Genomic DNA, 57,671 nt, shown 5'->3' with positions numbered 1-57,671 from the left:
CGTCGTGCAGCGCCGACGCAGCCGGGTGGCCGGCGAACTCCACCGTCGTCACGCCGAGCATCTTCGGCAACTGGTCGCGCGGCACCGTGAGCGGCACGGGGCCCGGGCCGTTGCCGGCCGTCGGCTGCGGGAAAGCGGTCGAGCGCGCGGTGTGGAAGGTGATGTTGCCCTCGACCTTCGACACGATCTGGTGGATGTGCCCGTTCAGCACGGTGACCGAGCCGAAACGGCGCAGCATCGCCATCGTCTGCGGCGCGTCGCCGGTGCCCCAGCCCCACGGTTCGTAGATGGTCCACATCGGCATGTGCGAGAACACGACGATCGGCGTGCTCGACGAGCGGCCCTTCAGATCCTGCGCGAGCCACGCGAGCTGGTCGTCGCCGAAGCTGCCGAGCCCGTTCGGCTTGAAATGCATCACGTTGACGAGGCCGATGAAGTGCACGCCCGCGTGATCGAAGCTGTAATAGCCGCGGTTGTCCGACGCTTTGCCGAAGCGGCTGAAATATTCGGCGCCCGAACCGTCGGTGACGTCGTGCTCGCCGGGCACCGTATGCAGTTCCGACACGCGCAGCGCGGACAGCAGTTGCGACGCGCGGTCGAATTCCTCCGGCTTGGACAGGTGCGTGATGTCGCCGGTATGGATGGTCAGTGCGGGCATCGCCGGCATCCCGTTGACGAGTTCGATCGTCTGCCGCAGCGTGGCCGACACGTCGGGGTTGGCATCCTTGTTGAAGCCGATGTGCGTGTCGCTGATCTGCACGAACAGCGGCCGGCCCGCGTCGGCCGGGCGCGCGTCGCCGGTTTGCGCGAGCGCGAGGTCGAACGGCGTCAGGATGCCGCCCGACAGCGTAAACAGCGTGCCGAGGCCGCCGAAGGCCATGCACTGCAGGGCCTTGCGGCGCGACGGGCGGGTGGGATTCGATGAAGACATGGGAGCCTCGCAATCGTATGACGAAACGGGACGGCCGGGTCGTCCTGGAATAAACCGGCGCCTTCGTGTGCCATACCGGTGCGGCGACGGTTTTATTCCCGAGATGTGCGAATTCGGGCACCGGTGCCGGCGGACGCGCAAGGCGGCCGTCGGGATGCCGAACGATGACTTGTTAATGTCCTGTAATCGATACGTCACATTTGCGTCATGGCCGCCCGATAGCCTGCGACACCGAGTCACCTATCCGGAGCCCCTTCATGCCGAATCTCGCGGCAACGGAAACCAGCGGCGCGGTCAGCCACCGCACGCGCACCCTCAGCTTCGCGCTGTTTTTCCCGATCATTGCCTGCGGCATCACCTGGCCGTGGTCTGGTCGGGCCTCTGGAACCTGTTCGGCGTGCTCGTGTCGAGCGGCGCCGTCGCATTCGGCATCGTGCAGCTGCTGCCCGTCGAGCTGATCCTGCAGGTCGGCAGCGGCGCCGGCCGACGCAACGCCCGGCCCGCGGCCGGTCCCATCGAATTTCAATCCGACACAAGACGCTACCGATGGATATCAGGTTCTTCGATCCGAATCGCACCGCGAACGCCTCGGCGTGGCGCGTGCTCCCCAACCGCTGGGATGCCGTTGCGTTTCCGCTGATCATCTGCCTGCTGGCGATGGCGATCGTCGGTTTCCATCAAACGATGGCGCCGATCGGCGTGCTGCAGACGCAGAAGATCTCGCTAGATCCGTCGAACCTGCCCGAATACGCGCTGCGCACCACACTGCGGATGCTGGCCGCGATGGTCGCGTCGCTCGTGTTCACGCTCGTCTACGGCACGCTCGCCGCGAAAAGCCGCCGTGCGGGCATGGTGCTGATCCCGATCCTCGACATCCTGCAGTCGGTGCCGGTGCTCGGCTATATCTCGTTCACGGTCACGTTCTTCCTCGCGCTGTTTCCGGGCCGCGTGCTCGGCGCGGAACTCGCGGCGATCTTCGCGATCTTCACGAGCCAGGCATGGAACATGACGTTCAGCTTCTACCAGTCGCTGCGCACGGTGCCGCGCGACCTGAGCGAGGTGTCGCGCGGCTTTCACCTGACGCCGTGGCAGCGCTTCTGGAAGCTCGAGGTGCCGTTCTCGATGCCGGGCCTGATCTGGAACATGATGATGTCGATGTCGGGCGGCTGGTTCTTCGTCGTCGCGTCGGAGGCGATCACGGTCGGCAACCAGACGATCACGCTGCCGGGGATCGGCGCGTATCTCGCGCAGGCGATCTCGGCCAAGAATATAGGCGCGGTCGGCTGGGTGATCGTCGCGATGTCGGTCGTGATCCTGGCTTATGACCAGTTCCTGTTTCGCCCGCTCGTTGCGTGGGCCGACAAGTTCCGGATGGAGAACACCGCGTCCGGCGATGCGCCGCAATCGTGGCTGCTCGACATGATGCGCCGCACGCACCTGATTCATCAGTTGCTCGTGCCGGCCGGCTGGCTGCTGTCGCAGGCCGCGCGGATTCCGCTGCGCGTGCCGTCGCTGAAGGGAGCGCGCTCGCGCGGTGCATCGGCACGCCGCTCGTCGCGCATCGGCGACATCGTGTGGGGCGTGTTCGTGATCGTGCTGACGGTGTACGTCGTGTGGCGCGTCGTCAGCTTCGTCGCGACCGGCGTGACGATGGGCGAAGTCGGGCACGTGCTCGTGCTCGGGCTCATCACGCTGCTGCGCGTGATGGTGCTGATCGCGATCGCGTCGGTGATCTGGGTGCCGCTCGGCGTGCTGATCGGGCTGCGCCCCGCGCTGGCCGAGAAGATCCAGCCGCTCGCGCAGTTCCTCGCCGCGTTCCCGGCGAACCTGCTGTTCCCGGTGTTCGTGATCGTGATCGTCCACTTCCGCCTGAACGCGGACATCTGGCTGTCGCCGCTGATCGTGCTCGGCACGCAGTGGTACATCCTGTTCAACGTGATCGCCGGTGCGATGTCCTATCCGAACGACTACAAGGAAGCGACGAAGAATTTCCGCATCCGCGGCTGGCAGTGGTGGCGGCAGGCGGTCCTGCCCGGCATCTTCCCGTACTACGTGACCGGCGCGATCACCGCATCGGGCGGCGCGTGGAACGCGAGCATCGTGTCCGAGTTCGTGCAGTGGGGCGACACGAAGGTCGTCGCGCACGGCCTCGGCGCGTACATCGCGCAGATGACTGCCGCCGGCGATTTCCCGAAGATCATCCTCGGCATCGCCGTGATGTCCCTGTTCGTTACCTTGTTCAACCGTCTGTTGTGGCGTCCGATGTACGCCTATGCGGAATCCCGGCTCCGTCTCGATTGAGAGTAAGCGCGATGCAAAATTCGACCGTTATCAACGCCCCTGCCAAGACATCCCAGCCGCTGCAGCCGCCGCGCCTCGGCGAGGAAATCCTGCGCGTCGAGCATGTGAACCGCGGCTTCAACAAGTCGCAAGGCGAACTGCTCGTGCTCGACGACGCGAACCTGTCGCTGCGCGAAGGCGAGATCGTCGGGCTGCTCGGCCGATCGGGCTCGGGCAAGTCGACGCTGCTGCGAATCATCGCCGGGCTGATCGAGCCGACCGGCGGTGAAGTGACCTACCTCGGCCAGCCGCTGCGCGGCCCGGCCGAAGGCGTCGCGATGGTGTTCCAGACCTTCGCGCTGTTCCCGTGGCTGACCGTGCTGCAGAACGTGGAGGCCGGCCTCGAAGCGCTCGGCGTCGGCGCGGGTGAGCGGCGCGAGCGCGCGCTGGCCGCGATCGACCTGATCGGTCTCGACGGTTTCGAGAACGCGTATCCGCGCGAGCTGTCGGGCGGCATGCGCCAGCGCGTGGGTTTTGCGCGCGCGCTCGTCGTCGATCCGACGATCCTGCTGATGGACGAACCATTCTCCGCGCTCGACGTGCTGACGGCCGAGACGCTGCGTACCGACCTGCTCGACCTGTGGACGCAAGGGCGGATGCCGATCAAGTCGGTGCTGATCGTCACGCACAACATCGAGGAAGCCGTGTTCATGTGCGACCGGATCCTCGTGCTGTCGTCGAATCCGGGCCGCGTGATCGCCGAGATCAAGGTGCCGTTCAAGCACCCGCGCAACCGGCTCGACACCGATTTCCGCAAGCTCGTCGACGACATCTACGCGAAGATGACGGCCCGCCAGACCAACGAGGCGACGAAGAAGGGGCTAGAGCTCGGCAGCTGGCTGCCGCAGGTGTCGACCAACCTGATGGCCGGCCTGATCGAAACGCTCGCGATGGCGCCGTACCATGGCCGCGCGGACATGCCGGAAATCGCGCGCACGCTGCATCTGGAAGTCGACGAACTGTTCCCGATCGCCGAAGTGCTGCAGTATCTCGGCTTTGCGGACGTGCGGGAAGGCGACGTGTTCCTGACGCCGCCCGCGCGCGTGTTCGCGGAATTCGGCACGCAGGAGCGCAAGCTGATGTTCGCGGATCATCTGCTGAAGCACGTACCGCTCGCCGCACGGATCAGGAAGGTGCTGAACGAGCGTCCGGGCCATCGTGCGCCGCGCGTACGCTTCGAGCAGGAGCTCGAGGATTTCCTGTCGGACGAAGCGGCCGAGGAAACGCTCGACGCGGTGATCGACTGGGGGCGTTACGGCGAAGTCTTTTCGTATAACGACAAGACCGAGGTGTTCAGTCTCGAGGATGTCGAGAGTTGATGCCCGCACCCGAATGGCGAGCGATCGTCATTCGGGCAAATCGCGCTGGTTGGCGTCCAGATCGATCCCGCCGGTACTGAGATGCTCGATCTTCTCCATCCGCTGCCGCGCCAGTTCCGGCAGCCGGTTCGTCACGCCGATCACGAGCGCTTCCGCGAGCGCCAGCGCCGGCACATTGGTCTGCAGCATCGCGAACGGGCGCCCGTGGATCCGCAGCACGATCTCCGCGAACTTGCCGATCGGCGACATCCATTCGTCGGTGATCAGCAGGATCCGCGTGCCGAGCCGGTGCGCGGCCTGCGCGAAGCGGATGCTGTCCTTCTGGTAGCGGCGAAAGTCGAAGATGACGAGCACGTCGTTGCGCCCCATGTCGGTCAGTGCGACCGACGCGAGATTCACGTTCGGTTCGACGTACTGCACGTGCGGGCGCGCATAGGCCAGCGTGAACGAAAACAGCGACGCGAGCGGCGCCGTGTAGCGCCCGCCGCCGCAGAAGATGCGGATGTCGGTATCGGCCAGCAACGCCACGGCTGCGTCGAACGCCGCCGCGTCGAGCCCTTCGATCGTGGCCGCGAGCGATTCGGACAGCCGCTGGAAAATCGCCGAATGGCTGTCGCGCAGGCCCGTTTCCGAATGGAACGCATCCATTCGCGCGAGCGGCGAATTCATCGCCGTGTCGATCTCGTCGTACAGCGCCTGCTGGAACGACGAGTAATTCGGAAAGCCGATCCGGCCGACAAAGCGGAACACGGTCGGATCGCTGACTTCAGCCTGCTTCGCGAAGCTCGCGATCGGCCCGAGGCCGAGGCTCGGATAGCGATCCAGCAACGCCTGCGCAACCTTCTGTTCCGACGGCGTGAAGCTATCCATCTGGGATAACAGCAACGCCCTGATGCTCGTCCCCATCGGGCACTCCAGCTCTCTTATCTGAATGACAAACGGCAGACGTGCGTCTGCCGGGACTCCACGCATGTTAGCCGATCGACGTGCGGCGGGCCGCGCGCGGGCCGAAATTAGAGGGACGCATCGCTCGGCCAGGCGGTCCGCCCATCAATGTAATGAAACGAACATTTGGCGGGTAGTGTTTCCGCGTGTATTCGCTTCAAATTCAGTAGTAACCCTAGGTTTTTACGTGAAAAAGCGAGTGCTATGATCGCGGCCTCGCCGGAATGTACCGTTTATTACATGCCGGATCGGCAGCGTTGGCACGCGATGACGCGGCGGCGCATCCCGGCATGGTCCGGTTATTTGTCTGGAGGATTCCGCATGAGGCGGCTCGTCGTACTCACCCTGTTGTCGGCTTTGAGCGTGTGCGGGTTCGCCGCTTCGGACCCCGCGGTTGAAGCGAAGAACGGCATGGTCGTGTCGTCGCAGCACTTCGCGTCGCAGATCGGCGTCGACATCCTGAAGCAAGGCGGCAACGCGGTGGACGCGGCGGTGGCGGTCGGTTATGCGCAGGCGGTGACCAATCCGTGCTGCGGCAACATCGGCGGCGGCGGCTTCATGACCGTGCACCTGGCCGACGGCCGCGACCGCTTCATCAATTTCCGCGAGACCGCGCCGGCCGCGGCCACGGCGAACATGTATCTCGACGCGTCGGGCAACGTGCGCCCGGGCGAAAGCCTGTACGGCTATCGCGCCGTCGGCGTGCCGGGCACGGTCGCCGGCCTCGATCTCGCGCAGCGCAAATACGGCAAGCTGACGCGCAAGCAGGTGATGGCACCCGCGATCCGGCTCGCGCGCGACGGCTTCATCCTGACGCGCGGCGATACGGACATCCTCGACACGACGATCGAGCGCTTCAAGAAGGACCCGGACGCGGCGCGCATCTTCCTGCGGCCGGACGGCACGCCGCTGCAGCCGGGCGACCGCCTGGTGCAGAAGGATCTGGCCCGCACGCTGGAGCGGATCGCGGCGCAGGGGCCCGACGCGTTCTATCACGGCGAGATTCCGAAGATCGTCGAGGCGGCGTCGAAGCAGGCGGGCGGCCTGATCACGGCGGCCGATTTCGCGTCCTACCGGGCCGACGACATGGCCCCGCTGAAGTGCACGTACCGCGGCTACGAGTTCGTGTCGGCGCCGCCGCCGAGCTCGGGCGGCGTGACGATGTGCGAGACGCTGAACATCCTCGAAGGGTATGACCTGCGCAAGCTGGGCTATCACTCCGCGGCGTCGGTCCACTACATGACCGAAGCGATGCGGCACGCGTACGAGGATCGCAACACGCTGCTCGGCGATCCGAACTTCATCGACAATCCGATCGCGAAGCTGACGAGCAAGGAATACGCGGCGCAAATCCGCAAGAGCATCCATGCCGATACGGCGACCCCGTCGGTCGACGTGCAGCCCGGCGTCGGCATGCACGAGAAGCCGGAAACGACGCATTACTCGATCATCGACCACGACGGCAATGCGGTATCGACGACCTATACCGTCAACGGCCGCTTCGGCGCCGTGGTCATCGCGCCGGGCACGGGCTTCTTCCTGAACGACGAGATGGACGACTTCACCACGAAGGTCGGCGCGCAGAACCTGTTCGGCCTCGTGCAGGGCACGCGCAACTCGATCGCGCCGGGCAAGCGTCCGCTGTCGTCGATGGCGCCGACCATCGTGACGAAGGACGGCAAGGTGTTCATGGTGGTCGGTTCGCCGGGCGGATCGCGCATCATCACGATCACGCTGCAGACCGTGCTGAACGTGATCGACTACGGGATGACGCCGCAGGACGCGGTCGCCGCGCCGCGCATCCACCACCAGTGGCTGCCCGACGAGGTCTATTACGAAACCTACGGCCTGTCGCCGGACACGCTCGCGATCCTGCGCAACATGGGCTACAAGATGGTCGAGCAGACGCCGTGGGGCGCGGCCGAGCTGATCATGGTCGGCCTGCCGGGCACCGAAGCGGCGAGCCGCCAGAGTTCCGGGAACGATTCGTCCGTGTCCGGCAACGTGCGCGCCGGCTTCATATACGGCTACAACGATCCGCGCCGTCCGGCCGGATCGGCGATCGGCTACTGACCTGATCGCATCATGCTGAACCGCTGCCGCCGCCCGCATTCGCGTTTCCGCGAAGGCCGCGACGGCGGCAGCGCGTCCGTTCGCGGACATCCGCAAGCACGATCGGCGCCTGTGCGTGGCATTCCGCGTACGACCGGCTTGCCACACACGTGCGCTGACACGCGCCTTTCATCCGTCAACCCCTTCACCGTGCGACGAATCCCGTTATGAACAAACGAATGTCTGCGGCAGGCTGGATCCTGCTCGCGATGGCGGCCGGCATCCTCATCGGCTACCTGATCTTCACGCAGCTTCCCGACAAGCAGTCGGCCGCGGAAATCGCCGGCTACATCTCGCTCGTGTCCGATGTGTTCCTGCGGCTGATCAAGATGGTGATCGGCCCGCTGGTGTTCTCGACGCTCGTCGTCGGCATTGCGCATATGGGCGATGCGTCGTCCGTCGGGCGCGTGTTCGTGAAGGCGCTCGGCTGGTTCGTCACCGCGTCGCTGATCTCGCTGCTGCTCGGGCTGCTGATGGCGAACCTGCTGCGGCCCGGCGAGAACCTCGGCCTGCCGCTGCCGGACATCGGTGCGTCCGCGCATCTCGCGACGTCCAAGTTCACGCTGAAGGATTTCGTCGGCCACATGGTGCCGAAGTCGTTCGCCGAGGCGATGGCGAACAACGAGATCCTGCAGATCGTCGTGTTCTCGCTGTTCTTCGGCGTTGCGCTGGCGGCGCTCGGCGAGCGCGGCAAGATCCTCGTCGCCGCGATCGACCAGCTGTCGCACGTGATGCTCAAGATCACCGGCTACGTGATGAAGCTCGCGCCGCTCGCGGTGATGGCGGCGATGGCGTCGACCGTCGCGATCAACGGGCTGTCGATCCTCCTGAAGTTCGCGGTGTTCATGGGCGACTTCTACGTGAGCCTCGTGCTGCTGTGGGCCACGCTCGTCGCCGCCGGGCTGCTGTTCCTCGGCCGCCGCGTGTTCAAGCTGCTCCTGCTGATCAAGGAAGCGTTCATGCTGTCGTTCGCGACCGCGAGCTCCGAGGCCGCGTATCCGAAGATCCTCGACGCGCTCGACCGTTTCGGCGTGCGGCGCAAGATCGCGAGCTTCGTGATGCCGATGGGCTATTCGTTCAACCTCGACGGCTCGATGATGTACTGCACGTTCGCGTCGCTGTTCATCGCGCAGGCCTACAACATCCATCTGTCGCTCGGCACGCAGGTCACGATGCTGCTGATCCTGATGCTGACGTCGAAGGGGATGGCCGGCGTGCCGCGCGCATCGCTCGTCGTGATCGCGGCGACGCTGCACCAGTTCAATATCCCGGAAGCCGGGCTGCTGCTGATTCTCGGCGTCGACACGTTCCTCGACATGGGCCGCTCGGCCACGAATGCGGTGGGCAACTCGATCGCCAGCGCGGTGGTCGCGAAGTGGGAAGGCGAGCTGATGTCGGAAGCAGAGGCGGAAGTGCATGCCGCACATCTCGATGCCGAACTGGAACGGCAGAACCGCGATCAGGCCTACGGCGCCGGTCAGGCTACGTCGAGCTGACCTCAAGCGGTGCAGGCTTCGTCGATGCACGCGGCCAGCACCATCGCGGCGGCGTTGCCCGGCGTCGAGCCGAGCAATTGCGGCGCATAGACGCTGTCGCCGATCTCGATCGACCGCCCCGACAGCGCGCAGACGCCGCGCTTGCGCGTCGTGAACAGCCGCCACTTCTGGTAGCCGTAGTGCCCGGTGCACGCATCGCACCACGAAATCATCACGGTGTCGGCCGTGGGCCGCTCGAGCACGCTGATGGTCGGCCGGCTCGTCGCGTCCCACGACGGCAGGCGATCGCGCGTGACGCTGCGTCGCCGCGGCATGCCCCACGATAAGGACGGCATGTCGAAGCTGCCGATCGCGGCGACGGTCATGAGCCAGGGCGCTGCACTGTCGTTCATGTCTGTTTTCCTCGAAACGTTACGCGACACCGCGACGTGCGGCATCACGACAGGCGGATGCGCGGCTGCACGCAGCCGTTGATCCGTTCGGCGATCCACAGCAGGGTCGCCTTGGAGAAACCGTGCAGCGCTTGCTGGTGCCGCCGGTAGAGCATCAGGTGGCTGAACTGCGCGAAACGCCCCTGGATGAAGCCGCCGCGGAAGAACCCGAACTGCCCGAGCGTGCCGAACGCGTCGTAGTCGCTGATCGACACCAGCGCGCCGAAATCGTGGAACGCGAACGGCGGCATCGGCTTGCCGTCGAGCCACGCGGGCAGGTGCTTCGCGAGATGCTCGGCCTGCTGCGTCGCGACCTGCGCGGTCGGCGGCAGCGGCCGTTCGTGGCCGTCGGGCAGCAGGCTCGCGCAATCGCCGATCGCGAACACGTGCTCGTCGCCCGTGGCCTGCAGCGTCGGCCCGACGACGATCTGGTTCGCGCGGTTCGTGTCGAGCCCGCCCAGCGCCTGCATGAAATCGGGCGCCTTCACGCCCGCCGCCCAGACCATCAGATCTGCTTCGGCATACGAACCGTCGCCGTAGTGGAAGCCGTTCGCGTCGGCCGACGTGACGCGCGTCGACGTCAGCACGTGAAAACCGATCTGTTCGAGCCGCCGCTGCGCCGATGCGGAAATCCTCGGCGGAAACGCGGCGAGGATGCGCGGGCCGCTTTCGAGCAGCGTCAGCTGCAGCCGTTCGCGCACCGTCGCGTCGCCATACGCCTGCGCCACTTCCAGTAACCGGCTCAACTCCGCCGCGAGTTCCACGCCCGTCGCGCCCGCGCCGACGATCGCGACGCGAAACGGCTCGTCGCGCGCGATGCTGCGGAACACGCGCATCCGCAACGCTTCGTTGAAGGTCTCGGCCTGCTGCTGGCTGTCGATGAAGTAGCAGTGCTCGCGAACGCCCGGCACGCCGAAATCGTTGGCCTGGCTGCCGAGCGCGAGGATTAGCACGTCGTATTCGAGTTCGCGGGCCTCGATCACCACGTCGCCGTCCTGCGAGCGGATCTCGCCGAGCTGCACGCGACGGCGCGCACGATCGAGCCCCTTCAGTTCGCCGGGCTGGTACGTGTAGCCGTGGTCGCGTGCATGGGCGAGGAAGATCACCTGTTGCTGCTGGACGTCGCGCGTGCCGGCCGCGATCGTGTGCAGCATCGGCTTCCAGATATGCGTCGGACTGCGGTCGACGACGGTGACCTGCGCACGCCCGGACCGGCCGAGGCGCTCGCCCAGGCGGGTCGCGAGCTGCAGTCCGGCGATCCCGCCGCCGACGATGACGATGCGTGTAGGGGTTGTCATGAATAAATCATCACGTGATGAATAAGGTATGATCCTAGCGCTTCCCGGCTTCGCGTGTCAACGGAGCGGGGCAGGCAGCCCGGTTCCGGCGACGTGAAACCGGGGCCCGAACACGGGCATTCGAACCATTCAAGGGGAGCAGGAAAACGTGGCTGAAGTCACTGAGCGCGCGCCGTCGAAGCGGCGTTCGCGCGGGCGGCCGCTGGCGGATGCGTCCGTCGGTCCGGACGTGATATTGCGGGCCGCGCGCCGCACGTTCGCGAAGCGGGGCTACGACGCGACGAGCGTGCGCGAGGTCGCGCGCGAACTGGGCGTCGACGCGGCGCTGATCGCCCATCATTTCGGTACGAAGGAAACGTTGTGGCTGGCCGTCGTCGGGCAGATCGTCGACCTGGCGACGCCGATGTTCGACGCGCTGCGTGCGTTGCGCACGTCGTCACTGCCGCATCGCGACCGCGTGCGGCGCGCGCTCGAGCTGTGCGTCGATCACGAATTCGACGAGCCCGACATCGGCATGTTCTTCTCGACCGCGGCGACCGAGGTGGGCGGGCGGCTCGATCGATTGCAGGAGCGGATCGTGCGGCCGTATCACGACGTGATGTTCCCGCTGCTGTCGGACGCCGTGCAGGCCGGCGCGATCCGCGCGGTCGATCCGAACGTGCTGTTCTTCATGATCGCGAGCGCGATCGGCACGACGGTGTCGTACAGCCACATGATGCTGGCGTTCACGTCGCTGCCGACGCAGCGGGACGCGTTCAAGCAGGCCGTGCTCGCCGCCGCGCTCAACATCATCGGCGACTGAGCGCCGCCGCGCGAACGATGCGCGCGGTCACGTCGCGGCAACCAGAACCGGTTCGCTCACTGCATTCCGTGCGGTTTCGTGCAGTGCATCGACGAGCGGCGACGGCGTCCGGTATGCGATTGCCAGCTCGTACGCGAGCAGGCTGCCCGCCTCCTTCAGTTCGCAGAACGTAATGCATTGCGGCTGCATCGGCACGAACAGGCGCGGCATCAGCGCGACGCCGATGTCACTCTCGACGAGCCCGGCCGTCGTCTGCATCTGGCGCGTCGGGTGACGCAATCCGCGCCGGCGGCCGGGTGCGGCCCGCGCATCATTCGATGTCCGTAGGCGGCTTGTCGCCGAGCCAGCGCCGAGCGCCGGGCCCGTTGCGGCCCGCGCGGTCTTCCGGGTTGGTCAGCTTGCAGCGCTTCAGCGACAGGCAACCGCAGCCGATGCACTCGTCGAGGTTGATGTAGAGCCGCTGCAATTCCTCGATCCGGCTCGCGACGCGCTGCTTCCAGCCGCGCGACAACCGCTGCCAGTCCTTGTTGCTCGGCGCGGTGTCCTCGGGGAGGCTGACGAGCTGCTCGGCAATCTCGTCGAGCGAATAGCCGATTTTCTGCGCGAACACGATGAACGCGATCAGCCGCAGCACCGCGCGCGAATAGTGGCGATGGCTCGAGCCGTTCCGGTGCGACTTGATGAGCCCGCGCGTCTCGTAGAACCGCAGCGTCGACGCCGGCACGCCGCTGCGCGCGGCCACTTCGCGGATCGACATCAGCGGCCATTTCGGTTCTTCCGGGGTACCCATGGCGTTCTCCGGGAAAAGCTTGACTTGAAGTTAACTTCAACTTTTATGCTACGCGGCAGTTTAACCCGTCGCGAGGCATCATGCTCTCCTTATCCCTACGCAGGACGTCGCCTTTGGGCGCGACCTGTGCCCTGTTGCTGGCGTTGTCGGGCTGTCACGACGGCAAAGGCGCAGCGTCAGCCCACCCCCTTCCCGAAGTCGGCGTCGCAACCGTCGCGCCGCGCACGGTCCGCCTCGCTGACGAATTCAACGGACGCGTCGAAGCAGTCGACGCGGTCGAACTGCGGCCGCGCGTAAGCGGCTATCTGCAGCGTGTCGCGTACAAGGAGGGCGATCTCGTCACGCAGGGCGCGCTGCTGTTCGAGATCGACCCGCGCCCGTACCGGATCGCGCTCGACCGCGCGAACGCGCAGCAGCAGCGGGCCCGCGCGGCCGCGAGCCTCGCGAACGTACAGCTCAAGCGCGTGCAGACGCTGATCGATGCGCATGCGACGTCGCAGGAAGAGCTCGACAACGCGCGCGCCACCGCCGCGCAGGCGCATGCCGACCTGCAGGCGGCCGATGCGGCCGTCGCCGACGCCAAGCTCAATCTCGGCTTCACCGAAGTGCGCGCGCCGATCGCGGGCCGTGTCGGCCGCGCGGTCGCGACCGCCGGCAACCTCGCGCGCGCGGACGACACGCTGCTGACGACCGTCGTGTCGCAGGATCCGGTTTACGTGTATTTCGACTGCGACGAGCAGAGCTACCTGCGCTACAACGCGCGGCGTGCCGATCCGAAGCATCGCGCGATCGGCGCCGATCCGGTGCGCGTGGGTCTTGCGAACGAGACGGGTTTCCCGCACGCGGGCACCGTCGACTTCCTCGACAACCGGCTCGATCCGCAAACCGGCACGATTCGCGCGCGCGTGCGGCTGACGAACGCGGACCACACGTTCACGCCGGGCCTGTATGCGCGCGTGCAGCTCGTCAGCGGCCGCGACCAGGATGCGCTGCTCGTCGACGACAAGGCCGTGCTCACCGACCAGGACCGCAAGTACGTGTACGTGATCGGCCCCGGCGACAAGGCGCTGCGGCGCGACGTGACGATCGGCCGCGAGCTCGAGGGCGAGCGGATCGTCGAGAAGGGGCTGCAGGCGGGCGACCGCGTGGTGGTCGACGGCGTGCAGCGGATCTACTATCCGGGCGCGCAGGTGAGGCCGAAAGCGCTGCTCGCGCGCGCCGATGCCGGTGCCGGCAAGGGCGGCGGCACGGGCGGCGGCACGCAGGCCGTGGCCGACGCCGGCTCGCCGGCCGCGCAATGACGGGAGACAGATAATGGATTTCTCCCGATTCTTCATTGACCGGCCGATCTTCGCGGTCGTGCTGTCGATCGTCATCTTCGCGATCGGCCTGATCTCGATTCCGATGCTGCCGGCCGGCGAATACCCGGAAGTCGTGCCGCCGAGCGTCGTCGTGCGTGCGACGTACCCGGGCGCGAACCCGAAGGAAATCGCCGAATCGGTCGCCGAACCGCTGGAAGAGGCGATCAACGGCGTCGAAGGCATCATGTACATGAAGTCGGTCGCCGGGTCGGACGGCAGCCTGCAGGTCGTCGTCACGTTCCTGCAGGGCGTCGATCCCGACACGGCCGCCGTGCGCGTGCAGAACCGCGTGAGCCAGGCGCTGTCGCGCCTGCCCGACGAGGTGCGCCAGTACGGCGTGACCACGCAGAAGCAGTCGCCGACACCGCTGATGTACGTGAGCCTCTATTCGCCGGACAACAGCCGCGATTCGCTGTACCTGCGCAACTACCTGACGCTGAACGTGAAGGACGAACTGTCGCGGCTCACCGGCATCGGCGACGTCGGCGTGTACGGCTCCGGCGACTACGCGATGCGGCTGTGGCTCGACCCGAACCGGCTCGCGTCGCGCGGGCTGACCGCGAGCGACGTGATCGCGGCCGTGCGCGAGCAGAACGTGCAGGTGTCGGCGGGCCAGCTCGGCGCGGAGCCGTCGCCGAAGGCGAACGACTTCCTCGTGTCGATCAACGTGCGCGGCCGCCTGCGCACGGTGCAGGAATTCAGCGACATCGTGCTGCGCAACGGCGACGACGGCCAGGTCGTGAAGCTGTCCGACGTCGCGCGCATCGAGCTCGGCGCGGGCGACTACACGCTGCGCTCGTATTTCAACGACAGGCATTCGGCCGTGGTCGGCATCTTCCTGTCGCCGGGCGCGAACGCGCTCGACGTCGCGAAGGCCGTGTATGCGAAGCTCGACGAACTGTCGAAGCGTTTCCCGCCCGGCGTCGCGTACCGCCCCGTGTGGGACCCGACCGTGTTCGTGCGCGAATCGATCCGCGCGGTGCAGCACACGCTGATCGAGGCCGTCGTGCTGGTCGTGCTCGTCGTGATCCTGTTCCTGCAGACCTGGCGCGCGTCGATCATTCCGCTCGTCGCGGTGCCCGTGTCGGTGGTCGGCACGTTCGCGTTTCTCCATCTGCTCGGCTATTCGATCAACACGCTGACGCTGTTCGGGCTCGTGCTCGCGATCGGGATCGTCGTCGACGATGCGATCGTCGTCGTCGAGAACGTCGAGCGCAACATCGCGCAGGGGCTCAGCCCGCGCGATGCCGCGCACCAGGCGATGCGCGAGGTGTCGGGCCCGATCGTTGCGATCGCACTGGTGCTGTGCGCGGTGTTCGTGCCGATGGCGTTCATGTCGGGTGTCACGGGCCAGTTCTACAGGCAGTTTGCGGTGACGATCGCGATCTCGACGGTGATCTCCGCGATCAACTCGCTGACGCTGTCGCCCGCGCTCGCCGCGAAGCTGCTGCGCCCGCACGGCGCGCCGAAGGATGCGCTCACGCGCGCGCTCGACCGCGCATTCGGCTGGCTGTTCCATCCGTTCAACCGCTTCTTCGAGCGCAGTTCGGACCGCTATCACGGTGTCGTCGCGCGCACGCTGAAACGGCGCGGCGTGGTGTTCGCGGTCTATGCGGCGCTGCTCGCGGCCACCGCGCTGCTGTTCAACGCGGTGCCGGGCGGCTTCATCCCCGTGCAGGACAAGCTGTACCTGTTCGCGGGCGCGAAGCTGCCGGAAGGCGCGTCGCTCGCGCGCACCAGCGCGGTGACCGAGCAGATGACGAAGATCGCGCTCGGCACCGACGGCGTCGAGATGGTGCCGGCGTTTGCCGGGCTGAATGCGCTGCAGGGCGTGAACACGCCGAACATCACGAACTCGTACGTGATCCTGAAGCCATTCGACCAGCGTCACCGCAGCGCCGCGCAGATCAACGCGGACCTGAACGCGCGCTTCGCGGCCATCGGCGGCGGCATCACCTACGCGCTGATGCCGCCGCCGATCCAGGGCCTCGGCAACGGCTCCGGCTACTCGCTGTACCTGGAGGATCGCGGCGGGCTCGGCTACGGCGCATTGCAGAACGCGCTCACCGCGTTCCAGGCGGCGGTTGCGAAGACGCCGGGGATGAGCTACCCCGTCAGCTCGTACCAGGCGAACATCCCGCAGCTCGAGGTGAAGGTCGATCGGCTGAAGGCGAAGGCGCAGGGCGTCGCGCTGACCGACCTGTTCAACACGCTGCAGGTCTATCTCGGCTCGATGTACGTGAACGACTTCAACGTGTTCGGCCGCGTGTATCGCGTGATGGCGCAGGCCGATGCCGGTCATCGGCAGACGGCCGCCGACATCGCGAACCTGCGTACGCGCAACGCGAAGGGCGAGATGGTGCCGATCGGCTCGATGGTGACGGTGGGGCCCGCGTACGGGCCGGACCCGGTCGTCCGCTACAACGGCTATCCGGCCGCCGACCTGATCGGCGACGCCGATCCGAAGGTGATGTCGTCGTCGCAGGCGATCGCGAAGCTCCAGCAGATCGCGAAGGAGGTGCTGCCGCCCGGCATCACGCTCGAATGGACCGACCTCAGCTACCAGCAGGTCACGCAGAGCAACGCGGCGATCGTCGTGTTCCCGCTCGCGGTGATGCTCGTGTTCCTCGTGCTCGCGTCGCTGTACGAGAGCTGGACGCTGCCGCTCGCGGTGATCCTGATCGTGCCGGTGTGCATGTGCGCGGCGCTGTTCGGCGTGTGGCTGTCGGGCGGCGACAACAACGTGTTCGTGCAGGTAGGGCTCGTCGTGCTGATGGGGCTTGCGTGCAAGAACGCGATCCTGATCGTCGAGTTCGCGCGCGAACTCGAAATCCAGGGCAAGGGCGTGATCGAGGCCGCGCTCGAAGCGTGCAAGCTGCGGCTGCGCCCGATCGTGATGACGTCGGTCGCGTTCATCGCCGGTTCGGTGCCGCTGCTGATCGGCCGCGGCGCGGGCAGCGAAGTGCGCGCGGCCACCGGCGTCACCGTGTTCGCGGGGATGCTGGGCGTCACGTTGTTCGGGCTGTTCCTGACGCCCGTGTTCTATGTGGCGATCCGCAAGCTCGCGGGCGGCACGCCGGCCATCTGGAGCGAACAGCACGGCACCCTCGAAGGAGAAAACCGATGAGCGCCGCTTTCCGTTTTTCCGCGCTCGCGATGTCGGTGACGCTGGCCGCGTGCGCGGTCGGCCCCGATTTCAAGCGGCCCGATACGGCCACGGCCGCGCGGTTCGCGCGCGACGCGCGCGACGCGCAGCCGGCGACGCAGCGCGAGGGGCCACCGTCCCATCCGACGTCCGATACGCCGCCCGACGCGTCGGCCGATGCCGATGCCGCGTTCTGGCGCGGCTTCGGCGATCCGGCGCTGACGCGGCTGATCGACACGGCGCTCGCGGCGAACCAGGACCTGCAGGTTGCCGTGTCGCGCTACGACGCATCGAACGCGCTGCTGTCGCAGGCGACGTTCGACCGCTATCCGACGATCACCGCGAGCGGTCAGATCGGCCATCAACTGACGAGCAAGGACCAGGCGTTCGGCGCGCCGCGCAGCCAGCGCGATACGCCTATATCCAGCGTCGGGATCAACGCGGCGTGGGAACTCGACCTGTTCGGCCGGGTGCGCCGCTCGATCGAGTCGCAGCGTGCGGAAACGGCTGCGAGCGCGGCGGACGTGCGCGCGGTGCGTGTCGCGATCGCCGGCGAGGTCGCGAGCACGTACGTCGATCTGCGCGGCTCGCAGGAGCGGCTGCGGATCGCGCGCGACAACGCCGACAACCAGAAGCAGACGCTCGCGCTGATCAATGCGCGCGTCGGCGCGGGGCGCGGCTCCGAACTCGATGCGGCGCGTGCGCGGGCGCAGTACGAATCGACGACGTCGCGGATTGCCGTGTACGAAGCCGCGATCGGCGTCGACGAGCACCGGCTCGCGGTGCTGACCGGGCAGACGCCGGATGCGCTGATCGGCCGGTTCGATCTCCCGAAGGCCGTCGCTTCGGCGGGCACGCCCGTGCCGCTGCCGACGCTTGCCGCCAACATCGATCCCGGCACGCCGGGCGACCTGCTGCGGCGGCGCCCCGACGTCGCGGCCGCCGAGGCACGGCTGCACGCCGCGACCGCGCGTGTCGGCGTCGCGACGGCCGACCTGTTTCCGCGCTTCACGCTGTCGGGATTGCTCGGCAGCGCGACGAGCAGCTACGGGTTCTTTCGCGCGGGCAGCGACACGAACCTGATCGCGCTCGGCATCGACTGGTCGTTCCTCGACGTCGGCCGCGTGCGTGCGCGGATCGCCGCGAGCGATGCGGAAGCGGCCGGCCAGCTCGCGCAGTACCGGCAGACCGTGCTCGGTGCGCTGGAGGAAACGGAGAACGCGCTGCTGCGCGTCGCACGCACGCGTGACGAGACAACGCACCTCGTGCGTGCGGCGGACGACAGCGCACGTGCCGCGCAGCTCGCGCAGACACGCTTCTCGGCCGGCGCGATCGACTACTACGAAGTGCTCGACGCGCAACGGACGCTGCTGCAGGCGCAGGATGCGGCGGCCGACGCGCGCACGCGCAGCGCGGCATCGACGGTCGCGCTGTACAAGGCGCTCGCGGGCGGCTGGCCGTCGGGAACGGCGCAGCGCGCGCAAGGGCCGCTCGCGCAGTCGGGACGGTAGCGCGGGCAGGGCGGCGCGGCAGGCCGGAACTGTGGTGCCTGCCGCGCGGAGCACGACTATATGTGGAGGGGAACCGTATCGAGGTAAGATTTAATTGCAACTGCAATTAAACGAAAGGAACGACCTGACATGAGCGCACCCGAACCCGATCTGTGGTTCTCGTTCGTCCGCGCGCACCGGACGATGATTCGCGAGATCGAGCGCCGCCTTACAGATGCCGGCCTGCCCGCGTATGCGTGGTACGACGCGTTGTGGGGCCTCGAAAGCGGGCCCGACGGCACGCGCCGCATGCACGAACTGGCCGACGTGCTCGCGATCGAGCGCTACAACCTCACGCGGCTCGTCGACCGGCTCGAACAGGAGGGGCTCGTCACGCGCGCCCGTTCGGCCGACGACGGCCGCGCCGCATACGCGAGCATCACCGACAAGGGGCGGGCGCTACGCAAGAAGATGTGGAAGGTGTACCAGTCGACGGTCTCGGAACTCTTTCTCGGGCAGTTCACCGGCAAGGAGCAGGTGGCGATGGCCGCCGCGCTCGATCGCGCGACCGCCGCGGCGCGTGAAGCGACGGCCGACGCGAAGTAGCGGAGGCCTGCTCGCGCGTCGGCCGCGCGCATACCGGTGCATCGCAGCCGGATTTGCGCTCGCTGTCGAGCGCCTGCCTGCCCCGGATCGCATAGTCTGCATATCCCTCCTTCGAGTGCTGGCATGTATCGGAGCCCTCGGTCTCGGCGTAGGATTGCAATTGCAACGATTGCAGTTGCAATGATAACCGGATGACAAGGACCGACATGACATCGACGCACTCCCTCACGTTCTATACGGCCGACACGCCGAACGGGCACAAGATCGCGATCTATCTGGAAGAGGCGGGGCTCGCGCACGACCTTGTGCACGTGAACCTGTCCGCCGGCGAGCAGCGCAGCCCGGCGTTTCTCGCGATCAACCCGAACGGCAAGATTCCGGCCATCGTCGACCACGACACCGGGCTGGCCGTGTTCGAATCCGGCGCGATCCTCGGCTATCTCGCCGCGAAGACGGGCTGTCTGCATCCCGAAACGCTGGCCGAGCGTACGGCGGTCCAGCAATGGCTGCACTTCCAGATCGGCGGGATCGGGCCGATGCTCGGCCAGCTCTGGTGGTTCCTGCATGCATCGAAGACGGTCAATGCGGAAGCGATCGCTCGCTACCGGAACGAAGCGCGGCGCCTCTATGGGGTCGTGAACGGCCGATTGTCGGAATCGGCGTATCTCGCATCGTCGCGATACTCGATCGCCGACATCGCCGCGTTTCCGTGGCTGCGCTCGGCGGCCGAACTCGATCTCGACGTTGCCGATTACCCGCACGTCGAGCGCTGGCTCGCCGACATCGCCGCACGCCCGGCCGTTCAGCGAGGCCTGGACGCCTGCCGCGCGCCGGCCGCAGCGCCGGCGCACTGACGGATGCTGCGCCCGCGCCGCACGGGCGGCGCGGGAACCAGCCGCCCGCCCGCCGGGAAACTTTGTTCTCCTTCGTCGTAAACGTCTCGCCGGGCTGTCGGGCTGGTCGATCAGCCGGTGGGTGACCGACCTCGGGCGTTCGTTCCTGACGCCGATACAGGCGATGATCCGGTGGGCCGACGAACATCATCGCGCGATCCGCGCCGCGTGCCGAGGAGATGCGCGCGCCGTTCTTTCGCTTGTCGGGCTGTTGCGGACGAAGCGCGATGCGGTGACGCATGTTCGATGCATTGGTATCGACATCGCATGATTTCGTTATCCGAATGATTTGGTCGGAATGGACGGCTTGACGATGCTTTGCCGTATTCGTCGCGAATGCTGCGATGCGCTTGCAACACGGCGCCCGGAGAATGGACCTGGCATCGGGGCGACCGAAACATTCGGTCGTCTAATTGCGCGGCATGCGATGCGCACGATAAGAGAGTGGCAGGAATTCGGTCGATGCACGATGACGCGCCTGAGATCGGCGGGCATGTTGCATGTCGACGTTGCCTGATTGGACGCCCGGGCATCGGCTTTGGCGGTCGGGATCGTTCCAGGGAAAGGGCGAGCGTCGCAGCAGAGTCGCGAGTGCGCCTGTCGGGCACCCATGAATCCGGAGCCGAACGGCGCGGGTTCGCAAGCCGTCCGGCTCCGGGTCCGGGCGCGCCACGGGCCGGAGCCGCGCAACCGCCTATCGCCACGAACCGTCGACGTAGACCCACACCTGCCCCTGGCGACGCCAGTAGCCGGGCACCCAGCGACGCCCGGGGCGCCGTGCGACCCAGCGACCGGATACCCATATATAGCGGCCGCGCTGCCAGCGCCAGTAACCGTCGGTCCATATATAGCCGTGCGGCCGTGGCGGCGGCGGGCGGCGGTCGTGCCGGGCCGCCGGCGGCCCGAAGCCCGGGCGGTCGTCATAAGGCGGCCCGCCGGGCACGCGGTTCGGGCCGGACGGCCGGTACACCGGCGGTGCGGGCTGGGCCGAGGCGGCGCGGAGCCAGCCGGTGCCGACGAAGGCGGCGGTCAATCCGATGGCGCGCAGCAACGAGCGTCGATTCATGGCGTGTCCCTGTTCTGTATTGGAGGTTGCCTCACATTAGCGTGCCGGTACGCCGGCCGGGTTACGCGGGCGGTTAAGGCTGTTACCGCGTGTCACGGCACACGGTTGGGCGGCCCAGCCGGTGGAGATCGACCTTCCCGTTTCTGCGGACTGACAGGCGGACACCGCCCGCTGCACGGGCGTCGCTCCCTGTTTACTGGTCGACCGACACGTTTTAGACGATCGAAGCTCGGCATTTGAGGCTGGAATGGGTAAAAATTGCTGATTTCGGGGTTTCGGTCGAACCTGTTTGTTGTTTCTATGCAACCGTCAAGACGGCGACATGAAAGAATGGTGCGATGAAAGCCTCCAAAAAGCCCCCGTCAAGAAGTCAAAAACAGACATCAAAACAAATACTTATAATGTTTCCCCACTTTCATTATTTCTAGTTCTGGAAAAGCTTATTTCTTTATTTGCGGATCGCGCCCCTAGGGTACACCCCTAAACTCACGGTTCCCAAACGGGCAACTATCCGGGCGCGGCCAGCAGGACCGATGGCGTTCCCGGGCGGTTGAGACCGTTTATGAAACAAGGTCGCGAGACCTGCCTCTTTTTAGAAGGGAGCTCCACGAATGAACAAGACTCTGATCGTTGCAGCAGCTGCAGCATCGTTCGCTACCGTCGCTCACGCGCAAAGCAGCGTCACGCTGTACGGCGTGCTGGACGCAGGCATCACCTACACGAGCAACGTCCAGCCGGCACTCGGCCAAGCTGGCAAGTCGCGTTGGGCGATGGGTTCGGGCATTGACCAGAGCCGTTTCGGCCTGCGTGGCTCGGAAGACCTTGGTGGCGGCCTGAAGGCAATCTTCACGTTGGAAAGCGGCTTCAACATCGGTAACGGCAAGTTCGCGAACGGCAACGGCGGCATGTTCAACCGTCAAGCTTTCGTCGGCCTGTCGAGCCAGTACGGCACGGTCACGCTGGGTAAGCAGTATGACGCAACGCAAGACTACCTGGCGCCGCTGACGGCAACGGGCTCGTGGGGCGGCACGTACTTCGCGCACCCGCTGAACCTCGACCGTCTGAGCACGAACGGCGATGTCGCACAGAACAACACGATCAAGTTCACGAGCGCGAACTACGCTGGTCTGCAATTCGGCGGCACGTACTCGTTCTCGAACAACACGAACTTCGGCAACAACCGTGCGTACAGCGCGGGTGCTGCATATCAGTTCCAAGGTCTGAAGCTGGCTGCTGCATACTCGCAAGCGAACCTGGGTGACGGTACGAACGCAAACGGCGCAACGTCGTCGGCGATCGGTGGCATCGCTTCCCAAGGCCGCGTCCGCACGTACGGTGCTGCTGCTGGCTACGCATTCGGCCCGGCACAAGTCGGCGCTGCATGGACGCAAGCGCGTCTCGACAACAACGCAGTTGGTCTGGGCACGCTGCGCACCGACAACTACGAAGTCAACGCGAAGTACAACCTGACGCCGGCTCTCGGCCTGGGCGCTGCTTACACGTACACGAACGCGAAGATCAACAACGGCAGCACGCACTGGAACCAGTTCGGCCTGCAAGCTGACTACGCACTGTCGAAGCGCACGGACGTCTACGCACAAGCTGTGTACCAGCGTGCAGCGAAGAACGGCATCGGCGCGTCGATCTACAACGGCAACAGCTTCGCCGACAACCTGCCGAGCTCGTCGATCAACCAAACCGCAGCAACGGTTGGTCTGCGTCACCGCTTCTAAGCGTGACGGCGGGGTAACCCGCTTCGCAGCATCGAAAAAGGCGCCTTCGGGCGCCTTTTTTTCGTCTGCGGAATGTGATGTCGACGATTCGCATCGTCCGGATGCAAAAAAGCGAGGCCTGTGCCTCGCTTTTTTCGTTGTGCGCGGTTACGGCGCGGTGCCGGCGGCTGATGGCTCAGCGCGTGTATTCGCCGTTGGCTTCCGGCTGGAACACGATCGCGGCGACCTTCATCAGCTTTTCGGCGCCGCTCGGCTGCATCACCTTGACCATCTGGCCGCGCTGCGTACCCAGCAGCGCCATGCCGACGGGCGAGAAGACGTTCAGGCGGCCGAGTTCGAGATTGGCGGCGTCCGGATAAACAATCGTCCAGGTGGCCTGTTCCTGGGTCGCTTCGTCGAGCAGCGTGATTTGCGAGTTCATCGTGACGACGTTCGCCTTGATGGCGTCGGGCTGGACGATATCGGCGCGTTCGAGCAGCGTGTCGAGCATCGTCTGGAATCGCGGGTTGTGTTCGGCGTGCTTCTCGAGGCGAGCGACGTCGAGTTCAGTCAACTGGTAAAGGCGTTGTTTCATGGCAGTTCTCCAAATGATCGGCAGGGGCAGGCGTGGCGTGCCTATGAGGATCGCCCGGAGCCTGTCTGACCTGGCTCCGGGAGGAGACCGAGCAGTCAGATCAGGCGCCGGGCAGGGGCGAGCGGCGCCTGGGCCGTGCGTCGAGCGAGTGGATGCGCCGGATGGCCGGCGCGCGCGCGCGCGCCGGCCGGGCCGGACAGCGAAACCGAGAGGGGCGTGAGCGCGTACATGGTGGATGGAATATCGAATCGACTGGCGAATAAAACCTTACGATTTTACAACACAACCTTCAGGATATGTGATCTGGCTGTTGGCGTTTCGTCAGCGATTGTTGTGCGGATGAAGCAAGTGGCGATGCCCTGGTCCATAAACAGTGGGCGATATTTTCCAAAATCGCAACGCTGTATGTTCAAACCAAGGGTTTTCCCTTGAGGCGGCGAGAACTACACTGGATCCAATCGCTTCAGACAGTCCTGCCGAGGCGACGTCAAAACAGAACATATTCCGGAGGTAAATCATGAAGTCGATCATCTACGCAGCCATCGCCGCATCCGTCCTTGCCGCCCCGATCGCATCGTTTGCACAGTCCGACCAAGGGCTGACCCGTGACCAGGTCAAGGCCGAACTCGTGCAACTCGAACAGAACGGCTACAAACCGCTGGCGAGCGATTCGCAATATCCGAGCGATATCCAGGCCGCCGAACAACGGATCCAGCCGAACCAGCCGATGCTCGCGCAGGCCGATACGAGCGGCTACGGTGCGGTGGCGACGGGTGCCGGACAAACTGGCCGTCGCATGACGCGGGAAGCACCGAACCCCGTGAACTCGGTCTACTTCGGCAACTAAGCGAACGTCCCCGGTCTGCCCGAGCGCACCACTTAATCGACGAGACGCGCGCCGTCCGCGCGCGTCGTTCGCCCGCAGGAGCAGAACCTCCGTCGCCGCATTCCGGCGGCTTTCCGCCCAGACGCTTACGCGTTTGGGCCTTTTTTGCTGGAGCGGGTCAGACGGACGTAACCGAGGGCGTGCCGTGGATGTAGTGTTCGAGCTGGCTGATCGTGAACTGCTGATCGGCAATCACGCTCTTCACGAGGTCGCCGATCGAGATGAGGCCGATCAGCTTGCCGCCGTCGAGGACGGGCAGGTGGCGCATCCGGTGCTCGGTCATCAGCGCCATGCACTCGTCGGTGGATTGCGACGGCTCGACGTAGCGCACCTTCGCCGTCATGATTTCCTCGACGCGGGTGGCTTTCGATGAACGGTCCTGCAGGACGATCTTGCGCGCATAGTCGCGCTCGGTGACGATGCCTGCGATGTCGTCGCCGTCCACGACCAGCAAAGCGCCGATGCCCTTTTCCGCCATCAGCTTGATGGCGTCGTAGACGAGGTCGTTCTTCTTGACGGTGTAGATGGTTCGGCCCGAATCCGGCTTGGCCTTGAGAATCTGCGCGACAGTCGTGCTCATTCGCTTTCTCCGTGTGCAGGTCGATGCAGGGAAGGCAGGCGTGATGCGCGTCACCCGATGGGCCCAGTATAGCCGGGCAGGCGGCGGCAGTCGCGTGACGTTTCCAGATTAGCGGTAAACTCCCGTCACGCACTATCCACACAACTCCTACATTCCTGAACGTTTCGATTGAATTCATGATGTCTTTGCGTCCCCAATCGCCCACGCCGGGCAATGGCCAGGCCGACGAGTGCGTGACGCTCGTCGCCACTGCGTCGCTGCCTACGCGCTACGGTACGTTCACGTCATACGCATTCCGCGTATCGGGCAGCGATGCCGAACATCTCGCGCTCGTGATGGGCGACGTGACCGGCGAGCAGTCCGTGCTGACGCGACTGCATTCCGAATGCCTGACTGGCGACGTGTTCGGCTCGTACCGCTGCGATTGCGGCGAGCAGCTCGATCTCGCGTTGCGCTACATTGCGGCCGAAGACCGCGGCGTGCTGCTGTATCTGCGTGGCCATGAGGGGCGCGGGATCGGCCTGAGCAACAAGATTCGCGCATACGCGTTGCAGGAGCAGGGGCGCGATACCGTCGAGGCGAACCTCGACCTCGGCCTGCCCGACGACGCTCGCGAATACGACTCGGCCGCCGCGATCCTCCGGATCCTCGGCGTGACGTCGGTGCGCCTGATGAGCAACAACCCGAAGAAGTTCGACACGCTCGCGAAGCACGGCATTCCCGTCTGTGAACGCGTGGCGCTCGCGGTGCCCGTGCGCGAGGAAAACGAGCGTTATATCCGTACGAAGCAGACGAAGTTCGGGCATTACTTCGAGGAAAACGAATAGCGAAAATTTCGGACCTGTCCGAGGTTGTCTGAGTCGATCCGATAAAATCCATAAGTCACTGAATTTTAAGTGAAAACGTAGGTGTCCCCCCACTTCGGTTGATGCATCTACGTTTGTCTCCGCGTGTCTAAACTTAGTCCTTCGGCGTAGGTTTTCACGACGTTGTGCAGAAAACCTACGCCGAGTATGCTTCTCTCGAAGAAACCTACGCCGAGGGAAGAATGCGCTTTGATGCACGTGCCGCGGCCAAACTGCCGAGCGGCGAGCACATGACATTTGAGGGGTTTCCGGGATTACGCCTCCAGGCTTCGACGAGCCGCAAGTCGTGGACGTATCGTTACAAGTCTCCGGTCGACGGCCGCATGCGGCAGGTGAAGCTCGGTGAATGGCCTGCGATGGTATTTACCGCAGCGATCGCTGCGTGGGAAAGGAACCGCGTCGAGCGCGATTCAGGCGCCGAACTTTCCGCATTACGTCGAAAGCGGGAAAGGGCGGCTGCGCGGTCGTCACCGGCCGACTACACCGTCAGGCAGCTGTGCCGGGACTATTTAGAAGGGTACGTAGAAGTAAATCGGAAGACAAAGGGAGCGGTCGAGGTCGCACGTATATTCAAGGCGATGTTGGGGCCTATTGCGGATGTGAGTGCGGCGACTATCACACGCGCTCAGGCATTCGATTTCCTCGAGTCATATCGGTCGACGCCGATGCTTGCGGGGCGCCTTCGCATGGAGCTTAGTAGCGCCTGGCATTATGCGCTTGATGCCGGGCGTCTTCCCGAAAACACCGCGAATTGGTGGAGGGAGGTTCTAAGGGGGCGATTGAAGAGCAAAGGGCGCAAGGTCGAGGGGAAGTACACGGGGACACAGAAACGGGTGCTCTCGATAGACGAACTCGGTACATTGATCCGGTGGTTGCCGAACTTTAGTTTGACTGTTGCCGACGCGTTGACACTGTACCTTTGGACCGGCACGAGAGGCGGCGAGATCGTCGCCATGGAGAGCACTGAGATCGCGGAGGAGGCCGACGGTCTCTGGTGGACGATCCCGAAGCATAAGACTAAAGGGCTGCATAACGAGAGAGCAACGGATCTGCGCGTGCCGCTCATAGGGCGTGCTGAGGTCGTTGTGCGACGACGCCTCGATCAGGCCAAGGGAACCATTCTGTTTCCTTCGTCTCGCGGAACGTCGATGAACCAGACCGTGGTCCAGCACGGCGTCTACTATCATCAGCCATATTGCAAGATCGCTCCGAAGCATGACCGTCCGCGTGTGCCCGTCACGCATTGGTCAGCCCACGATCTCCGACGCACAACCAGGACACTACTTGCGACGCTGCGATGCCCGAATGAAATTGCCGAGGCAGTCCTCGGCCATGTACAGCCGGGCGTCGTTGGCATCTATAACCGTCACACCTACGACAGCGAGCGGCGCGAGTGGCTTACGCTACTGTCGCATCGTCTTGAGGAGATCGCTGCGACGTATCCCGTAAAGAAGTAGCTCGATGGCGCCGTTTGTTGTGGCCGGTGTTCGAGGAACGGAATAGGTCTCGCGTAGGGCGTTCTTCGGCCACAAGCTTTGACCTCGCGTAAGCCATGCGCCTCTCCGGCCGGACATCGTCCGGGGTTTAGGGAACTACTTTTCGCGAACCAGTTTCTGGATGCTCGCCTGAGCCAGAAATCTCCACGAGCAGCTATCAATTGCAGGGCCAGCAACAGCACAATGAGCAAGACGGGAGACTTTGTTCATTCCTGACGTTTGCTCGAACAGAGTTTTGGTCGTGCCTTAAGCGAAAGGGATCAATGCTAAGGGGCGAGACTGCAAGAATTCTTGACTCGGCTTCTTTTAGCAGAGGACTACTGCGGAACTTCGAGGAAAGCGATCGTCCGATCGATTTGCCACCAAACGAAATTTTATTCCTGTATGTGCGTTTGCCGCGCTTGACATTACGCATTAAATTCGGATGCGTGTAGTGAACTGAAAGTGTGCTGGGTCCACCATACCCCATCAATTCTCTGGGTGTTCATCTTGGCAATCCTTCCGCGCGGACAAGGAATCAACGGCAATAGACAAAGGAGAAGTTGCAATGAAGATCTGCTTCTCTCTGAAAGAAGTGGCGGAGGCACTCTCACTATCACCGGCGACGATACAAAAACTCGTACGCGAGAAAACCTTTCCTAAACCACGACTCCTATCGGGCCGGAGGGTAGGATGGCTCGCACATGAAGTTCAGAAGTGGGCTGACGCTCGTCCGGTTGCCGACCTGCTGCCTCCAGAGAATACGGGCGCGCGGAAGCGACAAGTTCCTTAAGACGATGGGCTATCCGCATGGATCGTCCGGTATCGTCGCTGGAAGGTCGCGTTCGCCTGGGGCGTCTTCGAGATCCTGATCGCGATGTTCTTCTATCAGCCATACCCGACGCATTACACGGGCACGCTGCCGTTCTGTCTCGGGCTATTCCTGATCTTCGGCGGTACGAACATGTTGGTGCTCGCGGCGCGCGTGCGGTGTATCGAGCGCAATCCGGCGTTCAACATGTCGCAGCGGTCCTCGTTGCTACCCGACGCCGATTCGGTTGCGCGAGCGAGCCAGTTCGACCGCTCCGAATGGGACGGGCCGCCGGCCGACCACGAGCGCGCGCTGACCGTGCACGTGTGGACGCCGATCGGTTCGTCGAAGGCGCAGCATCATCTGGTGGTCGACCGCTATATCGCGGCGGTCGATGTCAGCGGGACTATTTCGACAGGACACGCGGCTCTTGAATCGCCCGAAGGAATCTACATCAGCTTGTACCCGGCAGCCGAGATCGACCGCTTGCCGTCGGAGTTCGGCCGCATCCTGCGCGCGACGCGCGAGAACGACGTTCCCGGTATGTTTCAGCCGGACTATGCGACGGAGTCGACGGCTTGGTGTCCGTCGACGGTGCGCGTGCGGATCCGCAATTACGATCCGGCGAAGCTGCACGCGTTCTGGGAGCGCTACCGGGCGAATACGACGTACAACCTGACGCACCGGAACTGTTCGAGCACCGTTGGCTATGTGCTCGAGGCGGCGATCGATGGCGCGGTCGACCGGCTGCGCGGCGGCGGGACAGGGTGGGGTGGTTTTCTGCGTGTGCTCGTCACGCCGGAACTGTGGGTGGCCGCGCAGATTCGCAAGCGTGCGGCGACGATGGCGTGGACGCCGGGTCTCGCGCTCGACTACGCGCGCGCTCTCAGCATGCTTGCAGATCCGCGTCCGTTCGCGTGGTGGAAGGCCGCACGGGTTGCCGCGAACCGGCTGTCGCAGCAGCGGCGAGCATGGCGCGAGCAGGACGCGGGTGCTGCACAGTGACGCCGCATGGGGCAGCACTGCAATCGAACAGGAGAATGAGAATATGATGATCCGTCCACAGCTTGTGACGCTCGCGGTGTTGCTGGCCATATCGGTGGCGCGCGATGCGCATGCGGCACCCGACTGCGCGAATCCGCACGATGAACGGATGCGCGAACCGCGCATACGCGCGCGCGGACGCCGAGCTCAACAGTCGCTATCGCGCATTACAGAGCCGGCTGAAGGACGATCGCGACGGCGCGAGGAATCTGACTGACGCGCAGCGCGCATGGATCGCGTTTCGCGATGCCGAGTGCGCGTTCCAGACAATTCGCGTGGCTGGTGGATCGGCCGAACCGCTTGCGCGTGCCGCGTGCCTGGAGGAGGTGACGAAGTCACGGTCGGTGGCATTGCAACGCTATCTCGAATGCCGTGAAGGTGATACGAACTGCCCCGTCGCGGCGCCGTGATCACGCCGGGTGGGGGTTACCGACTGCGGTTATCGTCGCTTGTCGTTGTTCGGGCTGATAGCCGTAGTTGACGTGGCGTTACACCATAATATCGCTTGATTTGAGTAGTCAGATAGCTCTGGCTACCGAAACCGCAACTGAGCGCGATAGACAGAATGCTCACCGATGTATGACAAAGCAACCAACGTGCTCGTTCAAGGCGGCGTTCGATCACATATTGCATGGGTGTTTTGGCGAATCTTTCCTTGAACGCGATGATGGTGGCATGTTCGCTTAGGTCAGCGTGACGAGCGATATCCGCAAGGCTGATTGGTTGATCGAGCGATGCATTGATGAAGCGATTGAGAATCTGCTCGGATAACTGGTCCGCGAATTGACCGAAGTCGAGGGCGGTGGCGCCAACAGCGTTCGGGTTTCTACGATAGGTCTCGCTCGGCGATTCGCCGAAGTGATTGCGATATGTGCGAACAAATCGGGGCGAGGGCGTGAAATTGTATGCACGCAAGGTATCAATAAAGCTTCGACAGCTGTCGAAGGTGAGTGCGCGATTGACGCAACGCAGGCGCGCTTCGTAAAAAATGCTGTCCGAGCCTTTGCTGGTCCAACGGCGTATCCCATTCTCCAGTACCTGGGTGGCGCAACCGAGAGCGTGCGCGATTGCGCCCAAGGTCCGCCAGCGTATCGGGTCGGATTCGATCATGGCGATTGCGGAGCGGACCACGTGTTCGGGCGCGTAGCGGCCATTTGCAAGCAACTCACTGTAGTTGCTCGCGTGTCCGTGTATGACGAGCTTCAACATATGTTCGTACAACGCGCGCACGGCCGTGTCGGGTAGCGGACTCATCGACATCATCTGGCGCATGCAGCTTGCGGCGATGTTCCACTGAGACGCGATATCAGGTTGGACGGGACGTAAATCGAATCGAATCGGTTGTGTCAGGGGGCGTCCAATCCATTGAGCTAAAAAATCGTTGACGTGAATCGCGTCGAGGATGACCGATAGATGTCCGAAGCCTTCGGGTTTTGTCTTACATATCGAATTGCCGGTCGACGAAATGGGAATCATATCGCCGATCGTGCATTGGGCGATCGAATCGCTAGTCGAGTAGGTCGAACCGCCCCGTTCGCAGGAAAGGAACAGATAATTGGGGCGTGCTTCCTCGGAATGGAAGCTGAAGGGCATTTCGTAGTCGACATCATATATACCGATGCCCCGCCATTCTTGTCCGCCCATGTTGACGTCGCGTTTTTCGGCATGTTGTGCACGAAAGTGGTTGTCTGCATAGATTTTCTCAATGAAATCGGATACTTCTTCGGGGTCGTTGCTATGAAAGTGGTGAGTCTTGGCGTCGGATTCGCTCATGATTGCCTGTGCGTAGTGATTTGAATGCAGCGGCTACTTAGGCTGAAATGGACGTCGAAATGCCTGAGGGTTTACACGTGAAATGCGCATTCGTTGCCACGAGAACGGCCGCTTGCCGTGTTGCATTCCTTACGGATGAGTCAGGATTCGCGGCGATGTGCACCTTGCGAACGGCCTTTCCCTGGGCACCCGTACTTGAAATTAACGCTTAGGGACGATACTGGAAATCGCCCGCGTGGCGGCGTCGCTCGTCGTTTGTCACCCAAGGATTTCCGTCGGGGGGGCACGGTCAAACGCTGCTCATCGGTCTTTGTCCGGCGAGCGATTTCCGGCATTCGTCTGTGCGTTACATATGTAAACAAACCCCAGGAAGGGTTGCATTACATGATAGACGGCTGAACGGTCGGAGATAAGGTCATGGCGTCGTATACAAGGTATATCAGCAGAGAACTGGCCGGCTGGTTTGCGTCATATCGAGAAGGGTTTGAGTTCGGCTGCCTATCGCTGCTGTAGGCGGAAACCGACGGTGCCATGGGCTGGTTGTCTCGTAGCAGTGTCGATTGGGGGGGGCGCTTCATGCATGGGCCGACGACAGTGGGGCTGTGGTGGGGTCGCGCAGCGTTCAAAAGTTAGCGCCGGCGATGGTATGGGCGCCCGGCCTCGTCTTCGACCAGGCACGCCCTCTCCGCACGTCGGCCGATTGCAGGTGGACGACAGCGCACACGGTGACTATCCCGTTGTCGCAGCCGCGGCGTGCGTGGTGCGTGTAGGAAGTGGGTATGTCGAAATAGTCCGATAAAGCGCTTTGGAATTCGAATAAATGAAAATCGTGACGTTTGGCCCGTAGTCGCATAACGCTCGGAGCGCTTTTGAAGTTAGCCGATCGGGGCACCCGATACGGTGCAGGAGCCGTGTCTTTCCTATCAAAGTCACACTTTGTCGCGGTAAACGAGCTTCGGAATGTGCCAGTCGAAATAGATGGCCGACATGCGGAGGATGAATCCGAACCCGAGGCAAATCATGACAGACACGCGTTCGGATACCTGCAGATTCAACAGCACGAGATATCCTGTGCCGACCAGAAGTGAAATGCTGGCATACATTTCGCGCTTGAAGATGACTGGTACGTCTCCGCACAGAAGATCCCGCATTATTCCGCCCAGGCATCCTGTGATGATGCCGCTCAGTATCACGATGGTGGATGTCTGGCCGGTCTCCATCGCGATGTTGCAGCCGATCAGCGTGAAGGCGACGAGGCCGAGTGCATCGACGGTCAGAAAGACCGTGCGCAAGTAATGCAGCATGCTTCCGAGCATCGCGCCGATCAGCGCGGCGCCAGCCGTGAACCAGATGTATTCGGGATGCTGCACCCATCCGAGCGGGTAATGACCGAGCAGCATGTCGCGTACCGAGCCGCCACCCAACGCGGTCACGCATCCGACAAAACAGGCACCGAACAGATCCATGTCGCGGCGTCCGGCGGCCATGGTGCCGCTCACGGCTTCGGCAACGATGGCAATCAGGTAAACGGCATGTAGCATGAAACACCTCGCGGCTGGAGATTCCGTTTGTGGAGTCGATCGGCGTGCGAACAATGTGCCGGCCGACTCATTCGGTGCTGCTTCGCTCATTCGTTGAAGTCGCTCGAAAGCGCTGTAGCGGCTGCTGCGAACGCATCGTGCGACACGCGCGCGGCGATATCCGTGATGCCCGGCGCCGCTCAAGTGTGCGACGACAGGCTCATTCGGCGCAGGATGCCGTCACGCTGAACGAAATGGTGCCACAACGCCGCGCCGATGTGCAACGCTAGCACGGTATACAACAGATAGCCGAGCGCCATGTGGGCGGTGATCGTCAGATCGACCAGCCGCGCATGCTGGGGCACCAGTGCGGGGAATTCGAAGCCGAGCACCGGCATCGGGATGCGCATGCCTTTTGCATTCACGATCGCCCAGCCGATCAGGCATTCGGCAACTAGGAAAACGTAAAGGCCGATATGGACGGCGTGCGCGGTCCATCGCACCAGCGGGCTGTTGGCGTGCGGCGGCGGAACGCTGGGCCCCATGAGCCGCGCGATCACGCGCGGAATCACGAGAAACAGGATGGCCATCGCGGAACCGATGTGCACGACCATGGCGGAGCGCATCGACAGTAGCTCGGTGCGCACGCCGAGATGGCGCAGCTCCGCGGACAACACGACCAGCGTCATCAGGACGACGCCCATCCAGTGAAACAGCGCGGTGGCGCGGCTGTAGCGCGCCGCTTGCGGATGCGTATTCATTTTGAACCCCTATGGAAAGACCTAACGTGCCGGCATTCTCGGTAGATAGGCCAGTGGGCTCAATGTTTTTAATCCAAATCTAAAAGTGAGTTTCAGATTGCTTTGAGCTTCATTGATCGCATCAGGGTGGGCCGCAAGAATGCACGCAGTTCCGGCGAGGGGTGTGGCGCGTCGGGACACGAGTAACGCCGGCCGCGGATGAGCGGGCCGGCATATCCGGCTAGGTGACTGTTGCTTCCGGTTCGAACCGGGATCACGAAACAGAACCGATGCTTCAACCACCTTGAAAGGTACAAAGGAATACAAATGACAATTTCTCAAATCTCGTTGAAAAAGACGGTCAAGCGATCGCTGCCGGCATTGACGCTTGCTCATGTCGCCGCCGCCGCGCTGTTTGCGGCGCCTTCGATTTCGCATGCGCACGGCTATGTGGAGTCGCCGCCGGATCGTCCCTTGGCGTGCTTCAACGAGGGGGCAGAAAACCCGAAGTCGGACGGTTGTAAGGCAGCCAAGAGCATCAGCGGCTCCACCCCGTTCTATGACCGCATGTCCAATGCAATTCTCGGTGTGAAGGGCGACGCGGACCACCGGGCGATGATTCCGGACGGCCAGCTCTGTGCCGGCGGCAAGGACAGCTGGAAGGGCATTGACGCCGTTGCTAACTGGGCGGCCACGCCGGTCAAGCCGGACGCCAGCGGCAAGGTCACGCTGCGGTACAAGCAGACGGCCAAGCACTACACCACCTATTTCAAGACCTACATTTCGAAGCCTTCATACGATTTCTCGCGTCCGCTGAAATGGAGCGATCTCGAGGCACAGCCGATCGGCGAAGTGGGCACGCGCGGGCCGGAAGCCTATACGGAATATCCGCTCAACCTGAACGGCGTTTCCGGAAAGCGCGTGCTGTACACGATCTGGCAGCGCGATCCGAGCGATAACGCGGAGGGTTTCTATAGCTGTAGCGATATCGACGTCGTGGCGGCTAACGTGAACTGGATGCCGTCCGGGAAGATCGAGTTCGGCGGCGTGCAGAAGGCGGGCGACGAAGTCAAGCTGCGCGTGTTTGACAAGACGCGCGGCAACGACCTCGAATCCCACAGCATGACGATCGGCGCGAACAACGTGAATGCCTCGGACTGGATTTACGACCTGGCGAACCAGGTCAACGGGCGTTCGCAATACGTTCGGGTCGGCAAGCTGGGTACCGACGGCAAGACGATCGATCCGGTGCGCAGCGGGACCGAAAACGAGGTGTTCGGAAACGGCAAGGAGTATGCATACGCGCTCGAGGTCAAGAGCAACGGTGGCAGCGAGCAGCCGCCCGCAGTGGTGCCGCCGATCGCCAAGATTAGCGGCCCGGCCTCGATTCAGGGCGGTCAGCAAGTCACGCTGTCGGCGAACGGGTCGAGCGATCCGAGCGGTCTGCCGCTGACCTACGCATGGACGATGCCGTCGGACTTCAAGAGCGCACGCAACGGCTCGACCCTGACGTTCACGGCGCCGAAGGCGGAGCAGAACCGGAGCCTCGTGTTCACACTGGTCGTCAATAACGGCAAGACGACCGCGACCGCGACGCACACGTTGCTGGTCAAGGGCAGCGGTACCCCGGGCAATCCCGGAAATCCGGGCACGCCGGACAACCCGGGCAACCCGGGCAATCCGGGCAATCCGGGCAATCCGGGCAATCCGGGCAATCCGGGCAATGACGGCGGCGCGGGCAATTCCCCCGCCTACCAGGCCGGCTATGCCTACAAGGGCGGCGAGATCGTCACCAACAACGGCAAGCAGTACCAGTGCAAGGCGTACCCGGCCTCGGGCTGGTGCGGCCAGGCGCCGGCGGCTTACGAGCCGGGCAAGGGTTGGGCCTGGACCGACGCATGGACTGCCAAGTAACGCGCAGTCGCGCTGATTGCCGAACGGCATGACGCGTGCGACGGCGGAGGCGGCCGGTCACAGGCCGGCAGCCTCCGCCGTCGGTGCGCCAAGGAAGTTTTCAATCACGAAGGAACATCATGAATCGAAACGCTATTCGGTCCCGTCTGCGGGCCGCGCGAGGTTTCACCCTGCTGGAACTGCTGGTTGCGCTGCTGATTATCGCGCTGCTGGCCAGCTATGTGGGGCCGAAAGTCCTGTCCTATTCGGATCGGGCCAAGGTGCAGGCGGCACAGGCGCAAATGAAGTCGCTGGGCGACGCACTCGTGAAATACCGGCTCGATACCGGCCACTATCCGACCGCGGACCAGGGGCTCGAGGCGCTCGTGAAGCAGCCGGCCAACGTGGCATCGTGGCACGGCCCGTATCTGGCGAAGGATGTCCCGAACGATCCGTGGGGGCGCCCGTACCAATATCACGTGCCGGGCCGAGATTCCGACGCGGAAATCGTTTCGCTGGGCCGGGACGGGAAACTGGGAGGGGAAGGCTATGACGCGGATCTTGTTTACGGTCTGTAAGGGGGCGATCGTGCTCGCGATGCTTGCCGGAATCTGCACGTCTGCTCGTGCGGAATGTTGGTTCGATGCCGGGCAGCGACACGATATCGATCCGCTGTTGCTGTATTCGATCGCGAAGGTCGAGTCGTCACTGAATCCGACCGCGATCAACCGCAACCGGAACGGCACCTACGACATCGGCCTCATGCAGATCAACAGCACGCATTTGCCGCGTCTGAACAAGGCGGGCATTACGCGCGAGCAACTGCTCAACGATTCCTGTACGTCGGTCATGGCCGGCGCGCAGATTCTGTCCGAATTCATTTCTCGCCACGGCTATACGTGGGAAGCCGTCGGCGCATACAACGCGGGCAGCGCGCCGAATCGGCGCGAGCTGCGCCACCGGTACGCGAAGAAGGTGTGGCATCACTACACGAAACTGAAACAGGCTGCGCAGGCGCGCCGATCCGGCGCGGCGATGACCGTGGCCGGCAAGGGACACTGAAGTGGCGATTTTTCAAGTCGATCTGTTGTCCGGCGGCAAGCTCGTCAAGCGGACCGTCGACGCGCCGGACGAAGCAAGCGCGCGCCAGCGCTGCATGGCTTCGGGCGAGGCCGTCACAGTGCTCGCGGTGAAGCGCCGGGCAGGCATCGCCCGGTGGTCGCGGCAACCGAAATTTCCGCTCGGCCTGTTCCTGCAGGAGCTGTCGACGCTGCTCGACGCGGGGCTTGTGTTGATCGAGGCGATCGAGGCGTTGCGCGACAAGGCCGAATCGGAGAAGGGGCTGCGCGCCGTCCTCGACGAGCTGGCCGCCAGGATGCGCGAAGGGCAGCCTTTTTCGAAGGCGCTCGCGCAGCAGCCGTCGATTTTCCCGCCGTTGCTCGTTGCGACGGTCGAGGCGTCGGAGGGCAGCGGCCAACTGCCGATCGCATTGCGGCGCTTTCAGCATTACGAGACCCGGCTGGAGCAGATTCGCAAGCGCGTCAGCGGCGCGCTCGTTTATCCCGCGGTCGTGATGGCCGTGGGGGCCGGCATCCTGCTGTTCATGCTGTTTTTCGTGGTGCCGCGCTTTTCCGCCGTATTCGAGAGCATCAACGAGCCGCCCGCGACCGCCGTCGCGATGCTGTGGTGGGCCGAGCTGGTGAAGCAGCACGGAATCGTCCTGTTGGCCGGGCTGGCGGGGTCGGCGGTTGCGACCGTGATGCTGGTGCGCACGCAGCGCGCGCGGCAGATGTTCTTGAACCTGATGTGGCGCACGCCGCGGCTTCGCGACATCTGTCACCTGTTCGTGCTGTCGCGATTCTACCGCACGGTCGGGTTGCTGCTGGCCGGCGGTACGGCGGCCATCGATGCACTCGAACTGGCCGGACGCCTGTTGCCAGCACCGTATCTTCCGCGTCTTGAGCGGTCGCTCGGCGACCTGCGCGCCGGGCAGTCGCTGTCGGACGTGCTGACCGCGCAGAACCTCACCACGCCGGTTGCGGAACGGCTGCTGCGGGTGGGGGAGCGCAGCGGCGAACTCGGCGAGATGTGCGAAAAAATCGCGCATTTCCACGACGGCACGCTCGACCGTGCGATCGAAGTCTTCAGCAAGCTGTTCGAACCCATTCTCATGCTCGGCATCGGCGCGCTCGTCGGCGCGATCGTATTGCTGCTCTATCTCCCGATCTTCGAGCTGGCCAGCAGCATCAGCTGATCGTCAAATAGGCCAGGGCCTATCAATTTTTAAGTTGTTTTCAGCTTGTTTGTCGGCGCAGACGCGTGCGCCGACAATGCCCTCCATTGATCCGATACATCCATTCCACACCTTTTCTGGGAGGTGACGTGACGAGCGTCGCAAGTACATCCGCATTGTTGCAGGCCTGGCAGGACGAGGCGACGCGACAGGGCGTCACCTTGCCGGTCTATCTCGACGGGCTGCTGAGCCGCGAGCCCGCGTGGCTCGAGCAGGTGGCGTCGTGCCTCGGGGCGCGGCCGCTGTCGCCGGAACGGGTCCAGGGTGCCGAGTCGCGCTGGGATCTGCTGTCGCTGGCCGAGGCGCTGGCCGTGCATGTGGTGCCGCTGGAAATCGACGGCGTCGTCTGCATGGTCCTGGCCGATCCGTTTGCTCGGGCGACGCGCGAGCGTCTGCAGCGGCGATTCGCGCCGAATCGCATCGTTTTCGCGATCAGCCTGCCGGGTGCGGTCGATGCGCATCTCAAGGAGATGGAGTCGAGCAATCGCGTGATGGACGAAGCGGTCGACGTGGGCGGCCAGAGCGATTCACTCGCGCTGGCGGTCGAATCGATCACGCTCGCGAGCATCGCCAACGATGAAAGCCCGATCATTCGTCTCGTCAACATGACGCTTTACGACGCGCTGCAGAGCCGCGCGAGCGACATTCACCTCGAAGCGACCGTGGAAGGCCTGTTGATCCGCTATCGCGTCGACGGCGTAATGCGATTGATTCGCCCCGTCGCGGGTGTCGAGGTGGCGAGCCAGGTCATGTCGCGCCTCAAGGTTCAGGCGAGCCTCGACATCGCGGAAAAGCGCGTGCCGCAGGACGGCCGTTTCAAGGTCGCGCTGCAGGGGCGGGAGATCGACCTGCGCGTGTCGATCATGCCCGGCGTCCATGGCGAAAACGCCGTGCTGCGCATTCTCGACAAGTCGCAGCGCGGTCACCAGCTGACCCTCGACACGCTCGGTTTTGACGCGCATTCGATCGGCCGGATCCGGGCGCTGATGCAGCGGCCTCACGGGCTGACGCTTGTGACGGGGCCGACCGGCAGCGGGAAATCCACGACGCTGTACGGCGCGCTGTCGGAGATCAATACCGGCGACGAGAAGCTGATCACGATCGAGGACCCGGTCGAATACGAATTGCCGGGCGTGCTTCAGATTCCCGTCAACGAAAAGAAAGGTCTGACGTTTGCGCGCGGCTTGCGCTCGATTCTGCGTCACGATCCCGACACCATTCTGGTCGGCGAGATCCGCGACGAGGAAACGGCGTCGATCGCCGTGCAGTCGGCGCTGACCGGGCACCGCGTGCTGTCGTCGGTGCATGCGAACGATGCGTTCAGCCTGATCGACCGGTTCATCTACATGGGCGTCGAGCCGTCGACCTTCCTCGAGGCGCTCAACGGCATCGTGTGCCAGCGCCTCGTGCGGCGCTTGTGCGCCGAGTGCCATGCGTCGCGGCCGGATTGCGAGACGTGCGGCGGCAGCGGTTTTCACGGCCGGGTCGGCCTGGCCGAGGTGATTACGCTCGATACGGCATTGCGGGTCGCGCTCATCGACGGCGCGCCGGACAGGCGCGAGGTGGCGCTCGCGCGCAGCGCGGGCTATCGCTCGCTGAAGGACGGCGCGCTCGCGCTGATCGACATGGGATTGACGACACATCAGGAGGTACAGCGTGCGGTTGCTTTGGGATGAACGCGTGGCCTTGATCGGCGCCGAACACATCACGCTGGCCCGCCCCCGCCCCCGCCGTGCGTCCGTCGCGACGCTCGAGCACGGCGGCGAGCCGGTCGCGGCGCTCGTCGAGCTGTTGGCGCAGGCCGGCGGCGACGGCAAGGGGCGCGGCGTGCTGGCGTCGCTGCGGCGGCTTCACGTACTGCTCGGCCATCCGTGGCTCGACGCGGCGATTCTGCCCTGGCAGGACGGCCTGAGCGCCGGCGACGCGTGGCGGGAGTATGCGTGCGTCGTGCTCGCCGAGCAGGGCGTCAAGGCGCCGGAAGGCATGAATCTCTGCATCGAAGCCGCCGGGTACGGGCGCGCGCGCCTGTGCGTCGGCGCGCGCTGCGAGTTGGTGGACGGGCTGGTCGCGGCGGGCAAGGGTGCAGGCTGGCGGATCGCGTCGTGCCGCGACGTCGTATCGGCAGCGGCCGCACGCCATGTCGGGCGTGTCGGGCGCAACGGCACGCTGGCGCTGCTGGAACCGGGCACGTTGACCTGCCTGTTTCGCTGCGACGCCGAATGGCGCGATCTCGCGACGCTGCGGCTCGACGCGGGACAGTCGCTGCAGGAAGCACTCGGCACGCTCGCCGTGCTGAGCGGTCACGCGATGAACGAGCGGATTCACGTCGCGGGTTTCGTGCCGTCCGACGTCGTGTCGAACGATGCATGGACGTGCGTCGGCTCGCCCGATCGCCGCTGGGACGGAGTACCGGTATGAAACGCATGCGCGATTTCGATTATCTGCCGAAGCGCAGGACGCTCGCGCCGCTCGCATCCCTGTTGCTGGTCGCCGCCTTGTTCGGCGGCATGTGGGTGGCGGGCGAGCGCTCGCAAGTCAGAGATATGGATAACGAAATGGAACAACTGCGCGTGCGCGTCGACAACCGGCAACGCGTCGTGAATCGCGCACGCCGGGATGCCCGCGACGCGCAGCAAAGCAACGCGGGGCAGGACCGTGCGCCGCAGGCGACGGCCGAGGCTTCGCCGATGCTGCTGCGCGTCGAGCATGCGTGGACGCCGAAGCTGGCCCTGCTGTCGCTGTCGCTGTCGACCAAGGACGGCCGCGAACAGGTCCGCATCGACGGGCTGGCGGCGAACCTGACGGAAGTGTACGGGTTCGTCGCGCGACTGCGCGATGCCGCCGGCGACGACAAGGCGAACATGCGCGTCACGCTGTTGCGGCACGGCATCAAGATGGTCGAGCAGTATCCGCTCGCGTCGTTCAGCCTGAGCGTGGAGGCGAAATGAAGCGGTTTTTCTCGACCCAATTGAAATGGGACGTACTGCTGGCGCACGGCCGATGGCATGCGACGCGCGTCTCGGAGGAACTCGGCCGCGTCGGCGTCGTGGCGGCATTCGCGATCATCGCGATGCTGGCCTATCGATTCTGCGTGCTCGGCCCGGACGAACGCGCGTTGCGACAAGAGCAGCAGGCGCTGTCCGCCCGCTGGCAGGAAATCAAGGCAGCGCCGGCCGCGGCGGCGTCGGCCGATCAATCGGCCGTGCTGCTGAACGGCGATCCGGTTGCGCGCAAGTTTGCGATTTTCGACGTCCTGAAGCGTCATGCGGTGATGGTCGAAGAGACGACGTACCAGACGAGCGACGAGCGCGACGGCAAGCTGTCGCGCCGGTCGATGGTGCTCGCCGGGAGCGCGCGTTATCCGGATCTGGTCGGCGCGCTGCAGGAACTGCGGAAGCAGCCGTTCGTGACGGTGGACGAGCTGACGCTCGAGCGCAATGCGATGGAGAACGATCAGTTGCGTGTCGTCATGCACGTTTCCTTGCTGGCGAGGGTGTCATGAGCCGCGCCGGGATGATTCGTACGGCGGCTTGCATCGCGGTCGCGGCCTTGTTGACGATGCAGCTTGCCGCGGCCGCGGCCGCGGAGCGCGTGCGCGTCGATCTGTTTCGGGCCCAGAGCCCGGCCTCGCTGGTCGCCGAGCCCACGGCGGCGTCTATCGAGCCGCCGTCAATGCCGACGGAGCTGCCCGAGCCGCCGTCAGCCACGCTGCCGTCGGATATTCCGCAGTCGAAGCCGGCGCTGCCGTTCGACGTGAGCGGCGAATGGAACGAGCCCGACCGGCACGTGATCGTGCTGGAGGGCATGGGCCGGATGTTTCTTCTGTGCAGGCGTTGCGGCGATGTGCGCGGCGCGGTGCGCCCGGGCCAGGAACTCGCAGGCGGTTATCGCGTGAAGTCGTTCGACGATGCCGCCGTCGTGCTGACGGGGCCGGACGGCCGGCAACACCGGTTGCCGATGGGCGGCCGCTCGCAATGACGCGCCTCCTTCTGAATTGAATGATTTGACGAGAGATTGAACGTGAAACGGATACTGATTATGTCGACGCTGCTGCTTGCGCTGCTGGGCAGCGCGTGTACGTCGCTGAAGGGCGCGTCGGGCGGCGCCGACAACGATGCTGTGAAGCAAAGCAATGCGCTGATGAAAAGCGGGCAACCCGAGCAGGCGATCGACGTCCTCAATGCGGCGCACGAGGCGCGCCCCGACGATGCCGAAGTGAATGTGGCGTTGCAGGGCCGCCGCACGACCTACGTGAACGACGAATTGCGGGCGGCCGGTTCGGCATGGGCACTGGGCGATACGGAGGGCGCTTTCGAGCACCTCGGTAACGCGCGCCGCGCCGATCCGTCGAGCCAGCGCGTGAGTCAGGCGATTGCGCGGCTGCAACGGCGCGTGCAGCTCGGCAACGAACTCGCGCAGGCGGAGCGGGTGCGGCAGAACTCGCCCGACCGCGCGCTGGAAATCGTAAAGCATGTGCTCGACGAGCAGCCCGACTTCGCCGATGCGATTCAATTGCGGGACAGCCTGCAGCAACAGCAGCGACGCGAGCACCCGGTGCAGCCGCGACTGGCCGACGCATTGCGCAAGCCGGTGTCGCTCAATTTCAGGTCGCAGCCGCTGGAGAACATCTTCGACGCGATTTCCCGCACGACCGGAGTGAACTTCGTGTTCGACCAGGACGTGCAGACGTCGGCGCCGTCGAGCCTGTTCGCGTCCCGCACGACCGCCGAGGACGCGATCAATCTGCTGCTCCGGACCAATCAGCTCGAGAAGAAGGTGCTCGACGAGCATACGCTGCTCGTCTACCCGGCGCGCGCGGAAAAGGGCCGTGCGTACAAGGAATACATGATGCGCACGTTCTTCCTGTCGAACGCGGATGCGAAGAACGTCGTGTCGGCGCTGCGGCAGATGGTCAAGCCGAAGGACGTCTACGTGGACGAGCGCACCAACGCGGTGATCGTGCGCGATACGCCGGAATCGATCAAGGTCGCCGAGCGCATCGTGCAGGCGCTCGATCTGCCGCAGTCCGAAGTGACGATGGACGTGCAGGTGCTGGAAGTGAATTCGGACGAGACGATCGACCTGGGCGTGCAGTATCCGCAGGAGCTCGGGTTCGCGATCGAACATCCGTACGAGCGGATCCACACCACCATCGGCGATCTGCTGAGCCTGAATCGCAACAATATCGCGGTATCCGGCGACGGCGGCGCGAAGCTGCGGATGGCGATCCGGATGCTGCAAACCCAGGGCAAGACCAAGATTCTGGCCAATCCGAAAGTGCGCGTCAGGAACAACGAGAAGGCCGACATCACGGTGGGCGAGCGCGTGCCGATCGTCACCACCACGACGAACAACGGCGTGACGAGCGAATCCATCTCGTATCAGGACGTCGGCCTGCAACTGGTCGTCCAGCCGCGCATCAGCCTCAACAACGAGGTGTCCGTCCAGGTCAAGCTGGAAGTGAGCAACATCCTGGCGCAAGTCACCACCAAGACCGGGCTCATTGCCTATCGGCTGGGTACCCGGAGAGCCGAGACGCTGATGACCGCAAGTGACAATCAGACGCAAGTGCTGGCCGGTCTGATCGACCAGAAGGATATTTCGACGACGAGCGGCCTGCCGTATCTTTCGCGGATTCCAGGGGTGGGGCGCGCGTTCGGAACGAACAAGTCCGAGGGCGGCCGAGCCGAGATCGTGCTGCTGATCACGCCGCATATCGAGCGGAATCTCGACTTGCCGGCCTCCGCGGTCACGACGTTCATGTCGGGCACCGAAGGCGAGGTCACGACCGAGCCGATGACGTTCGGCCGTCCCGACGCCGCCGGTGCGCCGGCAGCCGCACCCGCCGCCGCGCCGAAGGGCGCGCCGGCCCTGAGCGATCCGGTCGGCCGCTTCGATGCGGGCGCCACCGCGCACCCCTCGGAACTCGACGGGAAGCCGGCGGGCCCGGGCACGCGCGTCGCGCCTGCCGGAGGCGGAGCCGTCGAGCCTGCGCCCGCCGGAGGATCGGACAAGGCCGCACCCGACACGGGCGACGCCAAGGACAAAGGCGCGGCGAAAACGTCCTCCATCCAGGGCGGCACGGCCACGCACGGCGCGGCGAAGAAGGTCGCCGTCAGCCTGTCGTCGCGGCACGCCGCCGGCCCGGCCCGCCGCGCGCCGGCGCGACTCATGTGACGAGGGCGACATGCGGAACCGATATCGGCGGTGCGCGCCGGCGCGCGATCGCTCCCGCGGCTTTACGTTGGTCGAGGTACTGGTCGCGCTGACGCTGCTCGCGTTGCTGGCCTCCGTGGCGTTGCCGTTCACGGATCTGGTCCAGCGGCGCGGCAAGGAAGCCGAGCTGCGCCAGGCGCTGATCACGATTCGCACGGCGATCGATACCTACAAGCAGGCGTCGGACGACGGGCGGGTGGAGAAGACGGTCGATGCGAGCGGCTACCCGCCCGATCTGAACGCGCTGGTCGACGGCGTCGTCGACCGCAAAAACCCGAACGGCGACATGATCTATTTCTTGCGGCGCCTGCCGGCCGACCCGCTTTGCGAGTGTTCCGGCAAGGCCGCCGCCGATACGTGGGAAACGCGAAGCTACAGCAGTTCTCCCGACGCGTTCGCGTCGGGGAAGGACGTATTCGACATACGCTCGAAGAGCGAGAGGAAAGGTATCAATGGCATTCCCTACAGCCAATGGTGAATCGAGGCGGGCGCGACGCGCGCGCGGCTTCACGCTGGTCGAGCTGCTCGTGGTGATGGCGATCGTGGGCGTGCTGATGGCGATCGTCGCGCCCGGCTATTTCAAGCAGACCGATCGCGCCCGGGAAACGGTGCTGCGTCACAACCTGCGCACGATACGCGTCGCGATAGACGACTATCGCGCCGACCGGGGCGCCGATCCGTCTTCGCTTCAGGCGCTGGTCGACGACAAGTATCTGCGCGAGATTCCGCTCGATCCCGTGACCGGGCGGCGCGACACTTGGCGAACGGATTCGTCCGGCGGCGCGGGCGTGCACGACGTGCACAGCGGCGCGCGCGGCAACGCCAGCGACGGGAGTCCCTATGCGCGCTGGTAATCGCGTGCCGAATCGCGTTCCGCACCATGCGCGTCGCGCGCCGGCCGGATCGGAGCGGGGCTTTGCGTATGTCGGCGTGCTCGTGCTGATCGCCGTGATCGGCGTCGGCCTGATGCAGGCCGGCCTCGTCTGGAGCAAGCAGCGGCAGCGTGAGCGCGAAACCGAACTGCTGTTCATCGGCAGCCAGATCCGGCTGGCCATCGAGCGCTACTACCGTGCGCCGCCGGGCAGCCAGTATCCGCGCTCGCTCGACGCGCTCGTGGAGGACAAGCGTTCGCCCAGCGTGCAGCACCATCTGCGCCGGCTCTATGCCGATCCGATGACCGGCAAGCCGGATTGGGGCATCGTCAAGGCGCCGGACGGCGGCATCATCGGCGTATACAGCCAGGCGTCGGGCACGCCGCTCAAACAAGGCGGCTTTTCCCTTGCGGACGACGCGTTTTCTGGAAAGAATAGCTACCGCGACTGGGTTTTCGTATATCGCCCAGATAAAGAAAACGGGACGACGCGTCCCTGACCTTTCCTTTTTCACGGAGCGGCTTCATGATCGTGGCAATCCTGGAAGACGACGAGCAACAGGCGAAAACGCTGGCGTCCTGGTTGAGGATTTCGGGTTACGAAACAATCATTCGCTCGGACGGCGACAGCTTCATCGAGCTTTTAGGTACACAAAAAGTGGACGTATTGCTGCTCGACTGGGACGTTCCCGGCGCGAACGGGATCGAAGTGACGCGCTGGGTCCGGCAGAAGTTCGCCGATGCGATGCCGGTCATTATCGTGACGCAGCACGACAGCGAAGAGGATGTCGTGTGCGGCCTGAACAGCGGCGCGGACGATTTCCTGACCAAGCCCGTGCGGCAGCGGGAGCTGATGGCGCGGGTCGGCGCGCAGGTGCGCAGATACTATCCGGACACTCAGGATCAGGGCGCGTTGACGCTCGGCAAATACAAGCTCGATCCGGCTTCGCGCCGCGTGCACGTCACGGAGGTCAGCGGCGTGGAAGGCGATAGCGTTTTGCTGTCGGCGCGGGAATTCGAGCTGGCCATGGCGTTGTTCAGCAACGCCGGCCGGATCGTGTCCAAGGATTTTCTGCTCACGAAGGTCTGGGGCGCGGTCGATCGGAAGTACGACGCAAGCCTCGCGACCTATGTCAGCAAGCTGCGCAACGCGCTCGCGCTGCGTTCCAAGAACGGTCTCGTGATTTCGACGGTTTATAACTACGGGTATCGGTTGGAGCGGACGTAGGCTGTTGCCGTGGCCGTTTTGGCCGTTTCGACGCCGAGCAGGCGTTGCCCCTGCTCGGCGTTTGCGGCGAACGTCAGGCGTTTGTCGCGGGCGCCGGGATTCTGAACGCGCCCGATTTTCCTCGATGCGGCGTCGCGAACGGGTTTTGTCGGCGCGATGAAATGTTTGCGACGAGTCGATTGAATATCGAACCGTTCTAAATTTTCCCATCTTGAATAAATAAACTGCCGATTTCTTTAATCGGCGTGCATGCGCATTGACGGCTTGATGCGTCGGGCCGAACACGGCTCGGTGGGCAAGTAGATCGTCGAGTGGAATGGCTTGGCGGGGCGGCGCATGCGGTCGTCGGTCCTTCTTCCATGCTAGTTTTTTTGATTTATTTAAGATTTGTTTTTTGTTGCGTCGGAGTGTGAAACGATCGAATCCAGGATTTTAAGTTTTAAGTCGAATTGTTTTAACGGGAGCGGAAGCGTTTTTCGGTTGATGTGACGTACCTACGACAGTAAAGGGGCGATCGTGAATCCGGAATTTGACTTCACACGGCTGACGCGCAGGACATTCGGAAAAATTCTCGTCGCGGGCGCGGCCGGGCTGGCGGCCTGTACGTCGAAAGTCGGCTTGCTCAACGAGATCGAACGGAAAAATAGCGAGGGAAGCGACCGTCGCGAATTTCTCTATCCGTCCATGAAGGACCTGACCGGCGAGCATACGGTCGACGTGGTCGTCGTGGGCGCCGGATTGTCCGGTCTCGTCGCGGCGCGGCAACTCGCCGAAAGGCAACGATCGGTGATCGTCCTGGATGCGAGAAGCCGGATCGGCGGCCGCATGTATCTCGAGAAGACGATCGAGGACGGCGTGCTGGATGTCGGCGGTCAGTGGGTGGGCGACACGCAGGATGCCGTACTGGCGTTGCTCGACCGACTCTCGATCGCGAGATTCGACAGCTATTACGAGGGGCGCAGCTTGCTGTCGTGGAACGGCAAGCTCGCCGATTTCGACGGCGATGTCGCCAACGTGCTCGACGGCCAATACGGAACGACTCGGGCAGACCAGATCGCCATGCGGCAGGCGTGGAGCAAGTTCCTCGCGATATCGAGAACCGTGCCCGCGGCGACGCCGTGGACGGCGCCGAACGCGTCGCTGCTGGATGCGCAGACGTTCGAATCGTGGATGGACAACGAGGTTCGGAGGGCCTACGCGAAGTGGGTGCCGAGCGTGCAGGCGCGGATCGGCGGATCGGGCGGATTCGAGCCGGGGCAGACTTCCCTGCTGCATATGGCATGGACCCAGCGTGTCGGCCCGCAATCCGAGCATCCCGAGAGATGGCTGCTGCACGGCGGCGCGGGCCAGGTTCCGCCGATGCTGGCGGAAGCGCTGTCCGAGCGTATCGTGCTGGCGGCGCGGGTCACCGATATCGAGCGGCATGCGGGCGGCGTGACTGTTTCAACCGGGCGCGTCAGGGTTCACGCGAAGGCCGTCATCGTCGCGATCCCGCCTTCTTTGCGTGCGGGCATTCGCTTTTCGCCGGAACTGCCCGCTGTTTACACCGGATTCATGCAATGTTCGCCGATGGGTTCGATCTCGAAGGTTCACGCTGTTTACCCGACCGCATTCTGGCGGGCGCGAAATCTGAGCGGCACCGCGATGGGCAATCTGAAGACGTGCGAATTCATCGCCGACAGTTCGCCGCCGTCCGGCAAGCCCGGCATCCTGACTTCGTTCATCGCGGGCAAGCGCAATGTCGAACTGAGCGACGTGGCGCCGGAGCGCCTGCGCGATGCCGTGCTCGACGATTTCGGCTACTACTTCGGCGCCGAAGCGAAGCGTCCCACGCAGTTCTTTCACTTCAACTGGGAGGACCAGAGCCTGACCGGCGGTGCGTTCACCGCCTATCTGGCACCGGGCGGCTGGACGATTTACGGAAAAGGATGGCGCGAGCCCGTGGAGAACATCTTCTGGGCCGGCACCGAAACGTCGGATCGCTGGCCGGGGTACTTCGACGGAGCAGTCAGGGCGGGCTTGCGTGCGGCGAGCGACGTCGAGCGGAATACCCGCTTTTCCGCCGCGGTTTCGATGTTTTCTCCGGTTCGATCGGAGGCGTTGCAATGGGCTCGGGGGGCCGATCGTGTTATGGAGACCGTTTAGCCCTTGCGTTGCTTGCGCGAAGTGCTGAATTTGAGCCAAAGCGCCATGAAAAATGCGTGCCGGCCGATGGCGTGAGTGTGGCGTGTCGTCGAGAATCGTGGTGGCAGTAGGCGCAACGCAGGTAGCTGCGACGTTCTCAATACAGCGATGGTGGTCTCATGGAATTCATGCGAGCGCGCAAAGTAGGTGTGCTGCTTCTGGAATGGGATGTTGCCGGCATGGACGGCGTGGGCGCGGAAGAATGGATGTCGCAAGTGACGGCTGGCGTGCTGCCGGTTTTCCTCGTTGCTCGGGGCGATATCCAGGACGTGATGGACTCCAGAATCTGCAGGGGAAATCAGCCGGCCGCCTGGTTGTCGCTTCAGGATGTGATCGATCACGCTCGCGAGCAAGCGGAAGATTTTCTCGTGGACGAGCTGCCGGCCACGTCGCTGATGCTGGGCCGGTACGAACTGGATCCGGTGTCCCGATGCGTGTCGATGGTCGATGATCGACGCGGCGGCATGACCGAGGTGCGCTTGTCGGCGCGGGAGTACGAACTGGTATCGATACTTTTTGCCAATGTCGGCCGGGTCGTGCCCAAGCGTTTTCTCATGCAGCGGCTCTGGGGCGACGTCGACAGGAAATACGATGCCAGTTTAGCGACCTATATTAGCAAGATCCGCAATCGGCTGGTGCTGAGCGTGGAGAACGGGTTGCTGCTTTCCGCGGTTTACAACCACGGGTATCGGCTGGTGCGCGTGTAGTTGCGACGGCGGTGGTCTTGTCGTTCGTGTGCAATGAGATTCGAGGTTCGCGCGCGAGGTCGTCTATTTTCATCCGGATTCCTTAGTCTTACGCTCATGAGCGCGGACCGTTTTATCACTCAGTCTTATCACTCAGTCAATGGAGAAGTAGCCGATGTGTGAATCGAGTACTCATGGGTCGACGACGGACGCTCCCGCTCGTCGACTGTTTCTTCGTGCGACGGGGGCATCGGCATTTGTCGCGGCGGCCAGCGGCGCGCTGGGCGGCAATCTCGCCGTGGCCGCAGATGCCGTGCGCCTGCCGAAGCCGCAGAATGCGCTGTCGCCCGACGATGCGGTCAAGTATTTGATGGAAGGAAACGCGCGTTATGTCGCGGGCGTTACGCGTCGTCACGATTTCGCGAACGAACGCGAGGCGCTGGGTTCGGGGCAGAATCCCTACGCGGCCGTGTTGAGCTGCGCGGATTCCCGGATCGCGCCGGAGTACGCATTCGACAGCGCGCGCGGCGATCTGTTCGCGGTGCGCGTGGCCGGCAACTTCGTCAACGACGACGTGCTCGGCAGCCTCGAATACGCGGTGGCGGTATTGCGGGTGCCTGTCATCGTCGTGCTCGGGCATGACAAGTGCGGTGCGGTGGGCGCCGCGGTCAAGGTCGAGACGGAAGGCGCAACCTATCCCGGGAAGATTCAGACACTGGCCCGGGCCATGCTGCCGGCCGTCAGGAAAGTTCGGAAAGACGGTGGCGATTTGCTGAATGCGGCGATTGCGCAAAACGTCAAGGACAGCATGGGGAATCTGTCTGCTCGCTCGACAATCATCGGCAACGCAGAGAAAGGCGGGAAGCTGAAGATCGTGGGCGGCGTCTATCGACTGCTGTCGGGTAAGGTCGATCTCGTCGCCTGACGGATCGAGCGGCGCGGCTGTCCCGGTTCTCCGTGTCGAGCATTGCAAGGTAAGCCATGAGTGAATATATCTTCGAATACGGCGTCGTGACGGCGGCGCTGGTATTCACGTTTTTCTCTCTCCGCAGCCGGCTCGCCTGCCGGGCGACCATTGCAATATGGGCGAGCGCACCGCGACGGTATCGACTGCCGCGCAACCTGAGCTTTCTGGAGATGGTTTTCCATCCACGTCATTGGCATCGCTGGACGTCGAGTCAATGGCTCGACTACTGCCGGCAGATCCCGGCGAGCGGGATCGGGAAAGTCGATTCGGTTCGGTGAAGTGCCGTATTTCCGCGTCGACGTCGGGCCCGATTACGCTCTCGGTTCCATATCGGCAAACCGGTCGGGTTATGCTGACTGCGGACGATCGTGTTCGGCGGCCGCCGAGCGGCGGTGCGCTCCGATGATCTCTTGCTTGTCGCCAGTTTCCCTATCGTGTCGATCGTCGTCACTCCGCCAGCAATGCTTCGATGGATTGCGCAGGGACGGCGCCCGCTGCCATACGGCCATCCGCGTTGAATAGCGTCGGCGTGCCTCGCAAACCCAGCGCGAGGCCGAGCGTGCGGTTCTGCGCGATCGGGGCGGCGCACTGGCCGTTGTCGGCCGGTTGCACGTTGCCTGACATCCATGCCTGCCACGCGGCGCTCCGGTCGTTCGAGCACCAGATACCGCGTGCGCGTTCGGCTGCTTGCGGATGGAGCCCTTCGAGCGGATAAAGAAAGGTGTAGATGGTCACGTTCTCGACCTGTCGAAGCGTGTGTTCCAGTTTCTTGCAGTAGGAACAGTCGGGATCGGAGAACACGTAAAGGACGCGCTTGCCGTTGCCGCGGACCGTTTTAATCGCGTGATCGCGCGCCAGGGACGCTAGAACCTGGCCTTTGCTTTGCTCCTGAATGCGAGTGCCGGGGGCGATCGTGGTCGAACCGGGCGATGCGATGCGATTCGGGGCCGTGTATGTGTCGGAGGCGGCCGGATTAACCGGAGCGGGAGCCGCGATGGCGACCGAGGTTATGCCGGCGAAGAGCATCGAGAGCACTGCCAGGCGAAGAGTCACTTTTTTCATGGGATTTGCTTCGGATTACATATAAATAAGGAAGCGATTCATGGGGGAAACGGAGCGGACATCGTTTCGTTTCGAGAGGCTCCGGACGAATCGGCGTGATGCCGGGCAGACCAGGTTCAGAAAGTGAATATTTCCGCTGGTGTGTCGGAATGTAGCGCCGTTTGCGTGGAGGCTGGTTTTTCGGCCTATTGCATCTCGAGAGAGAGAACGACGCGAGCCGCGTACTCTTGCGAGCAACTGCTGGTGTATCCGGGGATCGGCGGCGAACAGCGACGCGGTATTCCCTCGATATCCGAGCGTTCACACAACATCGGCTGCTGCGCTAATCGCATGTCGAGCGGGTGCTGACGGCGGCGTCATCGCCGCCGTCAGCGTATTTGCTATCGAAGCTGACGGAGATTAGTGATTGACTGCCTCCGTATTCGCTTGATGTTCCGCCCCGGTTTGGTGCTGAGCAGCAGGCGCATCGTGACCGTGACCGCCGACGGCGGGGTCGTCGCATGCCAGTGCGGCGCTGCTGGCGGCGAATGCCGCGGCGAGAACGAGGATCAGTCGGGTTGCTTTCATTCAGGGGTGCTCCGGTTTGGTTAATGAGAACGGCGTCTGTTGAGGAAGCCGATGTGTCAGGTTTGGATTATGTGGGTGGTTTGGCGGAACCACCATCTTGTTGAAAGAAATCTAAATTTCGGGGGTGGTGGGGTGGTTTTTTCAGGGTGGGATGGTGGTTTGTTGCGGGTTTGTCTTCTGGTGAGTGAGGTGGAAGTATTTTCGTGGGATTCAAGGATTTTATTCGTAATGTATTAATTGGATGTTGATCAATATGACGTGCGAACTCAGTGGGACGATGGATTTTAGATTCGTCGGATCATTGCTTCTCCATGAAATCGTCTGACTTGGGTGCGGGGTGATGTTGCCGAGGTGGATGATTTAAAAAAATCGAAGATATGGCGCCAAATCCCGTTGGGCGCCTATCTATCGAGTGGGTCGGTCCCCAGAAATTCGATTGTTTGGCGCGTCCCAGCTCCATACTGAAAGCGCTTGTCGGCGTAATTTGTTGCGACCCTTTATTTAGGATGTTGTCTTTGTTCTTATTAGTCAATGTAACGAAGGCAGGAAATTTTCTTTCCCAGGACGTTGATAGGCGTTGGCCTATATGAGAATGGGGCTTCGATCTTGTTGAATTGGGTGGGTGCTCAGATCGATTAATGTGGATTTTGTGGTTTCATTCAGATTCCTGGATGTTCGTTGGGAGAGGCAATAGGATGTGCGCAATGTCCATGTCTCAAAAAGCGTAGTTATTCTATTTTTTGTGAAATGGGTGAAGCGTATTTTTCTTGTCTCCATTTAACGATTGGATTTTGAAATGAAAAAGAAATTAGTTTCTGTTGCGGTTGGGTATGCCTTTTTGGCGCTTGGTTCGTCTTCTGTATGTGCGAATGAATTCGATCGTATTCCGGCAGAAGAAAGCCAGTTTGATGTTCGCGAGGATGCGAGCGATGACGAAAAGAGTAAGTCTCGTCGAGTGCTAGGCGGGGCCGATGTCGGTCCAGAGCAGTCTGATGATTTGCAAACGATGGCAGTTTTGGAGAATGTGGAGCCGACGCAATCTGCTCAACGAACTATTTTGGAAGGAACTGCAAGTGGGGTTAATTCAATTGCAATCGGAGTTGGGTCAAGTGCGACATCCAATTATTCAATTGCAATTGGCGAGAGAGCCACGAGTTCGGCTGGTAATTCCATTGCGATCGGTTCGTCCGCCGCTGTGTCGACAGTAAATGCTGTCGCTGTGGGAGCTCGTGCCAAGGTGACCGGAGGAAATTCAGTTGCGCTCGGTTCTGATTCTACAGCTACAGCTAATAATAGTGTGGCGCTTGGTCAAAACTCGATTGCGGATCAGCAAAATTCGGTTTCGGTTGGAAATGGCACAATAAAGCGTTCCATTAAGAATTTGGCTAATGGCGCGGTTTCGGCTGGTAGTTCCGATGCAGTCACGGGGGATCAGCTTTATACGACAAATAACAATATTGTAACTGCTCGGAATGACATTACGTCGTTGTCGACGAGCATTAGCTCGACCAACGGCACCGTTTCGTCGCTGTCGACGTCGTTGAGTTCCAGCAATACCACGATGGGTTCGCTGTCGACGACTCTTGGTACGCTGTCGACGGCTCTGGGTTCGACCAGCAGTGACGTCGCGCTTGTCAAATCGCAGCTCAATGGTGAATTCGGCAGGACCCAAATCGGTACAGGTGCGATAGCAGCACGTACGGAATCCATTGCGATCGGTAGCAATGCGGCAACGAACGCGCTGGGCGGGATTGCGATTGGTTCGGGAGCTTCGGTCGGTAGCGAGAGCGATCATAACGGCCAAGGTGATGTTTCGGTCGCTCTCGGGCAGAACGCGAAGACCACTTCACATAGCAGCGTCGCGCTTGGCGCAGGTTCGGTTGCTGATCGAGATAACGCGGTGGCGGTCGGATCATCCGTCACCCAGAGGCAGATCATCAACGTTGCTGCTGGTACGGCACTTACCGATGCGGTGAACCTGCAGCAGTTGACCGATGCAATCGCGAACGTGGAAGGTGGCAGCACGGACCCGCTGGCGGTGAAATATGACAGCGATGCGAAGAACAGCGTGACGCTTGGCAATACCGGTACGGCGGTGAAGATCGACAACGTTGCGGCAGGCACGCTGTCGTCGACGAGCACGGAAGCGGTGAACGGTTCGCAACTGTTTGCGACGAATACGCGTGTTGGTTCACTGGAAGGCGCACTGACGGACGGTGGCGTGATCGTCAAGGACGGCGACGGCAATATGACGTCGCTGGCAGTGACGTACGGTAGCGCGTCGAAGGACAGCGTGACGCTGGGTAATGTCGGTACGCCGGTGACGATCCACAATGTGGCGGTTGGCGTGCTGTCGTCGACGAGCACGGACGCGGTGAACGGTTCGCAGTTGTATGGCACGGCGCAAAGCGTCGCATCGACGATCGGCGGCGGCACGACGGTTGGCGCGGATGGCAAGCTGACGAACACGTCGATCGAAGTCAACGGTGATCACTATGACACGGTGGAGAAGGCGATCCAGGCGGCTGCGACATCGGGTGCGACGGACTCGATGGCCGTGAAGTACGACGACAGCAACCGCACGAGCGTCACGCTTGGCGGCACTGGGGCAACTGAGCCGATCGTGTTGTCGAACGTCGCGACAGGCGTCAAGCCAACCGACGCTGTCAACGTGCAGCAAATGCAGGACGCTGTGGCATCGAGCTCGACGAGCAACTCGTATGTCGGCGGCCGTGGCACGGGCACCGCCGCACAAGCGACCGGCATCAATGCCGTAGCGCTGGGTATCAACTCGCTCGCGAGCGAGCTCAACACGGTTTCCGTCGGCAACAGCACGACCGGGCTGCAACGTCGCATCACGAACGTGCAGAACGGCCAAAGGGACAACGATGCAGCGACCGTCGGCCAGGTCAACGAACTGATGGGTGTCGCGTCGACGAACGTGCAGGCAGCGATCGACGGCATCGACACGAAGACGATGTTCGCAATCCGTGACGTGAACGAACGACTCGACTCGATCAGCACGTTTGCGGGTACGGATCCGTATGTCCAGGTCGACGGTGCAGGCGACGGTACCGACAACGCATTCGTTGGCGCAGACACGTATGGCGTGGCAATCGGCGGCGAAGCCAGCGCAACCGGCGTGATGGCGATCTCGATTGGCGCACAGTCGAAGTCGTCGGGTCTCGGCTCGATCGCGCTTGGTGCGGATGCGTCGGCGACTGCTGATGGCGCCGTTGCGTTCAACGGTAATGCGGCTGGCAAGGACGCACTCGCGCTGGGTAACGGTACGAATGCCACAGGCAACAATTCCATAGCCGCCGGCCCCAACGCGGGCGCTTCGGGTCTGAACGCGCTGGCGTTCGGTAATACGGCGAGGGCCAACGCAACTGGTTCGATGGCGTTCGGCACGGCCGCGCAGGTCGATTCGGCCGCGACGAACAGCATTGCGATAGGCGGCGGGGCCAACGTGACGAGTGCGGCGCTGAACTCGGTTGCGCTGGGCGCCGGTTCGGCAGCGGATCGCGCCAACTCGCTGTCGGTTGGCAGCGCTGCGCAGCAGCGCCAGATCATCAATGTTGCGGCTGGTACGGCAGATACCGATGCGGTGAACCTGAAGCAGTTGGCCGATGCGATCGCGAACGTCGAAGGTGGCGGTGGCGGCACGGACCCACTGGCGGTGACGTACGACAGCGATGCGAAGAACAGCGTGACGCTGGGCAGTGCCGGTACGGCGGTGAAGCTCGACAACGTTGCGGCAGGCACGCTGTCATCGACGAGCGCGGAAGCGGTGAACGGTTCGCAGTTGTTTGCGACGAATCAGCAGGTTGACGCGAACAAGTCGGACATCGCGGGCTTGACCAATGGCACGATCGGTCTGGTGCAGCAGTCTGTGGCTGGAGCGGCTCTGACGGTGGGTGCAGCGACAGGCGGGACGAGCGTGAACTTCGCCGGAACGTCGGGCGATCGGAAGTTGACGGGCGTGGCAGCAGGCGAGAGCAACACGGACGCGGTGAACCTGCAGCAGTTGACCGATGCAATCGCGAACATCGAAGGTGGCGGCACGGATCCACTGGCGGTGACGTACGACAGCGATGCGAAGAACAGCGTGACGCTGGGCAGTGCCGGTACGGCGGTGAAGATCGACAACGTTGCGGCAGGCGCGCTGTCGTCGACGAGCGCGGAAGCGGTGAACGGTTCGCAGTTGTTTGCGACGAATCAGCAGGTTGACGCGAACAAGTCGGACATCGCGGGCCTGACCAATGGCACGATCGGTCTGGTGCAGCAGTCTGTGGCTGGAGCGGCTCTGACGGTGGGTGCAGCGACGGGCGGGGCGAGCGTGAACTTTGCCGGGACGGCGGGCGACCGTAAGTTGACGGGTGTGGCAGCGGGCGTGGGCAACACGGACGCGGTAAACGTCAGTCAGTTGAGTGGTGTGACGGATGTGCTGGGTGGCGGAGCAAAGGTGGGTACAGACGGTTCGATCGTTCCGCCTTCGTATCAGGTGAATGGCAACACATACACCAATGTTGCCGACGCGATTGACGCGGCCGCGCGTTCCGGTGCGACGGATCCGAACTCGGTGCAGTACGACGGCACAGCGCGTGATTCGGTGACGTTGGGCGGCACGGGTTCGAGCACGCCGGTGGCACTGCACAACGTGGCAGCCGGTGCAGTGAACGCATCGAGTCTGGATGCAATGAACGGCTCGCAGTTGCACGGCACCGCACAGAGCGTTGCGACGGCGATCAGCGGTAATACGACGGTTGGTAGCGACGGCAAGTTGACGGCTGCGATCAGCGTCAATGGTGAGAACTACACGACCGTTGAAGGTGCGATCCAGGCAGCAGCCCAGACCGGTTCGGGTGTGTCGGCGACGTCGGTCCTCTACGACAACGAAGAACGCACGCAATTGACCCTGGGCGGTCTGACGAAGGCTGGTGCGGCTGTCAAGCTGACCAACGTCGCTAACGGCGCGATCGCGGCAGGCAGCTCCGACGCCGTGAACGGTTCGCAGTTGTACGACACGGCGCAAAGCGTTGCATCGACGATCGGCGGCGGTACGACGGTCGGTACGGATGGCAAGCTGGCGAACACGTCGATCGAAGTCAACGGCGATCGCTATGAAACGGTGGAGAAGGCGATCCAGGCAGCCGCTGCATCGAGCGCGACGGACTCGATGGCCGTGAAGTACGACGACGACAGCCGTACGAGCGTCACGCTTGGTGGCACCGGGGCAACTGCGCCGATCGTGTTGTCGAACGTGGCGAACGGTGTGAGCCAGTACGATGCGGTGAACTTCGGTCAGCTGAGCGAACTGGCGAGCAAGGTCGGCGATGTCGACGGCCGCGTGAGCATTCTCGAACAGGCGCCGGCTGGCGGCGCGGGCGGTTCGGGTGGCTCGACCGGCGGTTCGGCTGCCGATTGGGATCTCAACGCCGGTGGCGAGAAGATCACCAACGTCGGCAGCGCGACCGAGAAGACCGACGCGGTCAACCTGGGGCAGATGAACGACGCGATCCAGGCGAGCGTCGGCCTGCCGGCCGGCACGACGGCCAAGGACTACACGGATCAGCAGATCCAGGGCGTGCGCGGCCAGATCAACGATGTGTCGAAGAACGCCTACTCCGGCATCGCCGCAGCCACCGCGCTGACGATGATTCCGGGTGTCGATCCGGGCAAGACACTGTCGTTCGGCATCGGTGGGGCGACCTACAAGGGCTACCAGGCAGTGGCGTTTGGCGGCGAGGCTCGCGTCAACCAGAACCTGAAGGTGAAGGCGGGTGTTGGTCTGTCGAGCGGCGGCAACACCGTGGGGATGGGCGCTTCGTACCAGTGGTAAGGCAGTGAGGTAGCGGTTCGAGCCGCTATCGTCTGCAAAACTGTAGGACTTTCCGGGAGGGATCGATGGTCGATCCCTCCCGTTTTTTTGCATCTTTCAAACCGAACGGCGTTTCCCGTCTTTCCTGAGGCGGCCATGCGGCGGTCCACGGGGCGGCAGACGAAGTATCAACTGCCTCGACGAGGCTGTTTTTCATAAAATTTCATGGATTTTATTAAAAACATGTTTTTTAAATAATTCTATCCTGTGCGTAATGACACGCACGTTGACGAAATTCTGGCTCCGGTGCACTAGCTGGCCGAATGGCTCGGCGCCCGACCTGAATATCGACCGTCGGTAGCGACGTCACGAAAAATATTGGCTACCTAACGAGGGGCGTTGCCACGCGGATGCCAGCGTTGCGCCCGGCATGAATTTATCGGGCGCGATAGCAGACGTTGTCGTGCCGGGTGCAATTCCAGCGCCAGAAAATCATGACGATTCTTGGCTCGAAATCTTGTGGTCGCGTCGGGAGCGAATTCGTCGTTCGCCGCTGCGCTCACACCGCCGGAATGACCCCGAGCGCACCGGGTTCGGAATGTCTCCCACTCGCATTCCTTACATTTTCCATTCAATGCCAGTCGACTGAATGCGTCGTTCGCGAGGGCCGAGGTATGCGGGCTTGACGGCGGGAATTCGCTCGCGGTCTGCATCGCTTTCCAAGACGGGTGGGCTGACAAGCCAATCAATCAGGAATCCTGATGTTATATGAAGAAAGACGTTCAGGCGCCGAGCGGCGATCGATTCAGGAGAGCGGGCGATGCGTACAAATTCCGGCGGAGAGTTCCCCCGGCGG

General features: G+C 63.4%; 51 protein-coding genes and 2 pseudogenes (2 of these 53 only partly in view). 37 read left to right on the top strand and 16 right to left on the bottom strand.

Annotated elements, in window-relative coordinates:
• Together ACM6JT_RS23095 and ACM6JT_RS23090 are read right to left on the bottom strand one after the other, a co-directional pair.
• Window positions 1-931, bottom strand: the 5' portion of a protein-coding gene (locus ACM6JT_RS23095; protein WP_034180429.1) for a metallophosphoesterase family protein. It extends 14 nt beyond the left edge of the window; the window shows 931 of its 945 coding nt (coding positions 1-931); the start codon lies at window positions 929-931; the stop codon falls past the left edge of the window.
• A 205-nt stretch (window positions 932-1,136) separates the two neighbouring features.
• Window positions 1,137-1,457 (bottom strand): hypothetical protein, encoded by a 321-nt coding sequence (locus ACM6JT_RS23090; RefSeq protein WP_217587758.1) that lies wholly within the window; start codon window positions 1,455-1,457, stop codon window positions 1,137-1,139.
• A 20-nt stretch (window positions 1,458-1,477) separates the two neighbouring features.
• Between ACM6JT_RS23090 and ACM6JT_RS23085 the strand changes: the two genes are divergently transcribed.
• On the top strand, window positions 1,478-3,232 hold the full coding sequence (locus ACM6JT_RS23085; RefSeq protein WP_414857371.1) for an ABC transporter permease: 1,755 nt from the start codon (window positions 1,478-1,480) through the stop codon (window positions 3,230-3,232).
• Window positions 3,233-3,243: 11 nt separating this feature from the next.
• Window positions 3,244-4,590, top strand: a complete 1,347-nt coding sequence (locus ACM6JT_RS23080; protein ID WP_414857370.1) for an AAA-associated domain-containing protein — start codon at window positions 3,244-3,246, stop codon at window positions 4,588-4,590.
• A 27-nt stretch (window positions 4,591-4,617) separates the two neighbouring features.
• Here the strand turns inward: ACM6JT_RS23080 and ACM6JT_RS23075 are convergent, their stop codons facing one another.
• The gene (locus ACM6JT_RS23075; protein ID WP_034180425.1) at window positions 4,618-5,496 is read right to left on the bottom strand and encodes a MurR/RpiR family transcriptional regulator; all 879 of its coding nucleotides are present in this window, start codon (window positions 5,494-5,496) and stop codon (window positions 4,618-4,620) included.
• Between the two features lie 360 nt (window positions 5,497-5,856).
• Between ACM6JT_RS23075 and ggt the strand changes: the two genes are divergently transcribed.
• The gene (gene ggt / locus ACM6JT_RS23070) at window positions 5,857-7,608 is read left to right on the top strand and encodes a gamma-glutamyltransferase (RefSeq protein ID WP_034180424.1); all 1,752 of its coding nucleotides are present in this window, start codon (window positions 5,857-5,859) and stop codon (window positions 7,606-7,608) included.
• 206 nt (window positions 7,609-7,814) lie between these two features.
• Window positions 7,815-9,143, top strand: coding sequence for a dicarboxylate/amino acid:cation symporter (locus tag ACM6JT_RS23065; RefSeq protein WP_034180423.1), 1,329 nt, complete (start codon window positions 7,815-7,817; stop codon window positions 9,141-9,143).
• Between the two features lie 2 nt (window positions 9,144-9,145).
• Here ACM6JT_RS23065 and ACM6JT_RS23060 read toward each other — a convergent pair whose 3' ends face one another.
• Both ACM6JT_RS23060 and ACM6JT_RS23055 read right to left on the bottom strand, forming a co-directional pair.
• Window positions 9,146-9,535, bottom strand: coding sequence for a DUF3331 domain-containing protein (locus tag ACM6JT_RS23060; protein ID WP_034180422.1), 390 nt, complete (start codon window positions 9,533-9,535; stop codon window positions 9,146-9,148).
• Between the two features lie 44 nt (window positions 9,536-9,579).
• Complete coding sequence (locus ACM6JT_RS23055; protein WP_105392037.1) at window positions 9,580-10,872, bottom strand: NAD(P)/FAD-dependent oxidoreductase; 1,293 nt, start codon at window positions 10,870-10,872, stop codon at window positions 9,580-9,582.
• Window positions 10,873-11,020: 148 nt separating this feature from the next.
• Here ACM6JT_RS23055 and ACM6JT_RS23050 point away from each other — a divergent pair, with 148 nt between their 5' ends.
• The gene (locus ACM6JT_RS23050; RefSeq protein WP_414857369.1) at window positions 11,021-11,674 is read left to right on the top strand and encodes a TetR/AcrR family transcriptional regulator; all 654 of its coding nucleotides are present in this window, start codon (window positions 11,021-11,023) and stop codon (window positions 11,672-11,674) included.
• A gap of 27 nt (window positions 11,675-11,701) precedes the next feature.
• On the opposite strand, the gene ACM6JT_RS23045 is transcribed toward ACM6JT_RS23050, so the two are convergent.
• Both ACM6JT_RS23045 and soxR read right to left on the bottom strand, forming a co-directional pair.
• Entirely contained in the window at window positions 11,702-11,932 is a 231-nt protein-coding gene (locus ACM6JT_RS23045) for a hypothetical protein (protein WP_414857368.1), read from the bottom strand.
• A gap of 52 nt (window positions 11,933-11,984) precedes the next feature.
• Window positions 11,985-12,464, bottom strand: a complete 480-nt coding sequence (soxR, locus tag ACM6JT_RS23040) for a redox-sensitive transcriptional activator SoxR (RefSeq protein WP_414857367.1) — start codon at window positions 12,462-12,464, stop codon at window positions 11,985-11,987.
• A gap of 80 nt (window positions 12,465-12,544) precedes the next feature.
• On the opposite strand from soxR, the gene ACM6JT_RS23035 reads away from it, so the two are divergent.
• The 6 genes and pseudogenes from ACM6JT_RS23035 to ACM6JT_RS23010 all read left to right on the top strand — a co-directional run.
• Window positions 12,545-13,765 (top strand): efflux RND transporter periplasmic adaptor subunit, encoded by a 1,221-nt coding sequence (locus ACM6JT_RS23035; protein ID WP_414857366.1) that lies wholly within the window; start codon window positions 12,545-12,547, stop codon window positions 13,763-13,765.
• A gap of 13 nt (window positions 13,766-13,778) precedes the next feature.
• Window positions 13,779-16,952 carry an efflux RND transporter permease subunit gene (locus tag ACM6JT_RS23030; RefSeq protein WP_414857365.1) on the top strand — a complete coding sequence of 1,058 codons (3,174 nt, stop codon included), beginning with the start codon at window positions 13,779-13,781 and terminating at the stop codon, window positions 16,950-16,952.
• Window positions 16,949-18,481: an efflux transporter outer membrane subunit gene (locus ACM6JT_RS23025; RefSeq protein ID WP_414857364.1), complete on the top strand. Its 1,533-nt coding sequence runs from the start codon at window positions 16,949-16,951 to the stop codon at window positions 18,479-18,481. The genes ACM6JT_RS23030 and ACM6JT_RS23025 overlap by 4 nt, the downstream gene beginning before the upstream one ends.
• Window positions 18,482-18,610: 129 nt before the next feature.
• A complete protein-coding gene (locus ACM6JT_RS23020) occupies window positions 18,611-19,066 on the top strand; it encodes a MarR family winged helix-turn-helix transcriptional regulator (protein WP_414857363.1) in 456 nt (151 codons plus the stop codon).
• A gap of 206 nt (window positions 19,067-19,272) precedes the next feature.
• Complete coding sequence (locus ACM6JT_RS23015) at window positions 19,273-19,920, top strand: glutathione S-transferase family protein (protein WP_131946099.1); 648 nt, start codon at window positions 19,273-19,275, stop codon at window positions 19,918-19,920.
• A gap of 121 nt (window positions 19,921-20,041) precedes the next feature.
• A pseudogene (locus ACM6JT_RS23010) lies at window positions 20,042-20,134 on the top strand (transcriptional regulator); the annotation flags it as partial.
• Window positions 20,135-20,653: 519 nt separating this feature from the next.
• Here ACM6JT_RS23010 and ACM6JT_RS23005 read toward each other — a convergent pair.
• Window positions 20,654-21,025 (bottom strand): YXWGXW repeat-containing protein, encoded by a 372-nt coding sequence (locus tag ACM6JT_RS23005; protein WP_034180413.1) that lies wholly within the window; start codon window positions 21,023-21,025, stop codon window positions 20,654-20,656.
• Between the two features lie 611 nt (window positions 21,026-21,636).
• Between ACM6JT_RS23005 and ACM6JT_RS23000 the strand changes: the two genes are divergently transcribed.
• The gene (locus tag ACM6JT_RS23000) at window positions 21,637-22,758 is read left to right on the top strand and encodes a porin (protein ID WP_152857379.1); all 1,122 of its coding nucleotides are present in this window, start codon (window positions 21,637-21,639) and stop codon (window positions 22,756-22,758) included.
• Window positions 22,759-22,933: 175 nt separating this feature from the next.
• Here ACM6JT_RS23000 and ACM6JT_RS22995 read toward each other — a convergent pair whose 3' ends face one another.
• Entirely contained in the window at window positions 22,934-23,332 is a 399-nt protein-coding gene (locus tag ACM6JT_RS22995; RefSeq protein ID WP_006486027.1) for a GreA/GreB family elongation factor, read from the bottom strand.
• Between the two features lie 517 nt (window positions 23,333-23,849).
• On the opposite strand from ACM6JT_RS22995, the gene ACM6JT_RS22990 reads away from it, so the two are divergent.
• A complete protein-coding gene (locus tag ACM6JT_RS22990; RefSeq protein WP_034180411.1) occupies window positions 23,850-24,179 on the top strand; it encodes a DUF4148 domain-containing protein in 330 nt (109 codons plus the stop codon).
• Window positions 24,180-24,336: 157 nt separating this feature from the next.
• On the opposite strand, the gene ACM6JT_RS22985 is transcribed toward ACM6JT_RS22990, so the two are convergent.
• Window positions 24,337-24,798: a CBS domain-containing protein gene (locus tag ACM6JT_RS22985; protein WP_034180410.1), complete on the bottom strand. Its 462-nt coding sequence runs from the start codon at window positions 24,796-24,798 to the stop codon at window positions 24,337-24,339.
• A gap of 176 nt (window positions 24,799-24,974) precedes the next feature.
• On the opposite strand from ACM6JT_RS22985, the gene ribA reads away from it, so the two are divergent.
• From ribA to ACM6JT_RS22960, 5 genes and pseudogenes are all read left to right on the top strand, one after another.
• Entirely contained in the window at window positions 24,975-25,625 is a 651-nt protein-coding gene (gene ribA, locus ACM6JT_RS22980) for a GTP cyclohydrolase II (RefSeq protein WP_034180409.1), read from the top strand.
• A 221-nt stretch (window positions 25,626-25,846) separates the two neighbouring features.
• Window positions 25,847-27,121, top strand: coding sequence for a tyrosine-type recombinase/integrase (locus ACM6JT_RS22975; protein WP_414857493.1), 1,275 nt, complete (start codon window positions 25,847-25,849; stop codon window positions 27,119-27,121).
• 586 nt (window positions 27,122-27,707) lie between these two features.
• Window positions 27,708-27,932, top strand: a complete 225-nt coding sequence (locus tag ACM6JT_RS22970) for a helix-turn-helix transcriptional regulator (RefSeq protein ID WP_175769492.1) — start codon at window positions 27,708-27,710, stop codon at window positions 27,930-27,932.
• 3 nt (window positions 27,933-27,935) lie between these two features.
• A pseudogene (locus ACM6JT_RS22965) lies at window positions 27,936-28,955 on the top strand (DUF308 domain-containing protein); the annotation flags it as partial.
• Between the two features lie 110 nt (window positions 28,956-29,065).
• On the top strand, window positions 29,066-29,404 hold the full coding sequence (locus ACM6JT_RS22960; protein ID WP_244110355.1) for a lysozyme inhibitor LprI family protein: 339 nt from the start codon (window positions 29,066-29,068) through the stop codon (window positions 29,402-29,404).
• 16 nt (window positions 29,405-29,420) lie between these two features.
• On the opposite strand, the gene ACM6JT_RS22955 is transcribed toward ACM6JT_RS22960, so the two are convergent.
• The 3 genes from ACM6JT_RS22955 to ACM6JT_RS22945 form a co-directional block, all read right to left on the bottom strand.
• On the bottom strand, window positions 29,421-30,767 hold the full coding sequence (locus ACM6JT_RS22955; protein WP_244110354.1) for a helix-turn-helix transcriptional regulator: 1,347 nt from the start codon (window positions 30,765-30,767) through the stop codon (window positions 29,421-29,423).
• A 929-nt stretch (window positions 30,768-31,696) separates the two neighbouring features.
• The gene (locus ACM6JT_RS22950; protein ID WP_414857362.1) at window positions 31,697-32,308 is read right to left on the bottom strand and encodes a trimeric intracellular cation channel family protein; all 612 of its coding nucleotides are present in this window, start codon (window positions 32,306-32,308) and stop codon (window positions 31,697-31,699) included.
• A 179-nt stretch (window positions 32,309-32,487) separates the two neighbouring features.
• The gene (locus tag ACM6JT_RS22945; RefSeq protein WP_175769490.1) at window positions 32,488-33,048 is read right to left on the bottom strand and encodes a cytochrome b; all 561 of its coding nucleotides are present in this window, start codon (window positions 33,046-33,048) and stop codon (window positions 32,488-32,490) included.
• Between the two features lie 306 nt (window positions 33,049-33,354).
• Here ACM6JT_RS22945 and ACM6JT_RS22940 point away from each other — a divergent pair, with 306 nt between their 5' ends.
• The 18 genes from ACM6JT_RS22940 to ACM6JT_RS22855 all read left to right on the top strand — a co-directional run bounded on the left by ACM6JT_RS22940 (window position 33,355) and on the right by ACM6JT_RS22855 (window position 49,643).
• Window positions 33,355-34,941 (top strand): lytic polysaccharide monooxygenase, encoded by a 1,587-nt coding sequence (locus ACM6JT_RS22940; protein WP_414857361.1) that lies wholly within the window; start codon window positions 33,355-33,357, stop codon window positions 34,939-34,941.
• A gap of 119 nt (window positions 34,942-35,060) precedes the next feature.
• Window positions 35,061-35,498, top strand: coding sequence for a type II secretion system major pseudopilin GspG (gene gspG / locus ACM6JT_RS22935; RefSeq protein ID WP_175769486.1), 438 nt, complete (start codon window positions 35,061-35,063; stop codon window positions 35,496-35,498).
• The gene (locus ACM6JT_RS22930) at window positions 35,470-35,982 is read left to right on the top strand and encodes a transglycosylase SLT domain-containing protein (protein ID WP_175769484.1); all 513 of its coding nucleotides are present in this window, start codon (window positions 35,470-35,472) and stop codon (window positions 35,980-35,982) included. The genes gspG and ACM6JT_RS22930 overlap by 29 nt, the downstream gene beginning before the upstream one ends.
• A gap of 1 nt (window position 35,983) precedes the next feature.
• Window positions 35,984-37,174 (top strand): type II secretion system F family protein, encoded by a 1,191-nt coding sequence (locus ACM6JT_RS22925; protein WP_175769482.1) that lies wholly within the window; start codon window positions 35,984-35,986, stop codon window positions 37,172-37,174.
• Window positions 37,175-37,302: 128 nt separating this feature from the next.
• Complete coding sequence (locus tag ACM6JT_RS22920; RefSeq protein ID WP_208450813.1) at window positions 37,303-38,889, top strand: GspE/PulE family protein; 1,587 nt, start codon at window positions 37,303-37,305, stop codon at window positions 38,887-38,889.
• Between the two features lie 4 nt (window positions 38,890-38,893).
• On the top strand, window positions 38,894-39,631 hold the full coding sequence (locus ACM6JT_RS22915; RefSeq protein ID WP_414857360.1) for a hypothetical protein: 738 nt from the start codon (window positions 38,894-38,896) through the stop codon (window positions 39,629-39,631).
• Window positions 39,628-40,161 (top strand): hypothetical protein, encoded by a 534-nt coding sequence (locus tag ACM6JT_RS22910; RefSeq protein WP_175769478.1) that lies wholly within the window; start codon window positions 39,628-39,630, stop codon window positions 40,159-40,161. Before ACM6JT_RS22915 ends, ACM6JT_RS22910 begins: the two co-directional genes overlap by 4 nt.
• Window positions 40,158-40,715: a hypothetical protein gene (locus ACM6JT_RS22905; RefSeq protein WP_175769476.1), complete on the top strand. Its 558-nt coding sequence runs from the start codon at window positions 40,158-40,160 to the stop codon at window positions 40,713-40,715. Before ACM6JT_RS22910 ends, ACM6JT_RS22905 begins: the two co-directional genes overlap by 4 nt.
• Entirely contained in the window at window positions 40,712-41,191 is a 480-nt protein-coding gene (locus tag ACM6JT_RS22900; protein WP_414857359.1) for a hypothetical protein, read from the top strand. The genes ACM6JT_RS22905 and ACM6JT_RS22900 overlap by 4 nt, the downstream gene beginning before the upstream one ends.
• A gap of 60 nt (window positions 41,192-41,251) precedes the next feature.
• Window positions 41,252-43,390, top strand: coding sequence for a secretin N-terminal domain-containing protein (locus ACM6JT_RS22895; RefSeq protein ID WP_414857358.1), 2,139 nt, complete (start codon window positions 41,252-41,254; stop codon window positions 43,388-43,390).
• A gap of 67 nt (window positions 43,391-43,457) precedes the next feature.
• Complete coding sequence (locus tag ACM6JT_RS22890) at window positions 43,458-43,907, top strand: hypothetical protein (protein WP_414857357.1); 450 nt, start codon at window positions 43,458-43,460, stop codon at window positions 43,905-43,907.
• A complete protein-coding gene (locus ACM6JT_RS22885) occupies window positions 43,882-44,283 on the top strand; it encodes a type II secretion system protein (protein WP_175769471.1) in 402 nt (133 codons plus the stop codon). The genes ACM6JT_RS22890 and ACM6JT_RS22885 overlap by 26 nt, the downstream gene beginning before the upstream one ends.
• A gap of 82 nt (window positions 44,284-44,365) precedes the next feature.
• Window positions 44,366-44,800 (top strand): type II secretion system protein, encoded by a 435-nt coding sequence (locus tag ACM6JT_RS22880; protein ID WP_371140966.1) that lies wholly within the window; start codon window positions 44,366-44,368, stop codon window positions 44,798-44,800.
• A gap of 26 nt (window positions 44,801-44,826) precedes the next feature.
• On the top strand, window positions 44,827-45,528 hold the full coding sequence (locus ACM6JT_RS22875; RefSeq protein WP_175769467.1) for a response regulator transcription factor: 702 nt from the start codon (window positions 44,827-44,829) through the stop codon (window positions 45,526-45,528).
• A gap of 516 nt (window positions 45,529-46,044) precedes the next feature.
• Complete coding sequence (locus ACM6JT_RS22870; RefSeq protein WP_175769465.1) at window positions 46,045-47,673, top strand: flavin monoamine oxidase family protein; 1,629 nt, start codon at window positions 46,045-46,047, stop codon at window positions 47,671-47,673.
• A 158-nt stretch (window positions 47,674-47,831) separates the two neighbouring features.
• Window positions 47,832-48,419: a helix-turn-helix domain-containing protein gene (locus ACM6JT_RS22865; RefSeq protein ID WP_175769463.1), complete on the top strand. Its 588-nt coding sequence runs from the start codon at window positions 47,832-47,834 to the stop codon at window positions 48,417-48,419.
• 154 nt (window positions 48,420-48,573) lie between these two features.
• A complete protein-coding gene (locus ACM6JT_RS22860) occupies window positions 48,574-49,323 on the top strand; it encodes a carbonic anhydrase (RefSeq protein WP_175769461.1) in 750 nt (249 codons plus the stop codon).
• 56 nt (window positions 49,324-49,379) lie between these two features.
• Window positions 49,380-49,643: a hypothetical protein gene (locus ACM6JT_RS22855; RefSeq protein ID WP_175769459.1), complete on the top strand. Its 264-nt coding sequence runs from the start codon at window positions 49,380-49,382 to the stop codon at window positions 49,641-49,643.
• A gap of 169 nt (window positions 49,644-49,812) precedes the next feature.
• Here the strand turns inward: ACM6JT_RS22855 and ACM6JT_RS22850 are convergent, their stop codons facing one another.
• Both ACM6JT_RS22850 and ACM6JT_RS22845 read right to left on the bottom strand, forming a co-directional pair.
• Window positions 49,813-50,427, bottom strand: a complete 615-nt coding sequence (locus tag ACM6JT_RS22850; protein ID WP_175769457.1) for a DsbC family protein — start codon at window positions 50,425-50,427, stop codon at window positions 49,813-49,815.
• 399 nt (window positions 50,428-50,826) lie between these two features.
• Entirely contained in the window at window positions 50,827-50,994 is a 168-nt protein-coding gene (locus ACM6JT_RS22845) for a hypothetical protein (protein ID WP_175769455.1), read from the bottom strand.
• A gap of 796 nt (window positions 50,995-51,790) precedes the next feature.
• Here ACM6JT_RS22845 and ACM6JT_RS22840 point away from each other — a divergent pair.
• Entirely contained in the window at window positions 51,791-56,836 is a 5,046-nt protein-coding gene (locus ACM6JT_RS22840) for a YadA-like family protein (protein WP_414857356.1), read from the top strand.
• Window positions 56,837-57,433: 597 nt separating this feature from the next.
• On the opposite strand, the gene ACM6JT_RS22835 is transcribed toward ACM6JT_RS22840, so the two are convergent.
• Window positions 57,434-57,671, bottom strand: the 3' portion of a protein-coding gene (locus ACM6JT_RS22835) for a hypothetical protein (RefSeq protein ID WP_414857355.1). It continues 26 nt past the right edge of the window; the window shows 238 of its 264 coding nt (coding positions 27-264); its start codon lies beyond the right edge, outside the window — the gene reads right to left on this strand; it ends in the stop codon at window positions 57,434-57,436.

It is taken from the genome of Burkholderia sp. IT-111MI5, assembly GCF_949752865.1.
GTDB lineage: Bacteria > Pseudomonadota > Gammaproteobacteria > Burkholderiales > Burkholderiaceae > Burkholderia > Burkholderia pyrrocinia_C.
The sequence above is the reverse complement of the archived record's forward strand: the minus strand, read 5'-3'. Positions and strand labels throughout refer to the sequence as shown.

Coding starts and splice junctions, on each gene's coding strand:
- ACM6JT_RS23085 (WP_414857371.1), top strand. CDS start 1,478: ATGGATATCAGGTTCTTCGATCCGAATCGCACCGCGAACGCCTCGGCG.
- ACM6JT_RS23080 (WP_414857370.1), top strand. CDS start 3,244: ATGCAAAATTCGACCGTTATCAACGCCCCTGCCAAGACATCCCAGCCG.
- ACM6JT_RS23075 (WP_034180425.1), bottom strand. CDS start 5,496: ATGGGGACGAGCATCAGGGCGTTGCTGTTATCCCAGATGGATAGCTTC.
- ggt (WP_034180424.1), top strand. CDS start 5,857: ATGAGGCGGCTCGTCGTACTCACCCTGTTGTCGGCTTTGAGCGTGTGC.
- ACM6JT_RS23065 (WP_034180423.1), top strand. CDS start 7,815: ATGAACAAACGAATGTCTGCGGCAGGCTGGATCCTGCTCGCGATGGCG.
- ACM6JT_RS23060 (WP_034180422.1), bottom strand. CDS start 9,535: ATGAACGACAGTGCAGCGCCCTGGCTCATGACCGTCGCCGCGATCGGC.
- ACM6JT_RS23055 (WP_105392037.1), bottom strand. CDS start 10,872: ATGACAACCCCTACACGCATCGTCATCGTCGGCGGCGGGATCGCCGGA.
- ACM6JT_RS23045 (WP_414857368.1), bottom strand. CDS start 11,932: ATGCAGACGACGGCCGGGCTCGTCGAGAGTGACATCGGCGTCGCGCTG.
- soxR (WP_414857367.1), bottom strand. CDS start 12,464: ATGGGTACCCCGGAAGAACCGAAATGGCCGCTGATGTCGATCCGCGAA.
- ACM6JT_RS23035 (WP_414857366.1), top strand. CDS start 12,545: ATGCTCTCCTTATCCCTACGCAGGACGTCGCCTTTGGGCGCGACCTGT.
- ACM6JT_RS23030 (WP_414857365.1), top strand. CDS start 13,779: ATGGATTTCTCCCGATTCTTCATTGACCGGCCGATCTTCGCGGTCGTG.
- ACM6JT_RS23025 (WP_414857364.1), top strand. CDS start 16,949: ATGAGCGCCGCTTTCCGTTTTTCCGCGCTCGCGATGTCGGTGACGCTG.
- ACM6JT_RS23020 (WP_414857363.1), top strand. CDS start 18,611: ATGAGCGCACCCGAACCCGATCTGTGGTTCTCGTTCGTCCGCGCGCAC.
- ACM6JT_RS23015 (WP_131946099.1), top strand. CDS start 19,273: ATGACATCGACGCACTCCCTCACGTTCTATACGGCCGACACGCCGAAC.
- ACM6JT_RS23005 (WP_034180413.1), bottom strand. CDS start 21,025: ATGAATCGACGCTCGTTGCTGCGCGCCATCGGATTGACCGCCGCCTTC.
- ACM6JT_RS23000 (WP_152857379.1), top strand. CDS start 21,637: ATGAACAAGACTCTGATCGTTGCAGCAGCTGCAGCATCGTTCGCTACC.
- ACM6JT_RS22995 (WP_006486027.1), bottom strand. CDS start 23,332: ATGAAACAACGCCTTTACCAGTTGACTGAACTCGACGTCGCTCGCCTC.
- ACM6JT_RS22990 (WP_034180411.1), top strand. CDS start 23,850: ATGAAGTCGATCATCTACGCAGCCATCGCCGCATCCGTCCTTGCCGCC.
- ACM6JT_RS22985 (WP_034180410.1), bottom strand. CDS start 24,798: ATGAGCACGACTGTCGCGCAGATTCTCAAGGCCAAGCCGGATTCGGGC.
- ribA (WP_034180409.1), top strand. CDS start 24,975: ATGATGTCTTTGCGTCCCCAATCGCCCACGCCGGGCAATGGCCAGGCC.
- ACM6JT_RS22975 (WP_414857493.1), top strand. CDS start 25,847: ATGCGCTTTGATGCACGTGCCGCGGCCAAACTGCCGAGCGGCGAGCAC.
- ACM6JT_RS22970 (WP_175769492.1), top strand. CDS start 27,708: ATGAAGATCTGCTTCTCTCTGAAAGAAGTGGCGGAGGCACTCTCACTA.
- ACM6JT_RS22960 (WP_244110355.1), top strand. CDS start 29,066: ATGCGGCACCCGACTGCGCGAATCCGCACGATGAACGGATGCGCGAAC.
- ACM6JT_RS22955 (WP_244110354.1), bottom strand. CDS start 30,767: ATGAGCGAATCCGACGCCAAGACTCACCACTTTCATAGCAACGACCCC.
- ACM6JT_RS22950 (WP_414857362.1), bottom strand. CDS start 32,308: ATGCTACATGCCGTTTACCTGATTGCCATCGTTGCCGAAGCCGTGAGC.
- ACM6JT_RS22945 (WP_175769490.1), bottom strand. CDS start 33,048: ATGAATACGCATCCGCAAGCGGCGCGCTACAGCCGCGCCACCGCGCTG.
- ACM6JT_RS22940 (WP_414857361.1), top strand. CDS start 33,355: ATGACAATTTCTCAAATCTCGTTGAAAAAGACGGTCAAGCGATCGCTG.
- gspG (WP_175769486.1), top strand. CDS start 35,061: ATGAATCGAAACGCTATTCGGTCCCGTCTGCGGGCCGCGCGAGGTTTC.
- ACM6JT_RS22930 (WP_175769484.1), top strand. CDS start 35,470: ATGACGCGGATCTTGTTTACGGTCTGTAAGGGGGCGATCGTGCTCGCG.
- ACM6JT_RS22910 (WP_175769478.1), top strand. CDS start 39,628: ATGAAACGCATGCGCGATTTCGATTATCTGCCGAAGCGCAGGACGCTC.
- ACM6JT_RS22905 (WP_175769476.1), top strand. CDS start 40,158: ATGAAGCGGTTTTTCTCGACCCAATTGAAATGGGACGTACTGCTGGCG.
- ACM6JT_RS22900 (WP_414857359.1), top strand. CDS start 40,712: ATGAGCCGCGCCGGGATGATTCGTACGGCGGCTTGCATCGCGGTCGCG.
- ACM6JT_RS22895 (WP_414857358.1), top strand. CDS start 41,252: ATGTCGACGCTGCTGCTTGCGCTGCTGGGCAGCGCGTGTACGTCGCTG.
- ACM6JT_RS22885 (WP_175769471.1), top strand. CDS start 43,882: ATGGCATTCCCTACAGCCAATGGTGAATCGAGGCGGGCGCGACGCGCG.
- ACM6JT_RS22875 (WP_175769467.1), top strand. CDS start 44,827: ATGATCGTGGCAATCCTGGAAGACGACGAGCAACAGGCGAAAACGCTG.
- ACM6JT_RS22865 (WP_175769463.1), top strand. CDS start 47,832: ATGGAATTCATGCGAGCGCGCAAAGTAGGTGTGCTGCTTCTGGAATGG.
- ACM6JT_RS22860 (WP_175769461.1), top strand. CDS start 48,574: ATGTGTGAATCGAGTACTCATGGGTCGACGACGGACGCTCCCGCTCGT.
- ACM6JT_RS22855 (WP_175769459.1), top strand. CDS start 49,380: ATGAGTGAATATATCTTCGAATACGGCGTCGTGACGGCGGCGCTGGTA.
- ACM6JT_RS22850 (WP_175769457.1), bottom strand. CDS start 50,427: ATGAAAAAAGTGACTCTTCGCCTGGCAGTGCTCTCGATGCTCTTCGCC.
- ACM6JT_RS22845 (WP_175769455.1), bottom strand. CDS start 50,994: ATGAAAGCAACCCGACTGATCCTCGTTCTCGCCGCGGCATTCGCCGCC.
- ACM6JT_RS22840 (WP_414857356.1), top strand. CDS start 51,791: ATGAAAAAGAAATTAGTTTCTGTTGCGGTTGGGTATGCCTTTTTGGCG.